The sequence below is a fragment of the Amaricoccus sp. genome, assembly GCF_017995835.1.
Classification (GTDB): domain Bacteria; phylum Pseudomonadota; class Alphaproteobacteria; order Rhodobacterales; family Rhodobacteraceae; genus Amaricoccus.
The window spans coordinates 1-55,549 of sequence record NZ_JAGOID010000002.1 but is presented as its reverse complement, the minus strand read 5'-3'; the positions used below and the strand labels follow the sequence as shown (position 1 = coordinate 55,549).

Annotated in this window: 50 protein-coding genes and 2 pseudogenes; 22 read left to right on the top strand and 30 right to left on the bottom strand. The window is 71.4% G+C overall.

The features are described from left to right. Positions 1-38 precede the first annotated feature (38 nt). From KBA23_RS00640 to KBA23_RS00630, 3 genes are all read right to left on the bottom strand, one after another. The gene (locus KBA23_RS00640; protein ID WP_290735390.1) at positions 39-206 is read right to left on the bottom strand and encodes a hypothetical protein; all 168 of its coding nucleotides are present in this window, start codon (positions 204-206) and stop codon (positions 39-41) included. A gap of 104 nt (positions 207-310) precedes the next feature. Next, on the bottom strand, positions 311-2,314 hold the full coding sequence (gene thrS, locus KBA23_RS00635; RefSeq protein ID WP_290735387.1) for a threonine--tRNA ligase: 2,004 nt from the start codon (positions 2,312-2,314) through the stop codon (positions 311-313). A gap of 124 nt (positions 2,315-2,438) precedes the next feature. Then, positions 2,439-3,194: an alpha/beta hydrolase gene (locus tag KBA23_RS00630; protein ID WP_290735384.1), complete on the bottom strand. Its 756-nt coding sequence runs from the start codon at positions 3,192-3,194 to the stop codon at positions 2,439-2,441. A gap of 126 nt (positions 3,195-3,320) precedes the next feature. Here KBA23_RS00630 and KBA23_RS00625 point away from each other — a divergent pair, with 126 nt between their 5' ends. Beyond that, complete coding sequence (locus KBA23_RS00625) at positions 3,321-4,754, top strand: aldehyde dehydrogenase family protein (protein ID WP_290735380.1); 1,434 nt, start codon at positions 3,321-3,323, stop codon at positions 4,752-4,754. A gap of 150 nt (positions 4,755-4,904) precedes the next feature. On the opposite strand, the gene KBA23_RS00620 is transcribed toward KBA23_RS00625, so the two are convergent. From KBA23_RS00620 to KBA23_RS00600, 5 genes are read right to left on the bottom strand one after another with little or no spacing between them, the layout of a single operon-like run. Continuing rightward, positions 4,905-5,765 carry a dipeptide ABC transporter ATP-binding protein gene (locus KBA23_RS00620; protein WP_290735377.1) on the bottom strand — a complete coding sequence of 287 codons (861 nt, stop codon included), beginning with the start codon at positions 5,763-5,765 and terminating at the stop codon, positions 4,905-4,907. Continuing rightward, entirely contained in the window at positions 5,762-6,604 is an 843-nt protein-coding gene (locus tag KBA23_RS00615) for an ABC transporter ATP-binding protein (protein WP_290735375.1), read from the bottom strand. The genes KBA23_RS00620 and KBA23_RS00615 overlap by 4 nt, the downstream gene beginning before the upstream one ends. A gap of 4 nt (positions 6,605-6,608) precedes the next feature. Next, a complete protein-coding gene (locus KBA23_RS00610; RefSeq protein ID WP_290735448.1) occupies positions 6,609-7,469 on the bottom strand; it encodes an ABC transporter permease subunit in 861 nt (286 codons plus the stop codon). A 46-nt stretch (positions 7,470-7,515) separates the two neighbouring features. Next, the gene (locus tag KBA23_RS00605; RefSeq protein ID WP_290735371.1) at positions 7,516-8,523 is read right to left on the bottom strand and encodes an ABC transporter permease subunit; all 1,008 of its coding nucleotides are present in this window, start codon (positions 8,521-8,523) and stop codon (positions 7,516-7,518) included. A 50-nt stretch (positions 8,524-8,573) separates the two neighbouring features. Next, positions 8,574-10,166, bottom strand: coding sequence for an ABC transporter substrate-binding protein (locus KBA23_RS00600; RefSeq protein WP_290735368.1), 1,593 nt, complete (start codon positions 10,164-10,166; stop codon positions 8,574-8,576). Between the two features lie 163 nt (positions 10,167-10,329). Between KBA23_RS00600 and KBA23_RS00595 the strand changes: the two genes are divergently transcribed. After that, on the top strand, positions 10,330-11,442 hold the full coding sequence (locus tag KBA23_RS00595) for a Xaa-Pro peptidase family protein (RefSeq protein WP_290735364.1): 1,113 nt from the start codon (positions 10,330-10,332) through the stop codon (positions 11,440-11,442). 36 nt (positions 11,443-11,478) lie between these two features. On the opposite strand, the gene KBA23_RS00590 is transcribed toward KBA23_RS00595, so the two are convergent. The 4 genes from KBA23_RS00590 to KBA23_RS00575 form a co-directional block, all read right to left on the bottom strand. After that, a complete protein-coding gene (locus KBA23_RS00590) occupies positions 11,479-12,531 on the bottom strand; it encodes a glycine betaine/L-proline ABC transporter ATP-binding protein (protein WP_290735361.1) in 1,053 nt (350 codons plus the stop codon). After that, the gene (locus KBA23_RS00585; protein ID WP_290735357.1) at positions 12,524-13,411 is read right to left on the bottom strand and encodes a proline/glycine betaine ABC transporter permease; all 888 of its coding nucleotides are present in this window, start codon (positions 13,409-13,411) and stop codon (positions 12,524-12,526) included. Before KBA23_RS00585 ends, KBA23_RS00590 begins: the two co-directional genes overlap by 8 nt. Positions 13,412-13,499: 88 nt before the next feature. After that, positions 13,500-14,498 carry an ABC transporter substrate-binding protein gene (locus tag KBA23_RS00580; protein WP_290735354.1) on the bottom strand — a complete coding sequence of 333 codons (999 nt, stop codon included), beginning with the start codon at positions 14,496-14,498 and terminating at the stop codon, positions 13,500-13,502. Between the two features lie 197 nt (positions 14,499-14,695). Further along, the gene (locus tag KBA23_RS00575; RefSeq protein WP_290735351.1) at positions 14,696-16,090 is read right to left on the bottom strand and encodes an L-serine ammonia-lyase; all 1,395 of its coding nucleotides are present in this window, start codon (positions 16,088-16,090) and stop codon (positions 14,696-14,698) included. A 205-nt stretch (positions 16,091-16,295) separates the two neighbouring features. Between KBA23_RS00575 and KBA23_RS00570 the strand changes: the two are divergent. Then, positions 16,296-16,410, top strand: a pseudogene (locus KBA23_RS00570) (IS3 family transposase); the annotation flags it as partial. Between the two features lie 139 nt (positions 16,411-16,549). Here the strand turns inward: KBA23_RS00570 and KBA23_RS00565 are convergent. Beyond that, the gene (locus KBA23_RS00565; protein WP_290735346.1) at positions 16,550-19,489 is read right to left on the bottom strand and encodes a valine--tRNA ligase; all 2,940 of its coding nucleotides are present in this window, start codon (positions 19,487-19,489) and stop codon (positions 16,550-16,552) included. 253 nt (positions 19,490-19,742) lie between these two features. Here KBA23_RS00565 and KBA23_RS00560 point away from each other — a divergent pair, with 253 nt between their 5' ends. Next, the gene (locus KBA23_RS00560; protein ID WP_290735343.1) at positions 19,743-21,209 is read left to right on the top strand and encodes a TIGR00366 family protein; all 1,467 of its coding nucleotides are present in this window, start codon (positions 19,743-19,745) and stop codon (positions 21,207-21,209) included. A gap of 80 nt (positions 21,210-21,289) precedes the next feature. After that, positions 21,290-23,584: a xanthine dehydrogenase family protein molybdopterin-binding subunit gene (locus KBA23_RS00555; RefSeq protein WP_290735340.1), complete on the top strand. Its 2,295-nt coding sequence runs from the start codon at positions 21,290-21,292 to the stop codon at positions 23,582-23,584. Between the two features lie 20 nt (positions 23,585-23,604). On the opposite strand, the gene KBA23_RS00550 is transcribed toward KBA23_RS00555, so the two are convergent. After that, positions 23,605-24,000: a response regulator gene (locus KBA23_RS00550; RefSeq protein ID WP_290735337.1), complete on the bottom strand. Its 396-nt coding sequence runs from the start codon at positions 23,998-24,000 to the stop codon at positions 23,605-23,607. Positions 24,001-24,155: 155 nt separating this feature from the next. Between KBA23_RS00550 and bktB the strand changes: the two genes are divergently transcribed. Further along, positions 24,156-25,334: a beta-ketothiolase BktB gene (gene bktB, locus KBA23_RS00545; protein ID WP_290735334.1), complete on the top strand. Its 1,179-nt coding sequence runs from the start codon at positions 24,156-24,158 to the stop codon at positions 25,332-25,334. A 230-nt stretch (positions 25,335-25,564) separates the two neighbouring features. Here the strand turns inward: bktB and ftsY are convergent, their stop codons facing one another. From ftsY to KBA23_RS00530, 3 genes are all read right to left on the bottom strand, one after another. Next, entirely contained in the window at positions 25,565-26,626 is a 1,062-nt protein-coding gene (gene ftsY, locus KBA23_RS00540; RefSeq protein WP_290735331.1) for a signal recognition particle-docking protein FtsY, read from the bottom strand. Between the two features lie 70 nt (positions 26,627-26,696). Beyond that, the gene (locus KBA23_RS00535) at positions 26,697-27,320 is read right to left on the bottom strand and encodes a DsbA family protein (protein ID WP_290735328.1); all 624 of its coding nucleotides are present in this window, start codon (positions 27,318-27,320) and stop codon (positions 26,697-26,699) included. Next, positions 27,321-27,857, bottom strand: coding sequence for a DUF721 domain-containing protein (locus tag KBA23_RS00530; RefSeq protein ID WP_290735325.1), 537 nt, complete (start codon positions 27,855-27,857; stop codon positions 27,321-27,323). On the opposite strand from KBA23_RS00530, the gene KBA23_RS00525 reads away from it, so the two are divergent. Further along, entirely contained in the window at positions 27,856-28,965 is a 1,110-nt protein-coding gene (locus KBA23_RS00525; protein WP_290735322.1) for an NUDIX domain-containing protein, read from the top strand. The two genes, KBA23_RS00530 and KBA23_RS00525, sit on opposite strands and share 2 nt — an antisense overlap. A 92-nt stretch (positions 28,966-29,057) precedes the next feature. Here KBA23_RS00525 and KBA23_RS00520 read toward each other — a convergent pair whose 3' ends face one another. Together KBA23_RS00520 and KBA23_RS00515 are read right to left on the bottom strand one after the other, a co-directional pair. Beyond that, positions 29,058-30,170 carry a site-specific DNA-methyltransferase gene (locus KBA23_RS00520; RefSeq protein WP_290735319.1) on the bottom strand — a complete coding sequence of 371 codons (1,113 nt, stop codon included), beginning with the start codon at positions 30,168-30,170 and terminating at the stop codon, positions 29,058-29,060. A 61-nt stretch (positions 30,171-30,231) separates the two neighbouring features. Continuing rightward, complete coding sequence (locus KBA23_RS00515) at positions 30,232-30,861, bottom strand: ribonuclease HII (RefSeq protein ID WP_290735316.1); 630 nt, start codon at positions 30,859-30,861, stop codon at positions 30,232-30,234. A 625-nt stretch (positions 30,862-31,486) separates the two neighbouring features. Between KBA23_RS00515 and KBA23_RS00510 the strand changes: the two genes are divergently transcribed. After that, the gene (locus tag KBA23_RS00510; RefSeq protein WP_290735313.1) at positions 31,487-32,050 is read left to right on the top strand and encodes a M48 family metallopeptidase; all 564 of its coding nucleotides are present in this window, start codon (positions 31,487-31,489) and stop codon (positions 32,048-32,050) included. Between the two features lie 62 nt (positions 32,051-32,112). Here the strand turns inward: KBA23_RS00510 and KBA23_RS00505 are convergent, their stop codons facing one another. After that, on the bottom strand, positions 32,113-32,616 hold the full coding sequence (locus KBA23_RS00505) for a hypothetical protein (RefSeq protein WP_290735310.1): 504 nt from the start codon (positions 32,614-32,616) through the stop codon (positions 32,113-32,115). Positions 32,617-32,758: 142 nt separating this feature from the next. Between KBA23_RS00505 and KBA23_RS00500 the strand changes: the two genes are divergently transcribed. Both KBA23_RS00500 and ispG read left to right on the top strand, forming a co-directional pair. Then, positions 32,759-33,931, top strand: coding sequence for a LacI family DNA-binding transcriptional regulator (locus KBA23_RS00500; protein WP_290735307.1), 1,173 nt, complete (start codon positions 32,759-32,761; stop codon positions 33,929-33,931). Positions 33,932-33,944: 13 nt separating this feature from the next. Continuing rightward, complete coding sequence (gene ispG, locus KBA23_RS00495) at positions 33,945-35,075, top strand: flavodoxin-dependent (E)-4-hydroxy-3-methylbut-2-enyl-diphosphate synthase (protein ID WP_290735304.1); 1,131 nt, start codon at positions 33,945-33,947, stop codon at positions 35,073-35,075. 279 nt (positions 35,076-35,354) lie between these two features. Here the strand turns inward: ispG and KBA23_RS00490 are convergent, their stop codons facing one another. Beyond that, on the bottom strand, positions 35,355-36,083 hold the full coding sequence (locus KBA23_RS00490) for a zinc-ribbon domain-containing protein (RefSeq protein ID WP_290735300.1): 729 nt from the start codon (positions 36,081-36,083) through the stop codon (positions 35,355-35,357). A gap of 195 nt (positions 36,084-36,278) precedes the next feature. Here KBA23_RS00490 and KBA23_RS00485 point away from each other — a divergent pair, with 195 nt between their 5' ends. The 4 genes from KBA23_RS00485 (at position 36,279) to KBA23_RS00470 (ending at position 39,922) form a co-directional block, all read left to right on the top strand. Further along, positions 36,279-36,968 carry an ATP-binding cassette domain-containing protein gene (locus tag KBA23_RS00485; protein WP_290735297.1) on the top strand — a complete coding sequence of 230 codons (690 nt, stop codon included), beginning with the start codon at positions 36,279-36,281 and terminating at the stop codon, positions 36,966-36,968. Beyond that, positions 36,965-37,861 carry a cell division protein FtsX gene (locus KBA23_RS00480; RefSeq protein WP_290735453.1) on the top strand — a complete coding sequence of 299 codons (897 nt, stop codon included), beginning with the start codon at positions 36,965-36,967 and terminating at the stop codon, positions 37,859-37,861. The genes KBA23_RS00485 and KBA23_RS00480 overlap by 4 nt, the downstream gene beginning before the upstream one ends. 5 nt (positions 37,862-37,866) lie before the next feature. Beyond that, entirely contained in the window at positions 37,867-38,619 is a 753-nt protein-coding gene (locus tag KBA23_RS00475) for a lysophospholipid acyltransferase family protein (protein WP_366935282.1), read from the top strand. Positions 38,620-38,902: 283 nt separating this feature from the next. Next, positions 38,903-39,922, top strand: coding sequence for a DUF1254 domain-containing protein (locus KBA23_RS00470; protein ID WP_290735293.1), 1,020 nt, complete (start codon positions 38,903-38,905; stop codon positions 39,920-39,922). A gap of 25 nt (positions 39,923-39,947) precedes the next feature. On the opposite strand, the gene KBA23_RS00465 is transcribed toward KBA23_RS00470, so the two are convergent. From KBA23_RS00465 to bamE, 4 genes are all read right to left on the bottom strand, one after another. Continuing rightward, complete coding sequence (locus tag KBA23_RS00465) at positions 39,948-40,910, bottom strand: acetyl-CoA carboxylase carboxyltransferase subunit alpha (RefSeq protein WP_290735290.1); 963 nt, start codon at positions 40,908-40,910, stop codon at positions 39,948-39,950. Between the two features lie 160 nt (positions 40,911-41,070). Next, positions 41,071-41,859: a hypothetical protein gene (locus KBA23_RS00460; protein ID WP_290735287.1), complete on the bottom strand. Its 789-nt coding sequence runs from the start codon at positions 41,857-41,859 to the stop codon at positions 41,071-41,073. Between the two features lie 104 nt (positions 41,860-41,963). Then, positions 41,964-42,935 carry a CoA ester lyase gene (locus tag KBA23_RS00455; RefSeq protein ID WP_290735284.1) on the bottom strand — a complete coding sequence of 324 codons (972 nt, stop codon included), beginning with the start codon at positions 42,933-42,935 and terminating at the stop codon, positions 41,964-41,966. A 130-nt stretch (positions 42,936-43,065) separates the two neighbouring features. Next, a complete protein-coding gene (bamE, locus tag KBA23_RS00450; protein ID WP_290735282.1) occupies positions 43,066-43,521 on the bottom strand; it encodes an outer membrane protein assembly factor BamE in 456 nt (151 codons plus the stop codon). A gap of 166 nt (positions 43,522-43,687) precedes the next feature. Between bamE and KBA23_RS00445 the strand changes: the two genes are divergently transcribed. The 6 genes from KBA23_RS00445 (at position 43,688) to KBA23_RS00420 (ending at position 47,764) form a co-directional block, all read left to right on the top strand. Next, positions 43,688-44,260: a DUF177 domain-containing protein gene (locus tag KBA23_RS00445; RefSeq protein WP_290735279.1), complete on the top strand. Its 573-nt coding sequence runs from the start codon at positions 43,688-43,690 to the stop codon at positions 44,258-44,260. A 173-nt stretch (positions 44,261-44,433) separates the two neighbouring features. Further along, on the top strand, positions 44,434-44,640 hold the full coding sequence (gene rpmF / locus KBA23_RS00440) for a 50S ribosomal protein L32 (RefSeq protein ID WP_290735276.1): 207 nt from the start codon (positions 44,434-44,436) through the stop codon (positions 44,638-44,640). Between the two features lie 39 nt (positions 44,641-44,679). Then, complete coding sequence (gene plsX / locus KBA23_RS00435; protein ID WP_290735272.1) at positions 44,680-45,780, top strand: phosphate acyltransferase PlsX; 1,101 nt, start codon at positions 44,680-44,682, stop codon at positions 45,778-45,780. A gap of 2 nt (positions 45,781-45,782) precedes the next feature. Beyond that, positions 45,783-46,754: a beta-ketoacyl-ACP synthase III gene (locus KBA23_RS00430; RefSeq protein WP_290735441.1), complete on the top strand. Its 972-nt coding sequence runs from the start codon at positions 45,783-45,785 to the stop codon at positions 46,752-46,754. A 115-nt stretch (positions 46,755-46,869) separates the two neighbouring features. Continuing rightward, a complete protein-coding gene (gene ihfA, locus KBA23_RS00425; protein ID WP_290735269.1) occupies positions 46,870-47,172 on the top strand; it encodes an integration host factor subunit alpha in 303 nt (100 codons plus the stop codon). Positions 47,173-47,188: 16 nt separating this feature from the next. Further along, positions 47,189-47,764, top strand: a complete 576-nt coding sequence (locus KBA23_RS00420; RefSeq protein ID WP_290735266.1) for a MerR family transcriptional regulator — start codon at positions 47,189-47,191, stop codon at positions 47,762-47,764. 26 nt (positions 47,765-47,790) lie between these two features. On the opposite strand, the gene KBA23_RS00415 is transcribed toward KBA23_RS00420, so the two are convergent. From KBA23_RS00415 to KBA23_RS00400, 4 genes are all read right to left on the bottom strand, one after another. Continuing rightward, the gene (locus tag KBA23_RS00415) at positions 47,791-49,377 is read right to left on the bottom strand and encodes an iron ABC transporter permease (RefSeq protein ID WP_290735438.1); all 1,587 of its coding nucleotides are present in this window, start codon (positions 49,375-49,377) and stop codon (positions 47,791-47,793) included. Positions 49,378-49,637: 260 nt separating this feature from the next. Then, positions 49,638-51,032 (bottom strand): chromate efflux transporter, encoded by a 1,395-nt coding sequence (chrA, locus tag KBA23_RS00410; RefSeq protein ID WP_290735263.1) that lies wholly within the window; start codon positions 51,030-51,032, stop codon positions 49,638-49,640. Beyond that, the gene (locus KBA23_RS00405) at positions 51,025-51,852 is read right to left on the bottom strand and encodes a sulfurtransferase/chromate resistance protein (RefSeq protein WP_290735260.1); all 828 of its coding nucleotides are present in this window, start codon (positions 51,850-51,852) and stop codon (positions 51,025-51,027) included. Before KBA23_RS00405 ends, chrA begins: the two co-directional genes overlap by 8 nt. 154 nt (positions 51,853-52,006) lie before the next feature. Next, on the bottom strand, positions 52,007-53,170 hold the full coding sequence (locus tag KBA23_RS00400) for a MalY/PatB family protein (RefSeq protein WP_290735257.1): 1,164 nt from the start codon (positions 53,168-53,170) through the stop codon (positions 52,007-52,009). A gap of 83 nt (positions 53,171-53,253) precedes the next feature. On the opposite strand from KBA23_RS00400, the gene def reads away from it, so the two are divergent. Both def and fmt read left to right on the top strand, forming a co-directional pair. Continuing rightward, entirely contained in the window at positions 53,254-53,772 is a 519-nt protein-coding gene (def, locus tag KBA23_RS00395; protein ID WP_290735239.1) for a peptide deformylase, read from the top strand. Between the two features lie 16 nt (positions 53,773-53,788). Beyond that, on the top strand, positions 53,789-54,697 hold the full coding sequence (gene fmt / locus KBA23_RS00390) for a methionyl-tRNA formyltransferase (RefSeq protein ID WP_290735229.1): 909 nt from the start codon (positions 53,789-53,791) through the stop codon (positions 54,695-54,697). 289 nt (positions 54,698-54,986) lie between these two features. Here fmt and KBA23_RS00385 read toward each other — a convergent pair. Next, positions 54,987-55,549, bottom strand: a pseudogene (locus KBA23_RS00385) (vitamin B12-dependent ribonucleotide reductase); the annotation flags it as partial.

Here is a 55,549-nt window from a genome sequence, read left to right as displayed (position 1 = left end):
GCAAGGGGCCAGTTGCGCCGACAACGACCGCTATGCGGTCAGCCGTGACCCATCGACAGGAAGGCCTTGGGATCGATGCCGAGCTGGCGGAGGTGCCGCGGCTGCGCCGGGCGGTCGACCTCGACGGCGCCGGCGGCGGCGCGGGCTGCGTCGAGGGTGATGAAGGCGTCAACGACGCCGGCGAAAAACTTGCGAAGGTTCTGCATCTCGCTCTCTCCAGTCGTCCGGCTCACGCCGGTTCGACCGGAGATCTAGGCGCTGCGCGAGGCCTTGGTCAGGCCCGATCGCGCAACTCCGCCATGCAGCGGGTTCAGGACGGCGGATGCAGATCCGGCGGCGTCGCCTCGGCGGCGAAGGCGGCGACGGCCTCGGCGAGCGGCAGGGACGTGGACGCGGTCTCGCCGAGCCGGCGAACCGAGACGCTGCGCCCCTCGACCTCGCGGGCGCCCACGGCGAGGATCAGCGGCACCTTGGCCAGCGAGTGCTCGCGGACCTTGTAGGTGATCTTCTCGTTGCGGAGATCCGCCTCGGCGCGGATGCCGGCGGCCTTCAGCGCCGCGACGACCTCCGCGGCGTAGGCGTTGGCGTCCGAGACGATGGGCGCGACGACGACCTGGCGCGGCGCGAGCCACAGCGGCAGCTTGCCGGCATAGTGCTCGACGAGAAGTCCGATGAACCGCTCGAACGTGCCGAAGACGGCGCGGTGCAGCATCACGGGCCGGTGCTTCGCGCCGTCCTCGCCGACATAGGCGGCGTCGAGCCGCTCGGGCAGCACGTAGTCGAGCTGGAAGGTGCCCGCCTGCCAGGTGCGGCCGATCGCGTCGGTCAGGTGGAACTCGAGCTTCGGCCCGTAGAAGGCGCCCTCGCCGAGGGCGTAGTCGAACTCGATCCCGGCGGCGCCGAGCGCGTCGGCCAGCGCCTCCTCGGCCCGGTCCCAGGTCGCGTCGTCGCCGGCCCGGACATCGGGGCGGGTCGCGAGCTTGTAGGAGATTTTCGTCAGCCCCATGTGCCCGTAGACCCGGCCGAACAGGTCGAGGAAGCGCTTCGTCTCGGCGGCGATCTGGTCCTCGCGGCAGAAGATGTGCGCGTCGTCCTGGGTCATCTGGCGCACGCGCAGAAGCCCGTGCAGAGAGCCGTGCGCCTCGTTGCGGTGGCAGCAGCCGAACTCGGCCATGCGGATCGGCAGGTCGCGGTAGGACTTGGTGCCCTGGCGGAAGATCTGCACGTGGGCGGGGCAGTTCATCGGTTTCAGCGCCATCAGGTCGGCCTCGCCCGACAGGATCGGGTCGGCGTCCTCGTCCTCGACCGAAGGGATCTCGTCGGGAACCACGAACATGTTCTCGCGGAACTTGCCCCAGTGCCCGGAGAGCCGCCAGAGCTGCGAGTCGAGGAGCTGCGGGGTCTTGACCTCGACATAGCCGTCGGCGTCGAGCTGGCGGCGGATATAGGCCTCGAGCGCGCGCCAGATCACATAGCCGTTGGGGTGCCAGAACACCGATCCCACCGCCTCGGCCTGGAAATGGTAGAGGTCCATCTCGCGGCCGAGCTTGCGGTGGTCGCGTTTGGCCGCCTCCTCGAGCTGGTGGAGGTAGGCGTCGAGATCGGCCCTGGTGCGGAAGGCGACGCCGTAGATGCGCTGGAGCATCGGGCGGCGACTGTCGCCGCGCCAGTAGGCGCCCGCGATCGAGGTGAGCTTGAAGGCGTCGGGAGGAACCTGTCCGGTGTGGGCGAGGTGCGGTCCGCGGCAGAGGTCCTGCCAGGGTCCGTGCCAGTACATGCGCACGGGATCGGCCTCGGGGATCGCCTCGACCAGCTCGACCTTGTAGTTCTCGCCCGTCGCCTCGTAGTGGCGGATGGCGCGGTCGCGGTCCCAGACCTCGGTGCGCACGGGGTCGCGCACGGCGATGATCTCGCGCATCCGGGCCTCGATCAGACCGAGGTCGTCGGGGGTAAAGGGCTCGGAGCGGTCGAAGTCGTAGTACCAGCCGTTCTCGATCACCGGGCCGATGGTGACCTTCGTGTCGGGCCAGAGCTCCTGCACCGCGCGGGCCATGATATGGGCGCAGTCGTGGCGGATGAGCTCGAGCGCCGCCGGATCCTTCGCGGTGACGATGGCGAGGCGGGCGTCGCCGCCGATCGGGGTCGAGAGGTCGGAAAGGCGGTCGTCGATCGTGCAGGCGAGCGCGGCCTTGCCGAGCGATTTCGAGATGTCGGAGGCGATGTCGGCGGCGGTGACGCCGGCGCGGTAGCGGCGGACGGCGCCGTCGGGCAGCGTGACCGCCACCTCGCGCGCATCGGGGGCAAGGTCGGTCATCGCGGTCTCCTTCGGTATCGGCGCCTACGGCACGCCCGGGTCCAGGGACGGCAGCGCTAGTGCGCCCCTCCCGCCCTGTCAAGGCAGGCGCGCCATCGTCGTTTCTGGCGCCTCCGGCCGGGGCTCAGCCGTGGGGGGAAGGCAGCACGTCCTCGACGGTGGCGACGATCAGGTCGAGGTTCTCGGGGGCGCTGAAGCGGTGGTCGGCGTCGCGCACGAGGGTCAGGCGGACGTCGGGGCCTTCCGCGTGCGCCAGCAGGCGGAGCGCGACCGGGACGGGGACGTCGAGGTCGGCCGTCCCGTGCAGCAGTCGCAGCGGGAAGGGCAGCGCGAGGGGCGCGCGCAGGACGAGGTGGTCGCGGCCATCCTCGATCAGATGCCGGGTGATGACGTAAGGGTCGTCGGAGTACTCCGAGGGCGTCTCGACCCGCCCCTCGCGCATCAGCCGGTCGCGCTGGCCGGCGTCGAAGCCGGCCCACATCGAGTCTTCGGTGAAGTCGGGCGCGGCGGCGACGCCGACGATGGCGGCGACGCGGGCGGGCAGGCGGAGCGCGATAAGGAGCGCGATCCAGCCGCCCATCGAGGAGCCGACGAGCACCTGCGGGCCGCGGGTGAGCCGGCTCACCGCGTCGGCGGCGTCGCGGGCCCAGCCGCCGATCGAGCCCTGCTCGAAGTCGCCCGAGGAGGTGCCGTGTCCGGTGTAGTCGAAGCGCAGGAACGCCCGGCCGCGCTCGCGGGCCCAGGCCTCGAGGAACAGCGCCTTGGTCCCGGTCATGTCGGAGCGGAAGCCGCCGAGGAAGACGACGCCGGGCTCGGCGCCTTCGCTGCGCGCATGGGCGATGCGGCGGCCGTCGGGGAGGTCGAGGAACGAGGTCTGCATGGTCTCGGGGTAGCAGGGCGCGGCCCGCCGCGCCAGCGCCGACGGGGCGGCCGCGCTTGGCTTGGGCGTCGCGTCGCCGTAAGGAACCGACGGGCGCTGAGCCGCAACGGGACAGGAGGAACGGGGATGACACTGCACGCGAACCTGATCGGCGGGGAGTGGGTCGGGGGCGAGGCGGTCCCGAACGTCAACCCGGCGAACACCGCCGAGGTCGTCGGCGAGTACGCGCGCGCCACCGCCGCCGACGCCGGGGCCGCCATCGCCGCCGCGAAGGCGGCCTTCCCGGCGTGGAGCCGGTCGGGGCCGCTGGAGCGGCACGCCGTGCTGTCGAAGGCCGCGGCCGAGATCCTCGCCCGCAAGGAGGAGCTCGGCACGCTGCTGAGCCGCGAGGAAGGCAAGACGCTGGCCGAGGGGATCGGCGAGACGATCCGCGCCGCCCAGATCTTCGACTTCTTCGCCGGCGAGTGCCTGCGGCTCACGGGCGAGATCCTGCCCTCGGTGCGCCCCGGGGTCGGCGTGGAGATCACCCGCGAGGCGGTCGGCCCGGTCGGACTGATCACGCCCTGGAACTTCCCGATCGCGATCCCGGCCTGGAAGATCGCGCCGGCGCTCGCCTGGGGCAACACCGTCGTCATCAAGCCCGCCGATCTCGTCCCCGGCTGCGCCTGGGCGCTGGCGGACATCCTGCACCGCGCCGGCCTGCCCAAGGGGGTGCTGAACCTCGTCATGGGCAAGGGCTCCGTGGTCGGGCAGGCGATCCTCGACAGCCCGGACATCAGGGCGGTCAGCTTCACCGGCTCGGTCGGGACCGGGCGGCGGGTGGCGGAGGCGTCGGTGAAGGCAATGCGCAAGTTCCAGCTCGAGATGGGCGGCAAGAACCCGATGGTGGTCCTCGACGACGCCGATCTCGAGGTCGCGGTCGACGCCTGCCTGAACGGCGCCTTCTTCTCGACCGGCCAGCGCTGCACGGCGTCGTCGCGCCTGATCGTGCAGGACGGCATCCACGACCGCTTCGTGGCGCGGTTGAAGGAGCGGATGGAAGCCCTTGTAATCGGTGATCCGCTCGACAAGGCGACGCAGATCGGGCCGGTCGTGGACGCGGGGCAGCTCGAGCAGGACGAAAAGTACATCGCCATCGGCAGGGACGAGGGCGCGGAGCTGGTCGGCGGCGCGCGGGTGAAGAAGGCGACCGAGGGCTTCTTCCTCGCCCCCGCGCTCTTCGTGGGCGCGACGAACGCCATGCGGGTCAGCCGGGAGGAGATCTTCGGGCCGGTGGCGAGCGTGATCCGGGTGAAGGACTACGACGAGGCGCTGGCGGTGGCGAACGACACCGATTTCGGCCTGTCGGCTGGGATTTGCACGACGTCGCTCAAGCACGCCACCCACTTCAAGCGCAACAGCCAGGCGGGGATGGTGATGGTGAACCTGGCGACGGCGGGCGTGGATTTCCACGTGCCCTTCGGCGGCTCCAAGGGCTCGTCCTTCGGCCCGCGCGAGCAGGGGCGGTACGCAGCGGAGTTCTACACCACGGTCAAGACGGCCTATACCGCCGCCGGGTGACGGGGGCGGGGCAAGGGTCGGGAACGGCTCGGAAGATCCGGGCCGGAACGTGGCTGGAAGGCGGCTGGAAACAGGCTTGCCGCTTTTTGGCCGGACGTTAACGCGCGGGGGCGCAAAGGCGCCACCCGCCGGCCTCTCGCGGCGGAGGGATCAGCCGCGGGCGGCGGTCTTGCGGGCGACGCGGGCGCGGATGCGGTCGACGTCGATGCGCGGCGTCGCGGCGAAGAGTGTGCGGGTGTAGGGGTGCTCCGGCGCGGCGAAGATCGCGTCGCGGCTGCGGTACTCCACCGCCTCGCCGAGGTTCATCACCATCACCTCGTCGGCGACGTGGCGCACCACCGAGAGGTCGTGCGAGATGAAAACATAGGTGAGGTCGTACTCGTCCTGAAGGTCCTGGAGCAGGTTCAGGATCTGCGCCTGCACCGAGAGGTCGAGCGCGGAGACCGGCTCGTCGAGGACCAGCAGCGCGGGGTGGACCATGATGGCGCGGGCGATGGCGATGCGCTGGCGCTGGCCGCCGGAGAACATGTGCGGGTAGCGGTTGAAATGCTGGCCGCGCAGCCCGACCCGCAGCAGCATCTCCATCGCCCGGTCGCGCCGTTCGGCGGCGGAGAGCGAGGTGTTGAGCTTCAGCGGTTCGGCCAGCACGTCGCCGATCTTCTGGCGCGGGTTCAGCGAGCCGTAGGGGTTCTGGAACACGATCTGCACCTTGCGGCGCAGGTCGGGGGGGACGCCGGTGCGGGCGATGTCGACCTTCTCGCCGTCGATCAGCAGCTCGCCCCCGGAGGGCGCGTCGATCATGGTGATGATGCGGGCGAGCGTCGACTTGCCGCAGCCGGATTCGCCGACGACGGCCAGCGTGCTGCCGCGGTCCACCTTGAGGTCGATGCCCTTGAGCGCGCGGACGGTGCGCGTGCCCCCGAACACGCCGCCCGAGACGTAGTCGCGGGTGACGCCGCGCGTCTCGAGCACCGGGACGCCGGCGGCAGGGGGCGTCGCCGGGGCGCTCATCCCGCCGTCTCCGCGGAGGGAACGAAGGAGGAGACGGTGGACAGGCGGCCCCCCTTGGCGTTCTCCGGCAGCGCCGAGAGCAGCGCGCGGGTATAGGGACTGCGCGGGTTCTCGAAGAGGGTCAGGACGTCGCTGTCCTCCATCTTGCGGCCGTTGTACTGCACCACGACGCGGTCGGCGGTCTCGGCCACCACGCCCATGTCGTGGGTGATGAGCACCAGCGCCATGCCGTTCTCGGCCTGGAGCCGCAGCAGCAGGTCGAGCACCTGCTTCTGGACGGTGACGTCGAGCGCGGTCGTCGGCTCGTCGGCGATCAGCAACCGCGGCGTGCAGGCGGTGGCGATGGCGATCATCACCCGCTGGCACTGGCCGCCGGACATCTGGTGCGGGAAGGAGGCGAGCCGTTCCTCCGGCTGGGGGATGCCGACCTGGGTGAGCAGCTCGATCGCGCGATGGCGACGGTCAGCGGCCGAGAGCCCGGTGTGTTCGCGCAGCGTCTCCTCGATCTGGAAGCCGACGGTGAAGCAGGGATTGAGGCTCGCGACCGGCTCCTGGAAGATCATGGCGATCTCGCGCCCCGACAGGTTGCGCCGCTCGCGCGCGGTCAGGCGCAGGAGGTCGCGGCCGTCGAAGCGCATGGCGTCCGCCGTCACCCCGGCGATGGCGGGCAGGAGACCCATGACGGCGAGCATGGCGACGGACTTGCCGGAGCCGGACTCGCCGACGATCGCCAGCACCTCGCCGGCGTCGACGGAGACGTCGAGACCCTGCACGGCGTCGAAGCGTCCGGCCGCGGTCGGGAAGGACACGGTAAGATTGCGGACCTCGAGCAGCGGCATGGCGTCAGCTCCGCTTCAGCTTGGGGTCGAGCGTGTCGCGCAACCCGTCGCCGATCAGGTTGATGGCGAGGACGGTGACGAGGATGGCGATGCCGGGCATCGTCACCACCCACCAGGCGCTGGTGATGAACTCGCGGGCCTCGGCGAGCATGGTGCCCCATTCCGGCGTCGGCGGCTGCGCGCCCATGCCGAGGAAGCCCAGCGCCGCGGCGTCGAGGATGGCGTTGGAGAAGGAGAGCGTCGCCTGCACGATCAGCGGCCCGAGGCAGTTCGGCAGGATGGTGACCAGCATCAGCCGCAGGGTGCCGGCGCCGGCGACCCGGGCCGAGGTGACGTATTCGCGGTGCTTCTCCGCCATCACCGCGCCGCGGGTCAGGCGGGCGAAATGCGGCTGGAGCACCACGGCGATGGCGAGCATGGCGTTGAAGAGCCCGGGACCGATGATCGCCACGAGCACGAGCGCGAGCAGCAGCGAGGGGAAGGCGAGGATGATGTCCATCACCCGCATGATCAGCCCGTCGATCCAGCCGCCGAAATAGCCGGCGACGAGGCCGACGAGGATGCCGGAGACGAGCGCGAGCGTGACGACGACGAGGCCGATGGCCAGCGAATAGCGCGCCCCGAAGATCAGCCGCGACAGGATGTCGCGGCCGAGCGCGTCGGTGCCGAGCAGGAATTCCGGCCGGCCCTTGTCCGTCCATGCCGGGGGCACGAGGAGCGCGTCGCGGAACTGCGCGGTCGGGTCGTGGGGCGCGATCAGCGGCGCGAAGATCGCGGTCAGCACCATGAGCGCGATGACCACGAGCCCGATCACCGCCCCGCGATTGGCGAGGAAGTAGCGCCAGTTCTCGCGCAGCGGCGAGATCGGCGGCGGACCGAGCGGCTCCTGCTCGGCCGTTCCTAGATGCGGATCATCTGTGGCGGACACGGGGGTTGATCAATCCATAGAGGAGGTCGACGGTCAGGTTCACCACCATGACCACCGCGGCGATCAGCAGGAGCCCGCCCTGCACCACCTGGTAGTCGCGGCGTGAGATGGAATCGATCATCCACTTGCCGATGCCCGGCCAGGAAAAGATCGTCTCGGTCAGGATCGCGCCGCCCATCAGCACGCTGACCTGGAGGCCGATGGTGGTGACGACGGGGATGAGCGCGTTCCTCAGCGCGTGCAGCCAGATCACCCGGCGCTGCGCGAGGCCCTTCGACTTCGCGGTCATGATGTAGACCTCGCCGAGCACTTCGAGCATCGCCGAGCGGGTCTGGCGGGCGATCACCGCGAGCGGGATCGTCGCGAGCACGATGGTCGGCAGGATCAGGTGGTGGACGGCGGACCAGAAGGCGGCGGGCTTGCCGGCGAGGAGGCTGTCGATCAGCATGAATCCGGTGACGGAGGGGAAGAACTGCGTGAGCGAGATCCGCCCCGAGACCGGCGTCCAGCCGAGCGTGGTCGAGAAGAAGATGATGAGCAGCAGCGCCCACCAGAAGATCGGCATCGAGTAGCCGACGAGCGCCACGCCCATGGTCGCCTGGTCGATCCAGCTGCCGCGCCGGATCGCCGAGAGGATGCCGGCCGCGACCCCGAGCACGGTGGCGAGCACGATGGCGCAGAGGGCGAGCTCCAGCGTCGCCGGAAAGCGCGCCATGAATTCGGAGAGCACCGGCTTCTTCGTCGAGAAGGAATAGCCGAAATCGCCGTGCAGCAGCCCGACGACATAGTCCGCGTATTGCTTCAGGAGCGGCTGGTCGAAGCCGAACTGCGCCATCAGCTCGGCGTGGCGCTCGGGCGAGACGCCGCGCTCGCCCGCCATCAGGATCACCGGATCCCCGGGCAGGAGCCGGATGAACAGGAAGGCCACGAGCGTGATGCCGATGAAGGTCGGCACGATCAGCAGCAGCCGGTTGAGGATGAAGCGCAGCATGGACGCCTCCCGTGTGGCGGGCGCCGGGAGCGGCGCCCGTCACGTATGCCTTACTCGGTCTTGTCGACGCCGACGAAGCGGTGGATGCCGACCGGATCCTGGGCGAAGCCGGTCACGTTGGCGCGCATCGGCACCGTCGCGATCGAGTGGGCGATGGTCGCCCACGGGGCCTGCTCCTTGAAGATCACCTGCGCCTCGTCGTAGAGCGGCTTGCGCTCCTCCTGGGCGAAGATGGTCTTGGCCTTCTGGATCAGGTCCTCGTAAGGCTGGTGGCACCACTGGGCGCGGTTGTTGGCGCCGACCGCGTCGCAGCCGAGCAGCACGCCGAGGAAGTTGTCGGGGTCGGCGTTGTCGCCGGTCCAGCCGAGCAGGACGGCGCCGTCACGGTCCTTGGCCGAGGACTGCGCCAGGTACTCGCCCCATTCCATCGAGATGATCTCGACCTTGACGCCGACGGCGGCGAAGTCGGCCTGAAGCAGTTCGGCCATGCGCCGCGCGTTCGGGTTGTAGGGCCGCTGCACCGGCATCGCCCAGATCTTCATCGACAGGTCGGTGACGCCCGCCGCCTCGAGCTCGGCCTTTGCCGCCTCGGGGTCGTAGGGGTCGTCGGTCAGGGAATCGTTGAAGGCCCAGGACGTCGGCGGCAGCGGGGCGACGGCGGCGGTGCCGACGCCCTGGAACACGGCCTCGATGATCGCGTGCTTGTTGATCGCCTTGTTCAGCGCCTTGCGCACCTCGGGCTTGTCGAACGGCGGCATCAGCGTGTTGTAGGCGAGGTAGCCGATGTTGAAGCCTTCCTGCTGCATGACGTTCAGGTCGGCGTTGCCCTTAAGCCCGTCGATGTCGGCGGGGTTCGGGTAGGGGATGATGTCGCACTCGCCGGCGACGAGCTTCTGCTGGCGCACGCCGGCGTCGACGGTGATGGCGAAGATCAGGTCGTCGATCGCCTGCTTGCCGTTCCACCATTCCGGGTTGGCCTGGTAGCGGATCACCGCGTCCTGCTGGTAGTCGACGAAGGTGAACGGGCCGGTGCCCACGGGCAGGACGTTGAACTGCTCGCGGGTTCCGGCCGCCTCGAGCTGGTCGGCGTATTCCTTGGAGACGATCGAGGCGAAGTCCATCGGGAAGGTGGCGAGCACGGTCGCGTCCGGGCGGTTCAGCACGAACTTCACGGTCATGTCGTCGACCTTGACGATCTCCTTGAGCGAGGAGGCCATGGTCGAGTTGAAATACTCCCAGGCGATGCCCGGGGCGTATTCGTACCAGGGGCTCTCCTTGTCGAACTGGCGCATGAAGGTGAACACCACGTCGTCGGCGTTCATGTCGCGCGTCGGCGTGAAGTAGGCGGTGGTCTGGAACTTGACGCCGGGGCGCAGGTGGAAGGTGATCTCGGTGCCGTCCTCCGACACTTCCCAGCTCTCGGCGAGGCCGGGCTCGGTCTCGGTCGAGCCCTTCTGGAACTCGATCAGGCGATCGTAGACGGTGCGGGAGGCGGCGTCGAAGGTGGTGCCCGAGGTCCAGGGCGCCGGGTCGAAGCCCTCGGGCGAGCCCTCGCTGCAATAGACGAGCGTCTTGGCCTGCGCGGCGCCCGCCAGCAGCAGGCCCGACGCGGTCGCGGCGAGCAGCGTGTTGATCAGTCTCATCTCTTTCCTACCCCTTGGAATGGACGACGCATTCATCGCCCGGGCCTCCCTTGTCGCTCGGGTCACGCTCTGCGGCGCTCCGGGCGCGGGGCGTTCGGCGCCCCGTGGACCGGATCAGGTTAGGTGATAAGACGCTCGGCGTGCAATAGGGGCGGAGGCGGACATGGGCGGGACGGGACGCGAGGCGGAGCGGCTGGCGCGGCTTCGCGCGGCGATGGAGCACGAGGGCCTCGACGCCGTGGCGATCGTGCCCGGCGCGAACTTCTACTACCTGACGGGTGCGAGCTTTCACCTGATGGAGCGGCCGACGCTGTTCGTGGTGACCAGCGAGGGGCTCGTCCACGCGGTGATGCCGGTTCTCGAGCGATCGCGCTGGCAGGCGGTCGCCCCCGACGCGGAGACGACCTACTGGCAGGACGCCGACGGCTACGAGGACGCCTTCGCGGCGCTGGCCAGGCGGATCGCGCCGGCGCGGATCGGGGTAGAGGGCCAGCGGATGCGGGTCTTCGAGGCCGAGGCGCTGCGCCGGGCCCTGCCGGCGGCGGCCGTCGTCGATGCGCAGGCGGCGATCTCGGGGATGCGGCTCCTCAAGGACGCAGCCGAGATCGACGCGCTCCGCCGGGCGATCGCGATCAGCGAGGCGGCGCTCGCGGCGACGCTGGGCGTGGCGGCCGCCGGCATGACCGAGACGGCGTTCCGCGGCCGCCTCGCCGCCGAGATGCTCGACGCCGGCGCCGACGGGCTGTCCTTCGAGCCGATCGTGCTCGCCGGACCCGCCTCGGCCGACCCGCACGGCTCGGCGAGCCCGGACCGCCGGCTGGAGCGCGGCCAGCCGCTGCTGATCGACTACGGCGCCGCCTGGGGCGGCTACATGGCCGACATCACCCGCACGGTCTTCGTCGGCGCCGCGCGCCCGGAGCACGCCGACATCTACGAGGCGGTGCGGCTCGCCAACGAGGTCGGGCGCACCGTCGCCGCCCCGCCGATGACGCTCGACGCGCTCGACCGCCGCGTCACCGAGAGCCTGCGCGGCTCGGGCTTCGCCGAACTCGTGGTGCACAAGACCGGCCACGGCCTCGGCCTCGACGTCCACGAGGCGCCGCAGGTGATGGTCGGCAACCTGCAACCGATCGAGGCCGGCATGGTGTTCACCATCGAGCCGGGCCTCTATCGCGAGGGCGACATCGGCGTGCGCATCGAGGACGACGTCCTGGCGACCGCGAGCGGCGCCACGTCGCTGACGAGCTTCGAGCGGTCGCTGACGCTGATCGGCTGAAGGCGGCGGCGACGGGGCAGGGACACGCCCGCCGCGTCAGCCGCCGCCGGCTGCGGGGGTGACCATGGCGGCGATGGCGCGGGGCATGTCGAGGCGGCCGATCACGCGGCCGTCCGCGCCGACGACCGACATGGCGTCGACGCTGTTCGAGACCATCTGCTTGACGGCTGCGTCGAGCGTCGTCTCCGGAGCCACCTGCGGGCCGGCGGGCGCGGAAGCGTCGGGCGGGCCCATCACCGCGTCGACGCGGATCACCCGGCCGCGGTTCACCTCGCGCACGAAGGTCGCGACGTAGTCGTCGGCCGGGCGCAGCACGATGTCCTGGCTCGTGCCCTGCTGGATCACCCTCCCGTCGCGCAGGATGGCGATCTGGTCGCCGAGCCGCAGCGCCTCGTCGAGGTCGTGGGTGATGAAGACGATGGTCTTGCGCAGCTCCTTTTGCAGATCGAGAAGCACGGTCTGCATGTCCACCCGGATCAGCGGATCGAGCGCCGAATAGGCCTCGTCCATCAGCAGGATCGGCGCGTCGTTGGTCAGCGCGCGGGCGAGCCCCACGCGCTGCTGCATGCCGCCGGAGAGCTGGTTGGGATAGCGGTCCTCGTACCCATTGAGGCCGACCCGCTCGATCCAGCGCATCGCCCGCTCGCGCTGCTCGGCCCGCGGCGCGCCCTGCACCTCCAGCCCGTAGACGGCGTTGTCGAGCACGGTCCGGTGCGGCAGCAGCGCGAACTTCTGGAACACCATCGCGGTCTGGTGACGGCGGAACGCCCGCAGCTCGTCCGGGGACATCGCCACCACGTCCTGCCCGCCGACGAGCACCTGCCCGAAGGTCGGGTCGATCAGCCGGTTCACGTGGCGGATCAGCGTCGACTTGCCCGAGCCGGACAGGCCCATGATCACCTGGATCGACCCGGCCGGCATCGAGATGTTGATGTCGTCGAGGCCGAGGACATGGGCGTGCCGCCGGTTCAGCTCGGCCTTGGTCATTCCGGCGCGCACCGCGTCGACATAGGCCGCACCGTTCGCGCCGAAGATCTTGTAGAGGTTGCGGATCTCGATCCCGGTCCCGCCGGACGGCGGCTCAGCCATGGACCACCTCCCGGTGCCTCTGCAACCGGCGGCCGTAGGCCTGGCTCACCCGGTCGAACATCACGGCGATGCCGACGATGGCGAGGCCGTTGAACATGCCGAGCGTGAAATACTGGTTGGAGATCGCCTTCAGCACCGGCTGGCCCAGGCCCTGCACGCCGATCATCGCCGCGATCACCACCATGGCGAGCGCCATCATGATCGTCTGGTTCACGCCCGTCATGATCGTCGGCAGCGCCAGCGGCAGCTGCACCGTCCAGAGCTTCTGCCAGGACGAGGCGCCGAAGGCGTCGGCCGCCTCGATCACGTCGCGGTCGACGAGGCGGATGCCGAGGTCGGTCAGCCGGATCATCGGCGGCAGGGCATAGATCACCACCGCGATCAGGCCCGGCACCTTGCCGATGCCGAGGAGCATGACGACGGGGATCAGGTAGACGAAGCTCGGCATCGTCTGCATCACGTCGAGGATCGGGTTGACGAAAGCGCGAACCCGGTCGGAGCGCGCCATCCAGATCCCGAGCGGGATGCCGACGGCGATCGAGAGCACCGTGCAGACGACGATCATCGAGATCGTGCGCATCGTGTCCTCCCACATGCCGAAATAGCCGATCAGCACCAGCGTGCCGACCGCGCCGGCGACCACGCGCCAGTTCCGGCTCGCGGCCCAGGCGATCAGCGCGACGAGGATCAGGATGATCGGCCAGGGCGTCTGGGTCATGAACCGCTCGGACTGGACGAGGAACCAGCGCAACGGTTCGAAGAACGCCTCGATACTGTCGCCATAGGCGCGGGTGAAGGCGCGAAAGCCGTCGTCGATCGTCTTCTTGAGATCGCGCAGCAGCGCGTCGTTCATTTGCGGGAAGCTGGTCAGCCAGTCCATCGTCCTCTCCCTGCCGTCCTGCGGGTGGGGGGCCGCCGTCCCCCGCCCCGCCGTCTCCGGCGGGGCGGTCCGTCGCGGCGGGCGGCGCTCAGAGCGCCGCCTTGACCTTCTCGGCGACCTCGGGGCTCACCCACTGGGTCCAGACGTCGGGGCTTTCATTCAGGAAGTGGAGCGCGCCGTCCTCGCCGGTCGCCTGGTTGTCGGTCATCCAGGCCAGCAGCTTGTTGACCGTCGCATTGTCCCAGCGGCGGGCCTTGAAGTAGTCCATGACCGGGCCGGCGCGTTCGGCGAACCCGGTGGTCACGAGCGTCTCGACCCGGTCGACCGGCCAGGTGTTGAGCTTCGGGTCCGGGCAGTCCGGGACGGAGTTGCAGCGCTTCCACTCCGCCTCGTCGAGCGGCGCGTCGAAGCCGAGCTTGACCATCTCGTACTTGCCGAGCAGCGAGGTCGGGGCCCAGTAGTAGCCCATCCAGCCCTCGCCGCGCTCGTAGGCCTTGGCGAGCGAGCCGTCGAGCCCGGCGGCCGAGCCCGGATCGACGAGGACGAAGCCCTTGTCGGCCGCGCCGTAGGCCCTGAAGAACTGGCCCGTCACGTTGGCGCCGCCCCAGCCCTGCGGTCCGTTGACGACGGCGCCCTTGCCCGGATCCTCGGCGTCGGGGAAGAGCTCGGGATGGGCGAGCGCGTCGGCGATGGTCTTGATCTCGGGGTTCGCGTCGGCGACGTATTTGGGGATCCACCAGCCCTGGTCGCCGCCGTCGGCGAGCGAGGCGCCGGTCGACACGATCTTGCCGTCGGCGATGCCGCCCTGCACGATCTCGGGCAGGAGATCCACCCAGCCCTCCGGCGCGACGTCGGGTTCGCCCTTCTCGACCATCGAGGTGATGGTGGGCACGGTGTCGCCGATGGTGATCTCCGCGTCGCAGCCGAAGCCGTGCTCGAGGATGAAGGCGTCGAGGTTCGCCAGCACCTCGGCCGACTGCCAGTTCATGCTCGCGATGGTCACGTCGCCGCACTCCTGGGCCGATGCGGCCGAGGCTGTCGCGGCGAGGCCGATCGCGAGCGCCGAAGTGGTGAGGAGGTGTCTCATGCGTCAGGTCTCCCTGCTGGAGGATTGAATGGGGCCGGCTTCGGGCCGGTCTGTCGTTGCGTCACGTCGGCTCGGCCGCGGGTGCGGGGGAGGCGGCGGCGCCTCCCCTTGATGCGCCTCCGGGCCGGGCCGCGGATGGGCGCGGGCGACCCCCTGGGGGCGAAACCCGCCTTCTCCGTCCGGGCGGGCGGCGGCGCTCAGCATTCCGGCAGGTTGACGGCGAGCCCGCCGGTCGAGGTTTCCTTGTACTTCACGCTCATGTCGTGGCCGGTCTGGCGCATCGTCTCGATGCAGGCGTCGAGCGGCACGACGTGCACGCCGTCGCCGCGCAGCGCCAGAGAGGCGGCGGCGACGGCCTTGATGGCGCCAAGCCCGTTGCGCTCGATGCAGGGCACCTGCACGAGGCCCTTCACCGGGTCGCAGGTCATGCCGAGGTGATGCTCGAGCGCGATCTCGGCGGCGTTCTCGATCTGCGCGTTCGAGCCGCCGAGCGCGGCGCACAGGCCGGCGGCGGCCATGGCGGCGGCGGAGCCGACCTCGCCCTGGCACCCGACCTCGGCGCCCGAGATCGAGGCGTTGGTCTTGATGATGCCGCCGACGGCGGCGGCGGTCAGCAGGAAGTCGTGGACCCCCGCGTGGGTCGCGCCGACGCAGTGGTCGCGGTAGTAGCGGATGACGGCGGGGATGACGCCGGCGGCGCCGTTCGTCGGCGCGGTGACGACCTGGCCGCCGGCGGCGTTCTCCTCGTTCACCGCCATGGCGTAGACCGAGAGCCAGTCGTTGACGACATGCGGCTGGGCGGCGTTGTTGCCGCGCTCGGCGAGGAGCGCCTGGTGGATCGCCCGGGCGCGGCGGCGGACCTTGAGGCCGCCGGGGAGCGTGCCATCGGTGGCGAGGCCGCGGTCGATGCAGGCGTCCATCACCGTCCAGAGCCGGTCGAGGCCCGCGTCGATCGGCCCGGCGCCCCCGGCGGTCTCGTTGGCGCGCTTCATCGCGGCGATCGAGAGGCCGGAGGCCGCGCCCATCGCCAGCATCTCGGCGGCGGTGGCGAAGGGAAAGGGGCGGTCCACCCGGGCGTCGTCGCCCCGCAGCGCCTCGGTCCTGAGCTGGCGCTCGGTCAGGACGAAGCCGCCGCCGACGGAATAGTAGGTCTCGGTCAGGTGCAGGTTGCCGGCGGCGTCGAAGGCCCGGAGCACCATGCCGTTGGCGTGGCCGGGGAGCGGCGGGCCATAGTCGAAGACCACGCCCTTGTGCGGATCGAAGGCGAGCGCGCCCACGCCGGGGACGTCGATGCGGCCGGTCTCGCGCAGCGCGGCGAGGCGGCGCTCGGCCTCCTCGGGGTCGAGCGTGTCGGGGACGAAGCCGAGAAGGCCGAGGATCACGGCGCGGTCGGTGGCGTGGCCCTTGCCGGTGAAGGCGAGGCTGCCGTGCAGCGTCGCCTGCACCCGGACCGCGACGCCGGAGCCGGGAATGCGATCGGCGCCGTCGCGCAGGGCGTCGAGGAAACGCGCGGCCGCGATCATCGGACCCATCGTGTGCGAGGACGAGGGGCCGACGCCGACCTTGAAGATATCGAAGACGCTCAGGAACATCGTGACACCCCGATCCCACTATCGGACGCGACGGGGGGCGATGTCGAGCGCCGTCTCGGGGTCCGGCGGCCAGTTCGGGCAGCGGTGTGCGCCCGCCCCGCCGGTCCGGCGAGCCGAGGCGGCCTGCAATCAGATCGGAAGCGGGTTGGCGGGTCGCGTGACGCCAGAGCGAACTTCAGGCCGCCTGAGCGGGCTGCGGGCAGGTCGTCCGGGTCGGGTCTGGTGTGCCGACACCACCTACCTGCCGATGTGTCGGGGCTTCCTCTATCTGGTCGCCGTGATGGATTGGTCCACGCAAGGTTCTGGCCTGGCGCATCTCGGCATCCCGCACTATGCGCTCAAGACCAAGACCGGCCCGCGACTGATGGAACCCTTCCGAGGACCAGCCACCAAGAACGTTCCGGCCGCTATGGATGCCGCCTAGGGAAGGTGGCTTTCGAGCCAGGAGGGCGATTGGCGTTACAAACCCGCCAGCCGGTCGCGGGCGGCGGCGAGGATCGTGATCTCCTCCTCCAGCGCCTCCAACCGGGCGCGGGCCTCGTCGATCACCTCCTCGGGCGCGCGCGCCATGAAGGCGGCGTTCCCGAGCTTCGATCGCAACCCGCCCGCCTCGCGCTCCTGTTTCTCGATCGCCTTCGCCAGCCGCACCCGCTCGGCGTCCACGTCGATCACGCCCGCGAGCGGGATCGCGAAGGCGAAGCCGCCGACCGTGACCGTGACGGCCCCCTTCGGCGCCTCGGTCGCCGTCTCGAAGCGCTCGATCCGCGCGAGCCGCGCCACCAGCGCCCGGTTGCGGTCGAGCCAGGCCGGCTCCGCCGTTTCGACGGTGACGAGCGTCACCTTCGCGCCGGCCGGCACGTGCATCTGGGCGCGCACCGAACGGATCTCGTCGACCAGCCCGACCACTGCGTTCATCTCCGCGTCGGCCTCCGCGTCGATCATCTCCGCCCCGAAGGTCGGCCAGTCGCCGAGCGCGAGCACGGTCCCGCGCTCCGCCGTCTGCCCCCAGAGCGCCTCGGTGACGAAGGGCATGATCGGATGCAGCATGACGAGGCACTGCTCCAGCGCCCACGCCATGGTCGCCCGCGTCTCGGCCGCCGTCTCCGGGTCGGCGAGGAGCGGCTTGGCGAACTCGACGTACCAGTCGCAGACCTTGCCCCAGACATGGCCATAGAGCGCCGCCGCGGCGTCGTTGAAGCGGTACTCCCCGAGCGCCGCGTCGAGCGCGACGCGCAGCCGCCCCGTCTCGCCGACGATCCACTTGTTGGCGGTCAGCCGCACGCCCGTGGGCTCGAAGCCCGGCACGGGCCGGCACTCGTTCATCTCGGCGAAGCGCGCGGCGTTCCAGAGCTTGGTGCCGAAGTTGCGATAGCCCGCGATCCGGTCCCGGGAGAGCTTGAGGTCGCGCCCCATCGCCGCCATCGCCGCGAGCGTGAAGCGCACCGCGTCCGCCCCGTACTCGTCGATCAGCTCCAGCGGGTCGAGCACGTTGCCGAGCGATTTCGACATCTTCTTGCCCTTCTCGTCGCGGACGAGCGGGTGGACATAGACATCGCGGAACGGAACCTCGCCGACGAGCGCGAGCTGCATCATCATCATCCGGGCGACCCAGAAGAACAGGATGTCGAAGCCGGTGACGAGAACGGAGGTCGGATAGTAGCGGCGCAGGTCGTCGGTCTCCTCGGGCCAGCCGAGCGTGCCGATCGGCCAGATGCCGGAGGAGAACCAGGTGTCGAGGACGTCGGGGTCGCGCCGGAGCATGACGAAGGCGACGTCAGCCTCCTCGGGGAACTCGCCGGCGACGTCCTCGGACTCGCCCTCGAAGCGGACGATGACCCGCTCGCCCATGCGGGCGCGATACCAGGCCTCGGCGTCCTCGCGCACCGCCTCGCGGCTCGCGCCGCAGAAGGCGCGCACCAGCCGCCCATGCTCGGCGAAAACGTGCGGCTCGTCCGCCGGCGGGGTTGCCCCCCCGGCCTCGTGCTGCAGCCGTCCCTGCGGATCCACCCAGTCGCCATACCACACCGGGATCTGGTGCCCCCACCAGAGCTGGCGCGAGATGCACCAGGGCTCGATGTTCTCGAGCCAGTGGAAATAGACCTTCTCCTGGCTTTCCGGCAGGATGCGGGTGCGGCCCTCGCGCACCGCCGCCATTGCCGGGCCGGCGAGCTTTTCGGCGTCGACGTACCACTGGTCCGTCAGGAACGGCTCGATCGCGACCCTGGAGCGGTCGCCGTGCGGGACGGTGTGGGTCTCGGCGTCGATGCCGTCGAGCCAGCCCTGGTCCTTCGCCAGCGCGACGATCAGCTCGCGCGCCTCGTAGCGGTCCATGCCGTCGAGATCGGCGAGCTCGTCGCCGCCGTCGATGCCGGCCCAGAACCCGGCGTTGTCGCGAAGCGCAATCCGCGCCCGGGTGTCCATGACGTTGATCGCGCCGAGCCCGGCGCGCTTGCCGACCTCCCAGTCGTTGAAGTCGTGCGCCGGCGTGATCTTCACCGCGCCGGTGCCCTTCTCGGGGTCGGCGTAGGCGTCGGCGACGATCGGGATGGAGCGCCCGACCAGCGGCAGGCGCACCGTCCTGCCGACGAGGTGGGCATAGCGCGGGTCATCGGGGTGGACCGCGACGCCGGTGTCGCCGAGCATGGTCTCCGGCCGGGTGGTGGCGACGACGAGATAGTCCCGCGTCTCGAACGCCGTCGGCCTGCCGTCCTCGTCGAAGGCGACCGGGTGCTCGCAGGTCGCGCCGCCTTCCAGCGGGTAACGCAGGCGCCAGAGGCTGCCCATCTCCTCGACCTGCTCGACCTCGAGGTCGGAAATCGCCGTTTCGAAATGTGGATCCCAGTTGACCAGACGCTTGCCGCGGAAAATGAGCCCGCGCTCGTAAAGCGTGACGAAGGCGCGCAGAACCGCGTCGTGGAAGTTGCCTTCCTCGCCCGCCGGCGCCGCCGGGGCGCCCGACATGGTGAAGGCGTTCCGCGAAAGGTCGAAGCTGTCTCCCAGCCGCTCGCACTGGCGCAGGATCGTGCCGCCCGACTGCGCCTTCCACTCCCAGACCTTCCTGACGAAGGCGTCGCGCCCCATCTCGCGCCGACCCGGCGCCTTGGCCTTCGCCAGCTCGCGCTCGACGACCATCTGCGTGGCGATGCCGGCATGGTCGAGGCCGGGTTGCCACAGCGTGTCGAAGCCCTGCATCCGCTTCCAGCGCGCCAGGATGTCCATCAGCGTGTGGTTGAAGGCATGGCCCATGTGCAGGCTGCCGGTGACGTTCGGCGGCGGCAGCAGGATGGAAAAGGCGTCCGCCCCCGGCCGCGCGTGCGCGCCGGCCGCGAAGGCGCCGGCCTCGCGCCACAGCGCGCTGATCCGCGGCTCCTCGGCGGCGGCGTCGAAGGTCTTTTCCATGGTCGCCTCGGGGTCGCGGCAGGGGTTGGGGCGTGGGCGATCCTTCTAGCGGCGGGCGGGACGGAGGGAAAGACCCAGGCGGGGCAGCGCCGCCGGGGCGTCCGGGTTCGCCCGGACCGGAACCACCGCTTGACCCGTCGCCGGTCGCGCCCATAGCGTCGCCCCGGTCGCGTCGCAGCGCGCAATCTTCTTGCGCGCCGGATCGGGCGATGCGTCCTTCTTCCCGGTTGTCTGCGCGCAAAGGAGACACGCAATGAACAGACCAGCCACCGACCGCCGACCGCATCCCGGGGCTGGCGCGCCCCCGGGCGGCGAGGGCGGGGCGCTCGCCGGCATCGCGCTGCGGTTCACCGCCTGGGCCGAACGCTGGTTCCCCGACGCCTTCATCTTCGTCGCGATCGCGGTGGTCGTCGTCGCCGCCGGCGCGCTCGCCAACGGCGCCTCGCCGGGGGCGGTCACGGCGGCGTTCGGCGACGGCTTCTGGACGCTCATCCCCTTCACCATGCAGATGGCGTTCGTCACCATCGGCGGCTACGTCGTGGCGACCTCGCCACCGATGCAGCGGCTGATCGACCGCTTCGCCCTGATCCCCAAGACCAGCCGCGGCGCCGTCGGCTTCGTCGGCGCCGTCAGCATGCTCTTCTCGCTGCTCAGCTGGGGTCTCAGCCTGATCTTCGGCGGCCTGCTCGTCCGCGCGATCGCGCGGCGGACCGACCTGCGCGTCGACTACCGCGCCGCGGGGGCGGCCGCCTATCTCGGCCTCGGCGCCACCTGGGCGCTGGGCCTGAGCTCGTCCGCCGCCCAGCTCCAGGCCAACCCCGCGAGCCTTCCCCCCGCGCTCCTGCCGATCACCGGAGTGATTCCGTTCACCGAGACGATCTTCCTGTGGCAGTCGATGGTGGTCGCGGCGGTGCTGATCGTGATCTCGACCGTGATCTGCATCTGGTCGGCGCCGACCGGGGCCTCGGCGGTGACCGCCGAGGATCTGGGCGTCGACGTCAGCGAACGCGAGGATGACCTGCCGCCGCCCCGTCAGCCCGGCGAATGGCTCGAGCACTCGCCGCTCCTGACAGTCCTCGTGGTCGCCCTCGCGGTCGGCTGGACCATCCAGGAGTTCACCCGGCAGAGCGCCATCGTCGCCATCTCGAACCTCAACACCTACAACCTCATGTTCCTCATGGCCGGGCTCCTGCTGCACTGGAAGCCCAAGCGCTTCCTGATGGCGGTCTACAAGTCGGTGCCGGCCACGACGGGCGTGCTGATCCAGTTCCCCTTCTACGCCGCGATCAGCTACATCCTCACCCATGCCGCGAACCCGGCCGGCGAGACGCTTTCGCACCTCGTCTCGGAGGCCTTCGTCGCGGTGTCGACGCATGACAGCTTCCCGGTGGTCATGGGCGCCTATTCGGCGGTGCTGGGCTTCTTCATCCCCTCCGGCGGCGGCAAGTGGCTGCTCAAGGCGCCCTACGTCATGCAGGCGGCGAACGAGCTCAAGGTGCATCTCGGCTGGACGGTCCAGATCTACAATGCGGCCGAGGCCCTGCCGAACCTGATCAACCCGTTCTGGATGCTGCCGCTCCTCGGCATCCTCGGCCTCAAGGCGCGCGACATCGTGGGCTTCACCTTCCTGCAGCTCGTGGCGCATCTGCCGGTGGTGCTGTTCCTGCTGTGGTTCCTCGCCGGGACGCTGGCCTACGTGGCGCCCGTGATGCCGGGCTGAACGGGGCTGCCGCAGGTCTGGACGGTGGCGGCGAAACCGCTACTGTCCGGGCCAAAGAATGCCGAGGGAGGCTCGCAGCCATGCCGAAGTTCGGCCTCAGCCAGTCCGTGCGCCGCAAGGAGGACAAGCGTTTCCTCACCGGGACGGGCGACTACGTCGACGATCACGCGCCGCAGCGCGCGCTGCACGCGCTCTTCTTCCGCAGCCCGGTCGGCCATGGGCGGATCGACGGACTGGACGTATCGGCGGCGCGGGCGGTTCCGGGCGTGGTCGCGGTCTACACGGCCGCCGACTTCGCGGGCAAGCTCGACAACGGCATGGATTTCGGGATCGTCCGCAACCGCGACGGCTCGCCGGCGGCCTCGCCGCGCCGGCCGATCCTCGCCGAGGACGTCGTGCGCTACGCCGGCGAGGCGATCGCCGTGGCGGTGGCCGAGACGCGGGCGGCGGCGCTCGACGCCATCGACGCGATCCTCTGCGACTTCGAGGATCTGCCCGCGCATGTCGGGACCGCGGTCGGGGGCGACACGATCCATCCCGAGGCGCCCGGCAACCTCGCCTATGACTGGGCCTTCGGCGACGAGGCGGCGACTGCGGCGGCCTTCGCCACGGCCGCGCACACCACCCGGCTCGAGCTCGTCAACAACCGCGTCATGGGCATGTCGATGGAGCCGCGCGGGGCTTGGGCCGAGTGGAACGGCACGCGGCTGCACGTCGCCTATTCCGGCCAGGGCGTGTGGATGCTGAAGGACGAGCTCGCCAAGCGGTTCGCGCTGCCCAAGGCCGACGTGCGGGTGACGACGCCGGACGTGGGCGGCGGCTTCGGGATCAAGACCTTCAACTATCCGGAATACTTCGCCGTCGCCTTCGCGGCGCGCGAGCTCGGCCGGCCGGTCCGCTGGATGTCGGGCCGGGGCGAGGCGATGCTGACCGACAACGGCGGCCGCGATCACGTCACCGTGGCGGAGGCGGCCTTCGACTCGGACCTGAAGCTCACGGCCGTGCGGGTGGACTGCGTCGCGAACCTCGGCGCCTACAATTCCGCCTTCGGCCAGTACATCGCCTCGGACGTGGCGCTGAAGGTCATGCCGGGGGTCTACGACTTCCAGACCGCCTTCGTGAACGTCAGGGGCGTCTACACCAACACCGCCCCGGTCGACGCCTATCGCGGCGCCGGGCGGCCGGAATCGATCTACACGATCGAGCGGCTGATGGACTGGTCGGCCCGCCAGCTCGGGGTCGACGCGCTGGAGCTGCGCCGCAGGAGCTTCATCCCGCGCGCGAGCTTCCCCTACCGGACGGTGGTGGGCGAGCTCTACGACGTCGGCGACTTCGAGCGCGTGCTCGGCCGGGCGGTGGCCGAGGCCGACCTCGCGGGCTTCGCCGCGCGCAAGGCCGCTTCGGCCGGGGCCGGCCGGCTGCGCGGGCTCGGGCTCTGCTACTACATCGAATCGATCCTCGGCGAGGATCGCGAGGGCGCCGCCATCGTCTTCGCCGAGGACGGCATGGTGGAGATCTATGCCGGCACCCAGTCGAACGGTCAGGGACACGAGACGGTCTTCGCGCAGTTCCTGCACCAGCGGGCGGGAATCCCCTTCGACCGGATCCGCTACGTCCAGGGCGACAGCGACCGCATCGCCCGGGGCGGCGGCACCGGCGGCTCGCGCTCGGTGACATTGCAGGGCAACGCCATCAACCAGGCGGCGGACGAGGTGATCGCCAGGTTCCGCCCGCTGGCCGAGGAGGAACTGGAGGTCGCCCGGGCCGATCTCGTCTGGGAGGACGGCGCCTTTCGCGTCACAGGCACCGACCGCTCGGTCGACCTGATCCGCCTCGCCGAGGTCGCCCGCGCCAAGGGGCTGACCGGCCTCCTCGTCACCGAGACGAAGTACAAGGTCCCCGGCCGCTCCTACCCCAACGGCGCGCATTTCGCCGAGGTCGAGGTCGACCCGGAGACCGGCGCGGTGCGGGTGGATCGCTATACGGTGGTGGACGACTTCGGCTTCCTGGTGAACCCGATGCTCGCCGAGGGCCAGGTCCATGGCGGCGTGGCTCAGGGCTACGGCCAGGCGGTCGCCGAGCGGGTAGTCTATTCGCCCGAGGGACAGCTCCTCTCCGGCTCGTTCATGGACTACGCCATGCCGCGCGCCGGCGATTTGCCGAACATCGCCTTCTCGACCGAGCTCGTCCCCTCGACGGCCAACGAGACCGGCATGAAGGGTTGCGGCGAGGCAGGCACGGTCGGCGCGCTCGCCGCCGTCACCAACGCCACCCTCGACGCGCTCTGGGAGGTCGGCGTGCGTCACGTCGACATGCCGCTGACGCCCTCGCGGGTGTGGAGCTGGATCGACGGCGCGCGGCGCGCGGCGGAGTGAGGGCAGGGCGGGCCGGGCGCCTAGCCCCCTGAGCCGGCCTTCCTCGCCGCCTCGGCCGAGCGGGCGGCATAGTGCTCGACCAGCGCGGCCATGTCCTCGAGCCTGAGGGGCGCGCGCAGCAGGCCGCGCGCGTTCGGGACCAGCTCGAAGATCGCGCTGTCGGAGAAGAACCCCCGCGCCGTCACCGCAATGATCGGGATGTCGGGGTTGCGATAGGTGGCGAAGTCCGCCACCTCGATCGCCTCGCCGCCTTCGAGTTCCATGTCGAGCACCAGCGCCTCGAAGGACTGCGCGCGCAATGCGTCATAGGCCCCGTCGGCTGTCGCCGCGAGGGTGCAGGCCATGCCCTGCCTCCCGAGGAACCCGGCCCAGATGCGCGCCAGATCCCGATTGTGCTCGACGATCAGTACCCTCACGAGCGCTCCTCGCGGCGCAGCGGCCGCGTCCACGTGCGAACTATACACGAACGGTTCCGCTTTGAAAGCGAGGCGCCGCGAAAGGAAATGTCCGGAGGGCTTGCGCGCAACGCGGGGAAGCGCAAGGGTCCGGCGCAGAACGTGGAGGGAGTCGCATGAGCGAAGAAATCGTAATCCTTGGCGCCGGGCGCAGCGCCATCGGCGGGTTCGGGGGCAGCCTCGCCGGCACGCCGCCCACGGCGCTGGCCGCGACGGTGGCCAAGGCCGTTCTCGAGCGCGCCGGCGTCGAGGGCAAGCAGATCGGCCAGGTTTTCCTGGGCCACGTCATCAACACCGAGCCCCGCGACATGTACGTGAGCCGCGTCGCCGCGCTCGACGCGGGCATTCCGGATTCGGCCGGCGCGATGAACGTCAACCGCCTCTGCGGCTCGGGCGCGCAGGCGATCGCCTCGGCCTACCAGGTGCTGGCGCTCGGCGACTGCGACTTCGCGCTCGCTGGCGGCGTCGAGAGCATGTCGCGCTCGCCCTACGCGCTCACCTCCGCGCGCTGGGGCCAGAAGATGGGCGACACGGCGGCGATCGACATGATGGTCGGCGCGCTCACCTGCCCGATGGGTACCGGCCACATGGGCGTCACCGCCGAGAACGTCGCCGCCGAGGCCCAGATCACCCGCGAGGACCAGGACGCCTTCGCCGTGGAAAGCCAGTCCCGCGCCGCGGGCGCGATCAAGGGCGGCCGCTTCGAGAGCCAGATCATTCCGATCGAGGTCAAGGTGAAGCGCGACATGGTCGCCTGGGCGACCGACGAGCACCCCAAGGCCACCACGCTCGAGGCGCTGGCGAAGCTCCGGCCGGCCTTCAAGAAGGACGGCAGCGTCACGGCCGGCAACGCCTCCGGGCTCAACGACGGCGCCGCGGCCGTGGTCGTGGCGCGGGCTGACGCCGCTGAGAAGGCCGGGCTGAAGCCGATGGCGCGCATCCTCGGCTATGCCGTCGAGGGCGTGCCGGCCCGCACGATGGGCGTCGGCCCGATCGCGGCGGTCGGCAAGCTCCTGAAGAAGCTCGGGATGACGGCCGACCAGTTCGACGTGATCGAGTCGAACGAGGCCTTCGCGGCGCAGGCGATCGCGGTGAACCGCGGCCTTGGCCTCGACACCGCCAAGGTCAACCCGAACGGCGGCGCCATCGCGCTCGGCCACCCGCTCGGCGCGACCGGCGCGATCCTGACGGTGAAGGCGCTCTACGAGCTTGAGCGTACCGGCGGCAAGTATGGCCTGATCACCATGTGCATCGGCGGCGGCCAGGGCATCGCGCTCGCGGTCGAGAAGGTCTGAGCGCCGCCGCCGCCCGACCATCGAGGATGCGCCGCGAAACGTGCGGCGCATCCTCACGGGTCGTCGCCGAGCGATCATAAGGCCTTCGCCTGAATGCCTCGCGCCTGCATTAACGATTCAATTCCGACTCTTTTGCTTGGCATATGCGTTGTGCATACGTCGTGCATGGAGTGTGCATCGAGGGATCCGCCGTAAACCCTTGACGCCGAAGTCTTCGGACGGAAACCGTATCAGGCGTCGAGACCGGTCAGCGCGGCGGCGAATTCCTCGGGGTCGAACGGGGCGAGGTCGTCGATCGCCTCGCCGACGCCGATCGCGTGGATCGGCAAGCCGAAACGGTCGGCCAGCGCGACGAGGACGCCGCCCTTGGCGGTGCCGTCGAGCTTGGTCATGACGAGGCCGGAGACGTCGGCGATCCTGCGGAAGATCTCGACCTGCGAGAGCGCGTTCTGCCCCGTGGTGGCGTCGAGGACGAGGAGCGTGTTGTGCGGCGCGCTCTCGTCGCGCTTGCGGATGACGCGGACGATCTTTGCCAGTTCGGACATAAGATCGTCGCGGTTCTGCAACCGCCCGGCGGTGTCGATGAGCAGGAGGTCGGAGCCCTCCGCCTCGGCGCGGGCCATGGCCTCGAAGGCGAGCGAGGCGGGATCGGAGCCCTGCGCCGCCGTCATCACCGGCACGCCGGCGCGATCGCCCCAGATCTGGAGCTGTTCGACCGCCGCGGCGCGAAAGGTGTCGCCGGCGGCGATCACCACCTTCTTGCCCGCCGCCTTGAACTGGCTGGCGAGCTTGCCGATCGTCGTGGTCTTGCCCGAACCGTTGACGCCGACGACGAGCACTACCTGAGGGCGTTTCGCGTAGATCGGCATCGGGCGGGCGACGGGTTCGAGCACGGCCGCGACCTCGGCGGCGAGCGCCTGCTTGATCTCGCGGGCGCCGAGGCGGCGGCCGAAGCGGCCCTCGGCCATGCGCGCGGCGAGCTTCAGCGAGGTGTCGACGCCCATGTCGGCGGCGATCAGAAGCTCCTCGAGGCTTTCGAGCATGGCGTCGTCGAGGACGCGCGTCCGGTCGGCGGCCTTCTCGCCGCCGAAGAGCCGCGACACGATCCCCGGCCGTGTCGTTTCCGGCTCCGGGGCGGGAGCCGAAGCGGCACCGGCAACAGGTTCGGGCGCAGGTTCTGGCGCGACGGGCTCCGCCGCCGCGGGCGCGGAGTCGAGCAGCGCGTCCACCTCCTCGTCGATCTTCGACGAGGACTTGAACAGTCGCTGCTTGAGCTTCTGAAAGAACGCCATGGCCTCGCTCCTGCCGCCGCGGCCCTTCCCGTAAGGCGCCGCGCCGGGGGATGCAAACGCCCGCCGGGCGTCAGCTGCCGAGCTTCTCCTCGATCTTCGCCTTCAGCTCCGGCCACGGCATGTTGGCGAGCTTCTCGCCGTTCAGCACGAAGGTCGGCGTCGCGTCGATGCTGTCCGTCTGCGCGTTGCCCTGGAACCAGGTGACGAGCGCCTGGGCGAAGTCGCCGTCCTGCATGCAGGCCTGCATCTCGCCGTCGATCATCCCCGCCTGCCGGCCGATGGAGAAGAGCGCGTTGACCAGGCCCTGTGCATCGGCCGCCTGGGTCCACGTCTGCTGGTCCCTGAACAGCAGCTCGGCCACCCCGAAGTAGCGGTCCTCCCCGGCGCAGCGCGCGATCATCGAGGCCCAGAGCGAGGGGCGGTCGAAGTAGACCTCGCGGTAGATGAGCCGCACCTTGCCGGTGTCGATGTACTGCGCCTTCAGCTCCGGCATGACGTTGAGCGCGAAGTCGGCGCAATGCGGGCAGGTGAACGAGGCGTACTCCACCATCGTCACCGGGGCCTCCGGGTCGCCCAACGCCATCTCGACGACCTCGCGCGCGCCCTGCGCATGAAGCGGCGCCGCGGCGAGGGCGGCGGCGAGGCCGGCGGCGGCGATCAGCGCGCGGCGGGTGAGGGAAGGGGAGTCCGACATTCAGTCTTCCTTCGACGTGAGCTGCGCGGAGCGGGATAGCACATTCCGGGCCAATGTCTCCAACGCCGCGCGGAGGTCCGCATCACCAATGCGCGAGAGCGGCGCGGCGACCGACGTCAGGTCGGCGGAGGGCGGGGTTTCCGCCGGGCGGCGCCGGAACGTCGGCTCCGGCTCGGCGAAGCCCGCGGCCTGGCGGAACTGGATCCGCCCGACCGCGCCGGGACCGAGCGCCGCGTTGACGCGCTCGCGGATCGTCGGCGCGAGCATCTGCGCCTGCGGTCCGTGCGCGCCCGCCACCGCGAGCGTCAGCACCCCGCCCGCCGGCCCGCGCGCCAGCGCGAGCTTCACCGGCCGCGCCAGCGCGGCGATGTCCTCGCCGACGATGTCGCGCCAGAGCGCCTTCAGTCGCGCCTCGGCAAAGCCGCGCCGGGCGCTGGCGGCGCGGGTCTGCGGCTCGATCAGCGCGCCCGCGCGCCGGAACCCGCGACCGTCGCGCCCCTTGCCTTTGGCGCGTCCTGCGCCAGCATCCCCGGCCATGCGAATCCCTCTCCCCGAGGATGACGACCCTAGGCGTTCCGAGGGGCGTCCGTCCACGCCGGACCCGGCGGCGCTCCTCGCCTGGTACGACCGCTCCGCCCGCCGCCTGCCCTGGCGTACGCCGCCGGGCGCGGCGGAGCGGCCCGACCCCTATCGCGTCTGGCTCTCCGAGGTGATGCTCCAGCAGACCACCGTCGAGGCGGTGCGCGGCTATTTCGCCGCCTTCACCGCGCGCTGGCCGCGGGTCGAGGATCTCGCCGCCGCCGAGGACGCGGCGGTGATGGCCGAATGGGCCGGCCTCGGCTACTACGCCCGCGCCCGTAACCTTCTCGCCTGCGCCCGGGTCGTCGCCGGCGCCGGCGGGCGCTTTCCCGAGGACGAGGCCGGGCTCGCCCGGCTTCCCGGCGTCGGCCCCTATACCGCCGCCGCCGTCGCCGCGATCGCCTTCGACCGGCCGGCCACCGTGGTCGACGGCAACGTCGAGCGCGTCATGGCCCGGCTCTTCGCCGTCGAGACGCCGCTTCCTGCCGCCAAGGCGGAGTTGCGCGCCCTCGCCGCGACCCTGACGCCGGCGGCGCGGCCCGGCGACTACGCCCAGGCGGTGATGGACCTCGGCGCCACGATCTGCACCCCGAGAAAGCCGGCCTGCGCCCTCTGCCCGTGGTCGGCCCCCTGCCGCGCCCGCGCCCGAGGCCTCGTCGCGGAACTGCCCCGCCGGGCGGAGAAGGCCCCGAAGCCGCTCCGCCGCGGCGCGGTCTACGTCGGCTTGCGCGAGGACGGCGCCATCCTGGTCGAGACGCGCGCGGCGGCCGGTCTCCTCGGCGGCATGCTCGGCCTGCCCGGCGGGGCCTGGACCGGGAACGGCGAGGCTGCGGCCCCGCCCTTCGCCGCCGGATGGCGGGAACTCTCCGCCGAGGTCCGCCACACCTTCACCCATTTCCATCTCGCGCTACGCGTGTCGGTCGCGCGCGTGCCGCGGACGGCCGCTCCCGCCGCCGACTGGCGGCCGTGGACGCCGGAACTCGAGCGCGCCATGCCCACGGTCATGCGCAAGGCGCTGCGCCTCGCGCGGAAAGACCTGCTCCCGACGGGGCCGCTTCCCCGGTGAATTCGGCCCCCCGGTTCGCGCGCGTCTTCGCGCGTCGGTTCGAAGGGGGCTCGATGCCCCCTTCGAGCCGGCCCCCTTCCAGCCGACTTCCCTCAGCCCTCCGACATCTCCGCCCGAATCTGCTGGCGCCAGTAGTCGATCGGCACCGGCACCCCGTCCTTGCGGAAGTGCCAGAACGTCCAGCCGTTGCAGGACGGCGCGCCCTGAACCGCCGCGCCGACCTGATGGATGGACCCGCGGCTGTCGGCCGAAACCAGCGTCCCGTCCGCGCGAATCCGGGCGGAGTGCCGCCCGTTCTGCGAGACGAGGGTCTCTCCCGGCGCGAGCAGGCCCCGCTCCACCACCTGGCCGAAGGCGACGCGCGGCTCGGCCCGCTTCGAGCCCGTCACCGCCGCGACCTCGGCGTCGAGCGGGCGGACGGCGGCGATGCGCGCCCGCGCCGCCGCGACATAGGCCGTCTCGCGCTCGATCCCGACGTAGCGCCGGCCGAGCCGCCGGGCCACCGCGCCGGTGGTGCCCGCGCCGAAGAACGGGTCGAGCACCACGTCTCCCGGGCGCGTCGAGGCGACGAAGATCCGGTGCAGCAGCGCCTCCGGCTTCTGGGTCGGATGCAGCTTCGCGCCGTCCGGTCCCTTCAGCCGCTCCGCCCCGGTGCAGAGCGGGATGACCCAGTCCGAGCGCATCTGCACGCCGTCGTTCAACTCCTTCGTGGCCTCGTAGTTGAAGACGTGACGCGACTGCGACGAGCGCGCCGCCCAGATCAGCGTCTCGTGAGCGTTGGTCAGGCGCTTGCCGCGAAAGTTCGGCATCGGGTTCGACTTCCGCCAGATTACATCGTTGAGGATCCAGAAGCCGGCGTCTTGCATCGCGGTCCCGAGCCGGAAGACGTTGTGGTAGGAGCCGATCGTCCAGATCGCCCCGTCGGGCCTGAGCAGGCGGCGCGCCTCGCCGAGCCACGCGCGCGTGAAGGCGTCGTAGTCCGCGAAGGAGCCGAAGCGGTCCCAGTCGTCGTCCACTGCGTCGACGAGGCTGTTGTCGGGCCGGTGCAGCGTGCCGCGCAGCTGGAGGTTGTAGGGCGGATCGGCGAAGATCATGTCGACCGACCCCCCCGGCAGCGACCGCATCACCTCGAGGCAGTCGCCCTCATGCACGACGTCGAGCTCCAGCGCGGGGGCATGGGGATCGGTCCAGTTCGTTCTCGACATCGGCTCATCATTCCTTGACGCGGTTGCGCGCAGGATGGACGAGAGCTGATTCGCGATCAAACTATATTTGAATCAATGACTTAACTGTTGCCTCTTCACACAACATCTTGTGGACGGGCGCAAAGCTTCGCCGATGATATGGGGTCACGCCCAGCCGGGCGAGCGCCTCGGCATGGGCGCGGACGCCGTATCCGACGTTCGTCTCCCATCCATATCCCGGAAACTGTTGCGCCAGGGACACCATCATCCGGTCGCGCACGACCTTGGCGACGACCGAAGCCGCAGCGATCGAGACGCACAGCGCGTCGCCTCCGATCACTGCGCGGGCCTCGCAGCCGAGCCCGGGGGGCAGCAGCTTGCCGTCGACGAGCACGAGCCCCGGGCGCGTCCCGAGCCGCGCCAGCGCGCGCCGCATGGCGAGGAAGCTCGCCTGCAATACGTTGAGCCGGTCGACCTCCGCGACGCTGGCGACGCCCACACCCACCCGGGCGCAGGCGAGGATTTCGTTGTGGAGTTGCGCCCGGCGCGGCGCGGTCAGCTTCTTGCTGTCGTCGATCCCGTCCGGCACGCGGTCCGGATCGAGCACGACGGCCGCGGCCACGACCGGACCCGCCCAGGGTCCGCGCCCGACCTCGTCCACCCCGCAGACAGGTCCCGGGCCTTCGCGCTCGAGGCTGAGATCCGGCGGCATCAGCGCCTCAGCCCGCCTGTCCCAAATACCCCGCGCCGCATGCCGCTCTCCCGTCGTCGTCAGTTCGACGGGACGCCTAGTCGCGCCGGCGTCCGCGGTCAACGGAGCCCGCCCCGACGAATGCCGCCTGCGAACCGATCACGCCACCTCACTACCATCAAGCACATCGCCCTCAACCTGATCCGAAGAGCCCCGACAAAGACCCCCTGCATCTCAAGCGAAAGGTCGCAGCTTGGGACGACGACTTCCTCGCAAGCCTCATCGCCAGATAGTGCGTTCGCCCGATTCTCCTGTGCGGAGTCGGACTGACGGTTGACAAAACGGCCTGTCGCCTGTAGGAGACCGGCTAGTCGCAGCAATGCTGCGGTTGCAGCCGAAGTGTGCGCTCGGCTGCGCAGCCCGCCGCTCTGCGACAGGAGAAACCCAAAGGTTGGTCAGCCCCAGGACGATGGCGAAGGTGAGGGTGCGCGCCGCCCCTCTGGTTTTGGGCATCTTCGTGGCGGCCTGTGGTTCGCACAGCGGCTTGCGAGGGCCTTCGCCCGAGCCCGTGGCGCCTTCGGCGGCGTACCCTTCGCGGTCCAAGTCCGATTTCGGCCGGGTTGCGTCCCGGATTCAGGCGGCGACCATGTCGATCTGCGCGGAGCGCGCCGCGGCGGACGGGCTCGACGCCTGCGACTTCACCTTCGTTCTCGTCGAGGCCCCCACGGCGCCGCCCAACGCCTTTCAGACCCGTTCCAGCGATGGCAAGCCTGTCATCACCGTGAACAGCAGCCTGCTCGCGCAGCTTCGGGATGACGACGAGCTTGCGACGGTGCTGTCCCACGAAGCGGCGCATCATGTCGCCGGCCACATCGATCGGATGAACGATCGCACGTCGCCGGACGCCTTCCTTCCCGGCGACGCCGGAGGCTACACGGCGCAGTCCGACGGAAGGGCGCGCGGACGCGCGCTGGAACTCGAGGCCGACTGGATCGGCGCCTTCATCGCGGAACGATCGGGTTACGATCCGGCGCACGGCGCCAACATATTCGAGCGTGCGGCGACGAAACAGGGAGCAAAGACGTCGCGGACGTCGAGCCATCCTGACCCGTCGCAGCGCCTGGAGGTCGTCGCGGCCGCAGTCGCGGAAATCGGCAGACAGCGGTCTGCCGGCCTGACGCCCCGCCCGGAAAGCGCACCCGCCCTGTAGGCCTGATCGGCGATCCGGCGGGCGCGGCCTTCCTTCTTTCCGTCTCAGTCAGGCGTTCAGTTTCAGTCGGGCGAAATGATGCGCCAGACCTCATTGAGGGTCATGCCCTGGGCTTCCTCCGGCGTAAGCTTGGCGGACCGGATCAGGTGGGCGTTGGTCGAGAGGTCGAGCGGGTCCTGGAACGCCATGGCGCTCGTCATGTCGCGCATGGGGATCTGGTCCTGGACCGATTCACTCCGGTTGAACTTCGCCGTGGCGATCTGGTCGAGGGTCATGCCCTCGGCCTGCTCCGGCGAAAGTCCGGCGGCGCCGGCCAACTGGTCGTAACCGGCGGCATCGGTGCCCTGGAACGCCAGTGCGGTGACCGCGACCTGACGCCGAACCAGATTCTGGTCCTGGGTTGCCTCGCCCCGGTTGAACTTGACCGTGGCGATCTCGTTGAGCGTCAGTCCCCGGGCCTGTTCGGCGGTCAGGCCGGCATTCGATTCAAGTTGTGACTGGGCGAGGGCGGGCGCCGCGCACGCGAGCGCGGAGAGCGTCACGGCGATGGCGAAAGAGCTGCGCATTGCGACTTCTCCTAAGAGTCAAAACCAATACAGGATGAACCGGGCCATCCACATCCCTGAACCGGTTCAATGTGGAATGTGCTCCCGTTCCGAGCAGAAGTCAACGAACCATTGAACCGGTTCATCATGTCGGCGACAATCGATGCCCAAGGCGCGAGCATGGAACCTGCCGATGAAGACCTCCGTCACCATGCAGGACGTCGCCAGAGCCGCGGGGGTGTCGAAGGCGACGGTCTCCAACGCCTTCAACCGGCCCGAAATGGTGATGGCGGCGCTGCGCGATAGGATCGAGGCGGCGGCGCGCGAGGTTGGCTACGCCGGCCCGGATCCCAAGGGGAGGGTGCTGAGTTCCGGGCGGGTCAACGCCCTCGGGGTGGTCCTGCCCGGGATTCTCGGGATCTCGAATGCGCTCGACAACGCCACGGTGCGGCGCTTCCTCGCCGGGGTGGCCAGCCTCTGCGAGGAGCAGGGCGCGGCGCTCACCGTCATCTCCGGCGCCGACGGAACCAGGCAATGCGGATCGCAGTCCGCGCTGGTCGACGGGTTCATCATCCTCGGCGTCGAGCAGGCCGAGTCCATCGTTCCCGCGCTGCGCCGCAGGCTGCCCGTGGTGGTGGTCGACTACGACGCCGGGCCGGAGGTCAGTTCCGTCCGCGCCGAGGATCGCTCCGGGGGCTGGCTGGCAGCCCGGCATCTGCTGCAACTCGGCCATCGGCGCATCGCGGTCGTCTCCATGCTGCATGACGACCGGCCCTCGGTCTTCCACGAATCCGTCGGCGCGGAGCGGCGACTGGCGGCGCGCTTTCTCTACACCACCTCCGCGCGCCTGGCGGGGATCGCGGACGCGCTCTATGCGGCGGGCCTGTCGATCGACGACGTGCCGATCATCGAGGCGTCGGGGTTCACTTGCGAGCAGGCGCTGTCGCGGCGCGGCGTGGCCATGGTGTTCGACCGCGCTCCCTCCGCTACCGGGGTCATCTGCCTATCGAGCCATCTCGGACTGGCCGTTCTGGAGGAGGCCCGCCGGCGCGGCGTCGAGGTGCCGTCGACGAAGTCGGTGATCAGCTTCGGCGGCGCTCCCGAGGAGGCGCTTTCCATCCCGCCGCTCTCGGTCGTGCAGACGCTGATCTTCGAGAAGGGCCGCGCCGCGGCTCGAATCGCTCTCGAGGGCGGACCCGAGCAGCACCTGGTCCTGCCGTTCGAGTTGGTCGTCCGGGGCTCGACGGCCCCGGCGCCGCCTTCGCTCCCCGCGGTTTGCCGCGGTGACGTGACACTCCGGGCGTCGTGGCCTATGTTGCGCCCCGACGCCCCCTGAGGCACTGGGCCCCATGTCGCACAACCCGATCCGTCCCTGGCGCAACATCGACCGGCGCGAAAGCCGGCGCATCCATGTCGGCGCCGTGCCGGTGGGCGGCGGCGCGCCGATCAGCGTGCAGACGATGACGAACACGCTGACCACCGACATTGGCGCGACCATCGCCCAGGTTCAGGCGGCGGCGGACGCCGGCGCCGACATCGTGCGCGTCTCGGTGCCCGACGAGGCCTCGAGCCGGGCGCTGCGCGAGATCGTGCGCGAAAGCCCGGTTCCGATCGTGGCGGACATCCATTTCCACTACCGCCGGGCTATCGAGTCGGCGGAAGCGGGGGCGGCCTGCCTGCGGATCAATCCGGGCAACATCGGCTCGGCCGAGCGGGTGCGGGAGGTGCTCCGGGCGGCAAGGGATCATGGCTGCTCGATGCGGATCGGCGTCAATGCCGGCAGCCTCGAGAGGCACCTGCTCGAGAAATACGGCGAGCCCTGCCCGGAGGCGATGGTGGAGAGCGGGCTCGACCATATCCGCCTCCTCGAGGACAACGATTTTCACGAGTTCAAGATCAGCGTGAAGGCGTCGGACGTGTTCCTCGCCGCCGCGGCCTACCAGCAGCTCGCCGATGCGACCGACGCGCCGATCCATCTCGGGATCACCGAGGCGGGCGGGATGACGTCGGGCACGGTCAAGTCGGCGATCGGGCTCGGCAACCTGCTCTGGATGGGGATCGGCGACACGCTGCGGGTGTCGCTCTCGGCCGATCCGGTCGAGGAGGTGAAGGTCGGGTTCGAGATCCTGAAGTCGCTCGGGCTGCGCCACCGGGGGGTGAACATCATCTCCTGCCCCTCCTGCGCACGGCAGGGATTCGACGTGATCCGCACCGTCGAGATCCTCGAGAAGCGGCTCGAGCACGTGAAGACGCCGATGTCGCTGTCGATCATCGGCTGCGTGGTCAACGGCCCGGGCGAGGCGCTGATGACCGACGTGGGTTTCACCGGCGGCGGCGCGGGGTCCGGCATGGTCTACCTGGCGGGACGGCAGCACCACAAGCTCGGCAATTCCGGCATGATCGACCACATTGTCGCGCTCGTCGAGAAGCGGGCTGCGGAGATCGAGGCCGACGGGGCGACCGACCGGGCCGCGGAATAGCCCCCCGGCGGGTCGCTGCCGCGGGCCCGGGGGGAGCGCCGTCCTCGAGGACCCCGCAAGGGGGTCCCGCTCGGACGGCGCTGACGGTCGGCCGCCTTTGCGGCCGACCTGGCGGAGCGGCCGCAAGCGGCCGCGAGTCCTTTTCTGTTCCCCGCCCTTTGGCGGGGAGGCGCCTGCTCAGCGCGTCGCATCAATCACCTCACGCCAGTGGGCGCAGGTCAGCGGATGATGCCGTTGGTATGAAGGGGGGATTGCGGCGCCGGCGGCACCACCCCGGGGTCAGACGCCGCCGAGGCGGTCGCGGATAGGGCCGAGGCGGGTCTCGACCCACATGCGCATGGCGTCGATCCGATTGGCGAAGGTTGCGAGGGGCGTCTCGGTGGCGGGGGCCCGGGCGACGATCGCGTCGACGTTCAGGTAGGCCGCGGTCCCCGCGGCGGTCAGCGCGAGCGCCAGCAGGAACCCGGCCGCGCCACCGCGCCGACGCGCCGGCGGAGCCGGGATCGCCGCCGGCGGCGGCGACGACGGACGCTCGGAGACGCGGGGGCGGAGCGGTGTCGGCGGGGCCTCGGCCGGTCGCGCGGGCGCGGGCTCCATCCGGATCTCGGGGCGCGGCGCGGGCTGCGCCGCCACGGGCGCAGGCGGCTCGGGCCGAAGGGGATGGGGCGACGGCAGATCCTGCGGCCCGGATCGGGCCGCCGGCGTGTCCGCGTCCGGAGCATCGGCTGTGTCGGGGCTTGCGGGACGCGGCGGCCGCGGGGGGAAGGGCGTCGGGGCGCTGTCGCCGCCCGGGCGCAGCGTCGGCGCGCCGGCGGCCTGCGCCGGCTGGGCGCGGGTCGCGAGCCGGGCGATGATCTCGTCCTCGCTTGGCGGCTCGTCCTCGGCCGGGCGCGCCCGGACGAACCAGCGGGTGTGGCAGGAGGAGCACTGGACGTGGCTGCCCCCTGCCGGGAGATGGTCGTCCGGAAGCTCGTAAGCCGCGGCGCAGGTTGGGCATGTGACGCGCATCGGGCCTCGCGGTGGGCAGGGCGATCGGGGAATCATGGGCGATCCCGGTCCGCCCGTTCTACCGGCGGGCACCGGCCTTTCCAAGCGGGGCGGCTTGCAGCTCCTTGCAGCTCTCCCCCGGCGGGCGCCGGTCGGCGACTTGCGCCCGGCGGTCGGGGGCATATAACGGCGCGGGACGGCGTCGGAGGGCCCCGGGTGATCGAGTTCGAGCAGGTGGGGTTCAGCTACGGAGCGCGGACCGTGCTGAGCGACGTGACGCTGGCTCTGGAGCCGGGCTCGCTCAGTTTCCTGGCCGGGCGATCGGGAGCCGGCAAGACCACGTTCCTGCGGCTGTGCCATCTCGACCTCGCCCCCGACCGGGGCGTCGTGCGGTTCTGGGGCCGGTCGATCTCGCCGCGGGACCGCGACGGGGTCGCGGATTTGCGCAAGGCGATCGGCGTGGTGCCGCAGGATCCCGGCTTTCTCGAGCACCTGACGCTTCTGGAGAACGTCGCGCTGCCGCTGCGGGTGGCGGGGCTCGGCGTCGCCGGGCGGTCGGAGGACCTGCGCGCGCTCCTCGACTGGGTCGACCTCGCCGACCGGGCGGACGCCTTTCCGGCGGAGCTTTCGGGCGGAGAGCGCCAGCGGGCGGCGCTGGCGCGGGCGGTGATCCTGAGCCCCGAGGCGATCCTCGCCGACGAGCCCACGGGGGCGGCTGACCGCGACATGGCGGCGCGGCTGATCGGGCTCCTCGTCGAGCTGAACCGGATGGGCAAGACCGTCCTCGTCGCCACCCACGATCCCGATCTGATGCGCGCCGTCGCGGGGCGGGTCGAGGCGCGCGTGCTGCGCCTCGAGGGCGGCCGCGTCGCCGCGATCGAGCCGGCCGAGGCGGGCGCCGCTTGAACCGGTTCGTGGCTCTGGCGACAGGGGGGGGCGAGGCGGCGGGGTTGGCGCCGCCGACGCCCGCGGCGGGCGTGGCGGTGACGCTCCTGGCCGGGATCCTCGTCTTTCTCGCCGCGCTCGCCGCGGCGCTGGGGCTTTCCGCGGCGCGAGTGGCGGGCGAGTGGTCGGGGCCGGAGGCCGCGGCCGCCACCCTCTTCGTCATGGCCTCCGACGAGGCGGCGGTGGAGGCGCAGGCGCGCGCCGCCCTCGACGTGCTGCGCACCGCGCCGGGGGTGCTGTCGGTGCGGCTGATCGAGCTCGACGAGCAGCGGGCGCTGCTTGCGCCGTGGCTGGGTTCCGAGGTGGCGCTCGACGGCCTGCCGCTGCCGCTGCTGATCGAGGTCGAGGCCGACCGGGACGCGCTCGACCGCACGGCGCTGGAGGCGCGGCTGGCGGCCGGTGCCCCCGGCGCGGTCTTCGACGACCATGCCGCCTGGCGCGCGCCTCTCGTCGCCGCCAGCCGGCGGATGGGGCTCGCGAGCGTGGCGATCCTCGGCGCGCTGGCGGCGGCGCTCGCGGCCGCGCTGGCGCTTGCCGCTGGCGCCTCGGTGGCGGCGAACGGGGCGGCGGTGGCGACGCTGCGCCTCGTCGGCGCGCGCGACCGGCTGATCGGCGCCGCGTTCGCCCGGCCGCTCCTGCTGCGCGCCGCCGCCGGCGCGGCCCTGGGCGGGGTCGCCGCCATCGTGCTTCTGCTGCTGATGCCGGCGCGCGGGGCGGGCGACACGCTCGGGCTCGGGATGCGGCCTTCGGGCTGGGAGTGGGTCGCCATCCTGCTCGTGCCGCCGGCCGGCCTCGCGATCGCCTGGGCTGCCGGCGCGCTCGCCGTCCGGCGCGCGCTGCGGCGCTGGAGCTGACGCCGGTGCAGCGGCTGCGCTCGGTTCTCTTCGACCTCTGCCTCTACGGGTTGATGCTGGTGATGGGCGTCCTCTTCGCTCCGATGGCGGCCTGGTCGGCGGAGGGGGCGCTACGGGCCTGCAAGATCTATGCACGGACCGTGCTCCGGCTGCTCGCGGCGATCTGCGGGCTGCGGACCGAGGTGCGTGGGCCGGTGCCGGAGGGCGACGTGGTCGTGGCCTCCAAGCATCAATCTTTCCTCGACATTCTGATCCTCGTGGCCGCGCTACCACGGCCGCGGTTCATCATGAAGCAGGAGCTGCGCTGGGCGCCGATCCTCGGGCTCTATGCGATGCGGATCGGCTCGACGCCGGTCAACCGCGGGGCGCGGTCGAAGGCGATGAAGGATATGGTCGCCCATGCCGGCAAGGACGAGGCGGCGGGCCAGCTCGTGATCTATCCGCAGGGCACGCGGGTGCTGCCGGGCGCGAAGCTGCCCTACAAGTTCGGCGCGGGCGTGCTCTATGACCGGCTCGGCGTTCCCTGCGTGCCGGCGGCGACCAATGTCGGGGTATTCTGGTCGCGGCGGAGCCCGCTGCGCAAGCCCGGGCTCGCGGTGGTGGAGTTCCTGCCGACGATCCCGCCGGGGTTGCCGGTGGCCGAGTTCATGGCCCGGATCGAGCCGCTGGTCGAGACGGAGTCGAACCGGCTGATGCGCGAGGCGGGCTTCGATCCGGGGCCCGATCCGGCGCCGGCGACGGTCGCGGCGGAGGCTTGACGCGACTCTGGGCCGCTGGCGACCGCGGGCGCGGGTTCCGGGATCATCGGCTTGGGAATGCTGGAAAAACCGCGGCTGGAACGCGGCTGGAACGCGGCAGGAATCAGGCTGGAATGTGGCTTGCCACTTCTTTGCGGGTTGTTAACGCGCGACGGCGGTCACGCGGCGACCCTTTCCTGTGGTAGAAGGGCTGCATGGAGACCCTGCTCCCGGCTCGAAGCGCGCCTCCCTGTCACGGTCCGGCCCGGGGTGCAGTCAGGTCGTGACATCGAGAGAGTCCACCATGTCCATGCCGATCCTCCGCCCTGCCTTCCTTGCCGCGACCCTCGTACTTGCCGCCACGGCGGCGCCTGCGGGGGAGGTGGTGACGCCCGAGACCTTCATCCGCGCCGAGACCGACCGGATGTTCTCCGACATTGTCGGCCACGCGGGCGGGGTGAACAGGTTCCTCTACTACCACGAGCCGACGCCGCTCGACGCGCAGACCGTGGTGCGGATGAACCGCGACACGCTCTACATGGGCGCGGTGATCGACACTGAGGGCGGCGCGTCGATCACCATGCCGGAGATCCCGGACGGCCGTTACGCCTCGATCCTCATCGTCGACAACGACCACTACGTGCCGGTCGTCTTCTACGAGCCGGGCACGCACGAGATCCCCGCCGACACCCGCTACATGTTCGCCGCCGTGCGCATCCAGGTTTTCAATCCCGACGATCCCGAGGAGGTCGCGCTCGTCAACAAGTTGCAGGACGGGTTCGAAATCCATGCCGGGAGCGCCGAGCCGATGCCGCCGCTCAACTGGGACAAGGCGAGCCTCGACGCGCTCAGGGCGCAGTACGAGGAGGACTCCGCCGCCTACCCGAGCTGGGCGGGGATGGAGGGGCCGCGCGGCAAGGTGAACGAGGAAACGCGCCACATCGCTGCCGCTGCAGCCTGGGGCCTCTTCCCGGAGTGGGACGCGACCTATCTCAACTACAACGGCAATCACCCGATCGACCGTTGCCATACCGCGACCTATGCGATCCCCGAGAACGGCGCGTTCTGGTCGATCACCGTCTACGGCAGCGACGGCTTCATCAAGTCGGAGGACAGCACCATCAACGGCCACAATGTCGAATTGAACCCGGACGGCACGTTCACGGCATGGTTCGGCTCGGAGGCGCTGTGCGGCGACCACCCCTCTACCGGCCCGGACCGACGGTGCTGGACGGCAGCTATGCGCTCCCGGAGGCCCGGCCCGTCGGCTGAACCGCTTCGCGGCGGCGGCCACGCAAGTCCCGGCCGCTTCGCTCCGCTCTGACGGGGGGGGCGCGCGCGGGGATGGCTCAGGCGACGAGGGACTTCGAGCCCATGTCGAGGTACTTGCGGCGGCGGGCCTTGCGCAGGGCCTCGGGCTTCTTGCCGTCGAGCTCGCCGAGCATGTCGCGGATCGCGCCGCCGACGCGCTCGATCGTCGTGGCGCGGTCGCGCTGGGCGCCGCCGCGGGGCTCGGGGACGATGCGGTCGACGACGCCGAGCGCCCTGAGATCCTGGGCGGTCAGGCGCAGCGCCTCGGCGGCCTCGCGGGCCTTGTCGGCGTCCTTCCACAGGATCGAGGCGCAGCCCTCCGGCGAGATCACCGAGTAGATCGAGTGCTCGAGCATGGCCACCTGGTCGGCGGTCGCCACCGCCACCGCGCCGCCCGAGCCGCCCTCGCCGATGATGACAGAGACGATCGGCGTGCCGATGGCGAGGCACTTCTCGGTCGCCCGGGCGATCGCCTCGGCCTGGCCGCGCTCCTCGGCGCCCTTGCCGGGATAGGCGCCCGGCGTGTCGACCAGCGTCACCACCGGCAGCCCGAAGCGGTCGGCGAGATCCATCAGCCGGATCGCCTTGCGGTAGCCCTCCGGCCGGGCCATGCCGAAGTTGCGCTCGATGCGGGAGCGGGTGTCGTGGCCCTTCTCGTGGCCGATGACCACGACGGGGCGGTCGTCGAAGCGGGCGAGGCCGCCCATGACGGCGTGGTCGTCGGCGAAGTTGCGGTCGCCGGCGAGCGGCGTCCACTCGGAGAACAGCGCGCTCACGTAGTCGCGGCAATGCGGCCGGTCGGGGTGGCGGGCGACCTGCGCCTTTCGCCACGGGTCGAGGCTGCGATAAAGCTCGTCGAGCAGCGCGGAGGCCTTGGAGTCGAGCGCGATCGCCTCGGCGGCGACGTCCATCTCGGGCGTCTTGCGGGCGAGGGCGCGCAGTTCTTCCGCCTTGCCCTCGATCTCGGCGAGGCCCTTCTCGAAGTCGAGGTAGTTCTGCATTCGCTCCCCACGTTCGGGCTCGCCCACATATCGCCCGCCGGGGCGCGAACGCAAGGCGCCGTCTGTCGCCGGGCGCGGGCCGCCGCGCGTGGCGCGCGACGGTGTCGGTCGTCGATTCGGTAGCCGGACCCGAGTCTTGTCCCGCGATGTTGATCGCGCGTCAGCGCGCGACGCGCCGCCGGCGGCCGACGGCGCCGAGCCCGAGCATCCCGGCCCCGAGCAGCGCCGCCGGCAGCGGCAGCGGCACCGGGGCGACGGCGTCCGAGAACAGGCGCTCGTCGTCGAACGTGATCCGGGCGCCGTTCGTGGCGCCGAGGCCGACGAGCGCGTTCAGCGCGAAGGCGCCGCTCTCGTAGCCGATGCCGCCGGTCATCGCGGCGTCGATCAGCAACTGGAAATTGTAGGTCACGCCCGGCCGAACCATGTGCGAGACCCGCAGGCGGTCGTCGAAGGCGTCCTCCGGCAGGCCGGTCAGGATGTGGGCATCGCCGAACTGCCAGTCGTCGGCGCCGCTCGCGAGGTTGATGTCGACGCTCATCGCGCCGTTGTTCCGTTCCCGGCGGCTCCAGGCCCCGGAATAGGCGATCGAGTAGGTCAACCGCGCCAGCCGGTCGGTGGTGAAAGTGGCGTCGAGCCGGAAATAGCTCGCGGTCGGCGCGTAGGTGTCGCCGCCCATGCCGGAGGCAGAGCCTGACATGCCGATGACGCCGCGGGCGAGGTCGCCGGACGAATCGCTCGCCAGCGTCCGGCCTGCGCCGGATGCGGCGGCGGCGTTCGCATAGCGGCCGTCCGCGAAGAGCCGCGTGTCGCCGTTGGCGCTGTCGAAGCCGGTCAGGCGCGGCAGGTTCGGATCGCTGGTCGAGAGGCTGGAGAACGAAGCGAGCGTCGCGGCCTCGGCCGCGGCGGACAGGGCGCCGAGACACAGCGCGACGACAGACAGGAAACGCATAACGATACCCTCGAACGAGACGAGACCACACCGACCCCGCGCAGAGCATACGCGGGGTGGGGGCCTTCGCTCAACGGCGTCGTGAGGGCGACGTGCGGGCGCCGTCACCCGGCGATCAGTTCGGCCTGGCGGACGATGACCTGGGCTTGGCGGATCGAGGCGAGATCGACGAGACGGCCCTTGTAGACCGCGGCGCCCTGGCCGGCGGCCGCGGCGTTTGCCATGGCGGCGAGGATTTCGCGGGCTTCGGCCACCGCCTTGTCGGAGGGGGTGAAGACCGAGTTCGCCAGCGCCACCTGCTTGGGGTGGATCGCCCATTTGCCTACCATGCCCATGGTCGCCGCGCGGCGGGCCTGGGCGAGAAAGCCCTCGTCGTCGGAGAAATCGCCGAAGGGGCCGTCGACCGGCAGGATGCCGGCGGAGCGGCAGGCGGCGACGATCGCCGCGGTGACGCCGTGCCACGGGTCGCCGTAGACCGGCGCGCGCCCGGCGGCCTCCTTCGGCGGCAGCATGTAGTAGTTCTCCTGCGTGCCGCCGATGCCGGTGGTCTGCATCCCCATCGAGGCGGCGAAGTCGGCCGCGCCGAGGCTCATGGCCTGCATCCGCGGGCTCGCGGCCGCGATCTCGGCGACGTTGCGAAAGCCGAGCGCGGTCTCGATGATGACCTCGAAGCCGACCTTCCTGGTGCGGCCCTTCGCGGTCTCGATCGCCGAGCAGAGCGCGTCGACGGCGTAGATGTCGGCGGCCGTGCCCGCCTTGGGGATCATCAGGAGGTCGATCCGGTCGCCGGCCTCCTCCAGCACCTCGACCACGTCGCGGTACCAGAACTCGGTGTCGAGCCCGTTGATGCGCACCGAGAGCGTCTTCGTGCCCCAGTCGATCTCGTTGATCGCGAGGATGATGTTCTGGCGCGCCGCGGCCTTGTCGCCGGGCGCCACGCTGTCCTCGAGGTCGAGGTTGATGACGTCCGCCGCCGAGGCCGCCATCTTCTCGAAGAGCTCCGGCCGCGAGCCGGGCCCGAAGAGTTGGCAGCGGTTCGGGCGGGCGGGGGCCTGGGGCGGTACGGTGAAGCTCATCGGGAATCGTCTCCGGGACTCGGACGCAATGTGGTGCCGCAATGCAGCTAATCCGCTGCGCTGCGGCATGTCAAATCGCGGGCGCCCGCGCGGGGGCTCGACGGCCCGCCGGGCGCCCGGCGCGGTCCGGCTACTGGTTCTCGAACTGCGTGGCGTCGAGGTTGAGCAGGTTGCCGAAGAGCTGTTCCAGCACGCCGAGCTGGCGGCCGCCGGTGTCGGTGGTGCGGGCCTCGAGTTCGACGATCCGGCCGCGATCGAGGCCGTAGCTCTCGATTCCGGTCACCACGCCGTCGGCGTTGAAGCTCACGACCAGAACGGTGCGGTCGACCACGTTGGGGCGGTGGTAGGTGAAGTGCCGGATCGTGCTCTGCACGTAGAACCAGGCGCTGTCCTGGAGGAGCCCGGTGCTCGACGGCAGGCCGAGTTTCTCCTCGACCGTCGCGGTCGTGTCGACGCCGAGCGTGACCGCGGCCACGTCGGCCGCGGGGGGAACGTAGCCATGCACCTGCGTCGTCGGCGCGCAGGCGGCGGCGAGGCCGAGCACGAGGACGCAGATCGCGGTGTGGCGCAAGGCCTTGGAGCGCATTCGCAACCCTTCGGGCTGACCGGATTTCCCTTGCTCCCCTATCCCGGGCATGATGTATGTTCAAGGAACTTGGACCACCACGCCACCCGCCGACGTCTGCCGATGCGCGCGGGCGACGGCTGGACGCGAACGAATACGCCCCGGGGGGCCGATGATGCCGGAGATCGTGACGCGTTCCGCCGCGAACCCCGAGTTTCCCCGAGTGGTCGATGTGGCGCAACTCAGGGGTGTCTCGGCCTTCGCCTTCGACGTAGCGCCCGAGCCGGGTGAAGCCGCGGCGCTCGCACGCCTTCTCGACGCGCAGGCGGTGCGCAAGCTGCGGCTGCGCGGCCGGCTCGCGCCGGCGCCTGGCGCGGCCTGGTCGCTCGAGGCCGAGCTGGGTGCGACGGTGGTGCAGACCTGCGTGGTCACGCTCGAGCCGGTGACGACCCGCATCGACACGCCGGTGCGCCGGCTGTTCACGCCGGAGGCGCGCCCGGCCGGCGCCGTGGCGGGGGAGTTCGAGATCGGCCCCGAGGACGACGACGAGATCGAGCCGCTCGGCGATCGCATCGACCTCGGGCTCGTCGCCATCGAGGCGCTGGCGCTGGCGCTGCCGCCCTATCCGCGCCGCGAGGGCGCCGAGCTCGGATCCTCGGCCGCGAGCGCGCCGCCCGGCGCCGCGCCGCTCGATGCCGGAGAAGCCCGTCCCTTCGCCGCGCTGGGCGCGCTGAGGGCCAAGTCGGGCGAGGACAAGTGAGCGGCGCGATTCGGGCTTGCGCGGCGGCGGCGAATGGGTATTTTTCGCGGCTCGTTTTCCTGGCGTGGTCTGGCGGGCGGGGGTGACATGGCGCGCCCCTTCTGCTACCTCGCCGCGACGAACGCTAGGCATGAGGGTTCGGGCGCCGGCCCGGACGAGATCGAGGTCGAGAAATGGCTGTTCCGAAGAGCAAGGTCACGCGCTCGCGGCGCGGGATGCGCCGGTCGCATGACGCGCTGGTGGCGGCGAACCCCAACGAGTGCTCCAACTGCGGCGAGCTGCGCCGCCCGCACCACGTCTGCCCGGCCTGCGGCCACTACGACGGTCGCGAGGTCGTCGCGATGGTCGAAGAGGTCGACATCGACGACGAAGCCGCCTGACGCCCGCCCCGCGGCCCGCGCCGCGATGAGGGCGTCGCGATGAGCGCCGTCTCTGTCCCCGGCGGCCCGGCGGCGGCAGGCCGCGGCGGCGACATCGTGCTTTCGATCGACGCGATGAGCGGCGAGCGTGGCCTCGGCGAGGTCGTGCGCGGCATGGGCAAGTCGCTGTCCGAGAACGGCCGCCTGCGCTACATACTCCACGGCGACGCCGAGGCGCTGCGCGACGCGATCAGGCCGCGTTCACTGCTCCTGGAACGGACGGAAGTGCGCCATGCCGCCTCGGTGGTGGCGATGGACGAGAAGCCCTCGCGCGCGCTGCGCACCGGGCAGGGCTCGAGCATGTGGAACGCGCTCGAGACGGTGAAGTCCGGCGAATCGCGCGTGACGATCTCCTGCGGCAACACCGGCGCGCTGATGGCGCTCGCCATGCTGCTGCTGCGCAAGGCGCCCGGGGTGAACCGGCCGGCGATCGCCGTGCTGTGGCCCTCGCTCAACCCCTCCGGCTACAACGTGCTGCTCGACGCGGGCGCCGACATCCGCGCCGACGCGGAGGATCTGCTCCGCTTCGCCCAAATGGGCGCGTCCTACGCACGCAACGCCTTCGGCCTGCGCCGGCCCCGGGTCGGGCTGCTCAACGTCGGCGTCGAGGAACACAAGGGGCGCCCCGAGCTGCACGAGGCGGCCGCGCTGATCGGCGAGGCCGCGCCCGTGGGCGATTTCGAGTACATCGGCTATGTCGAGGGCAGCGACATGGCTTCCGGGAGGGTCGACGTGATCGTCACCGACGGCTTCACCGGAAACATCGCGCTCAAGACCGGCGAGGGCACCGCGGGCATGATCCGCGGGCTCCTGCGCGAGGCCTTCTCCTATTCGCCGCTCAGCCGCATCGGAGCGCTCTTCGCCTATACCTCGCTGCAACGCCTCTCGCGGCGGATCGACCCGCGCCGGGCGAACGGCGGGGTGTTCCTCGGGCTGAACGGGTCGGTGATCAAGAGCCACGGCTCGGCGGACGCGACCGGCATCTCGGCGGCGATCCGGCTCGGCGCCACGCTCGCCGAGAACGGCTTCGCCGAACGGCTGGCGGCGCGCGTCGCGCCGACGGCGGCGGCGGGCAAGGCGCACGGGATGTTGCCGACATGACGGTGATCCGCGCGGTACTCCGCGGCTGTGGGCACTATCTGCCGCAACGGGTGGTCGAGAACGCCGAGTTCGCGGCGACGCTCGACACCTCCGACGAGTGGATCCGCACGCGCACCGGAATCGAGCGGCGCCATTTCGCGGCCGAGGGCGAAAAGACCTCGGACCTCGCCATCGCCGCGTCGCGGGCGGCGCTGGCCAACGCCGGGCTGACCGGCGCCGAGCTAGATGCGATCGTGCTCGCCACCGCCACGCCCGACCAGACCTTCCCCTCCACCGCGACGCGGGTGCAGGCGGCGCTGGGGATGCACGGCGGCTTCGCCTTCGACGTGCAGGCGGTCTGCGCCGGCTTCGTCTTCGCGCTCGCCCAGGCCGATGCGCTCATCCGCGTCGGCCTCGCCCGGCGCGTGCTCGTCATCGGGGCGGAGGTGTTCTCCCGCATCCTCGACTTCAGCGACCGGGGGACCTGCGTGCTCTTCGGCGACGGGGCAGGGGCGGTCGTGCTGGAGGCGGCCGAAGGGATCGGGGACGCCACGGATCGCGGCCTGCTCGCCACCGACCTGCGCTCGGACGGCCGCTACAACGAGATCCTCTATGTCGACGGCGGGCCTTCCACCACCGGCCAGGCCGGGGTGGTGCGCATGGCGGGCCAGGACGTGTTCAAGCACGCCGTGGTCAAGCTCGCCGAGACGGGCGCCGCCGCGCTCGCCCGCGCCGGCCTCGGGCCCGCGGACGTCGACTGGCTCGTGCCGCACCAGGCGAACCTGCGGATCATGACGATGACGGCGCAGAAGCTCGGCGTGGCGCGGGAGCGCGTCGTGGTGACCGTGCAGGAGCACGGCAACACCTCGGCCGCCTCGATCCCGCTCGCGCTGTCCACGGCGGCGGGCGAGGGCCGGTTCTCGCCCGGCGACCTCGTCCTGATGGAAGCGATCGGCGGCGGCCTCGCCTGGGGGGCGGCAGTGCTGCGCTGGTAGGCGCACGCGCGCGCGCCCCGCGCCGGTTCGCGCCGTTCTGCGGGCGAACTTGTTGACTCGTCTCGTGAGTCACCCGTAAGGTTAACAAAATGTTGACCAAAAGCCCGGGGGGACCATGAGCGACAAGACCCTGACGCGAATGGAGCTCAGCGAGGCGGTGTTCCGTGCGGTCGGCCTTTCGCGCAACGAAAGCGCCGATCTCGTCGAATCGGTGCTCGAGCATATCTCCGAGGCGCTGGTGCGGGGCGAGACCGTGAAGATTTCCTCGTTCGGCACATTCAGCGTGCGCTCCAAGTCCGCGCGGATCGGGCGCAATCCCAAGACCGGCGACGAGGTTCCGATCGAGCCGCGCCGGGTGCTGGCGTTTCGTCCGTCGCACATCATGAAGGAGCGGGTGGACGCCGGCAACAAGGCCTGACCCGGTGAGCGCCGCCATGGACAAGTCGCCCGAGGCCTTTCGCACCATCAGCGAGGTGGCCGACGCTCTCGACGTGCCGCCGCATGTCCTGCGCTTCTGGGAGAGCCGTTTCTCGCAGGTCCGCCCGGTCAAGCGCGGGGGCGGACGGCGCTACTACCGGCCCGAGGACGTGCGCCTGCTGCGCGGCATCAGGGGGCTGCTCTACGACGACGGCATGACGATCAAGGGCGTGCAGAAGATCCTGCGCGAGCGCGGCGCGCGCCATGTGATCGGACTGGGCACGCTTCCCGACGGCGAGCCCGAGCCCGCCGCCGCCCCGCCGGCGCCGAAGCGCAAGCCCGTGGCCGAAGTCCCGACGTCCGCGGCGAAGCTCGCGGCCGAAGCCCCGGCGCCGGCGGCGCAGCCGGACCTGTTCACGGCCCCGGGGCGGCCGGCCGCGGCACCCGCGGCCGCGGCGGCCGCCGTTCCGGCCGATGCCGCGCCGTCGGCGTCGGCCGACGCGACGCCGCCCGCCGATCCGGACCGGCGGGCGAGGATGCGCACGCTCGTCGCCGAACTGGAGGCGTTGCGTCGGGAGATGGTCGGCGGCTGAGCCGAAGCCTTGCGGGCGGCGCGCGGTCAGGCCGGCGCGGCGGCCCGGCGGCTGCGGCCCCCGGTGACGATGGCGCGGCAGACCAGCACGACCGGCAGCACGCCCACGGCGGCGATCACGAGGCTCGGGACCGCCGCCTGGTCTAGGCGTTCGTCGGCGGCGAGCCGGTAGGCCTGAACCGCCAGCGTGTCGAAGTTGAAGGGCCGCATGATCATCGTCGCCGGCAGCTCCTTCATCACGTCCACGAACACGATGAGCCCGGCCGTCAGCAGGCTGCCGCGCACGATGGGCAGGTGCACCGCCGTAAGAACCTGCGGCGCGGTGCGCCCGAGCGTGCGCGCCACCGCGTCGAGGTTCGGGCTGACCCCGGCGAGGCCCGCGTCGAAGGCGTTGAGCGCGATCGCCATGAACCGCGCCATGTAGGCCACGACCAGGAGCCCGATCGATCCGGTGAACAGCAGCCCGGTCGATACGCCGAAATGCGCGCGCGTGAAGGCGTCGACGGCGTTGTCGAGCCCGGCGAAGGGCACCAGCAGGCCGACCGCGATCACGCCCCCCGGCACGGCGTAGCCGAGCCCGGCCGCCAGCGTCATCGCTCGCGTGCGCGGTCCCGGCGCCGAGCGGGCGCGGTGTCCGACGAGCACGCCGCCGGCCACCGTCACCACCGCGGCGATTGCCGCGAGCGTCAGCGAGTGCGCCACGAAGTCGATGTAGCGGGGATCGGTCACGCTCTGCGCCGAGCGCATCGCCATCCGCCCGAGCACCACGACCGGCACGAGGAAGCCGACGAGCACCGGCAGGAGGCAGGCCGTCGTCGCCGCCCAGGCTCGCCAGCCGCTCAGCCGGGTCCGCTCCAGCGTCGTCAGCCTGGCGCCGCGCAGGTGGGTTCGCGCCCGGCCGCGTTCGATCCGCTCCAGCGCCGCGACGAGGAGGGCGAAGCCGAGCAGGCAGAGCGCCAGCTGCGCCGCCGCGGCGCGGTCCTGCATGGCGAACCAGGCCTGGTAGATGCCGGTCGAGAAGGTGCGCACGGCGAAATGCGCCACCGTGCCGTAGTCCGCGATCGTCTCCATCACCGCGAGGAGCGCGCCTGCGGCGATGGCCGGCCGCGCCATCGGCAGGCTGACCCGCAGGAAGGCCTCGGTCGGTCCCCGCCCGAGCGAGCGCGCCGCGAGATAGGCTGTCGCCGACTGCTCCGCGAAGGCGGCGCGGGCGAGCAGGTAGACGTAAGGGTAGAGCACGCAGGCGAACATCAGCGCCGCGCCCGGCAGCGAGCGCACGTTCGGGAACCAGTAGTCGCGCGGCCCCCAGCCGGTGATCTCGCGCAGCCAGGTCTGCACGGGGCCGGAATGTTGCAGGAGGTCGGTATAGGCGTAGGCGAGCACGTAGGCGGGGAAGGCGAGCGGCAGCACCATCAACACCTCGAGCGCCCGCGAGCCGGGGAAGCGGTACATGGTGACGAGCCACGCCCCTCCCGCTCCGACTGCGATCGCGCCGGTCGTGACCAGCGCCACGAGCGCAAGCGTGTTGCGGATGTAGACGGGCAGGACGGTGTCGATCAGGCCGCGCCAGGTCGAGAGGTCGCCGAGGAGGGCCGCGACCGCCGCGGCGACCATCGGCGCGACGCAGATCGCGGCGACGATCCAGGCCAGCGTCGCCAGCGTTCGTTCGCCCAAGTCCTGCCCTCCGTCGCTCTCACGCGGGAACTATCGCCACGGCCCGGCGCCGGCAAGCGGTCATGCCGGCGAGGTCTACCAGCCACCCGACGCAACACGGGCTAACACGCGTGATAGATAGGGTAACTACCGGAATACACACGATAAAATTGCAAAAAGGCCAAAAAGGTCCGCGAGTCGTTTCATGCGCCTCGCCGGTATCAGGCGATTCCGGCGAGGCGCAGCGCCGCGCCGGCGGCCGCGGCGAGGCCGAGCGTGGCGAGGAGGCCGAGACGCAGGACGAAGACCGCCACGAGCGCGGCGGCGACCAGCGCCAGCGAGAGGGGATCGACGCTGGCGGGGACGGGGCGCTCGAAGTCGAGCCAGCCGGCGCGCACCGGAACATGCGCCGCGAAGATCACGTGAGATGCGAACCACAGCGCGAGGCTGAGGATCACGCCCACCACGGCCGCGGTGATGGCGCGCAGCGCCCCGCCGAGCCCGCGCGCCCCGCGCAGCCGCTCGACGAAGGGCGCGCCCGCGAGAATCCAGAGGAATGACGGCGCGAAGGTGACCCAGGTGGTCAGCGTCGCGCCGAGCACGGCGGCGAGCATCGGGTCGAGCGCTCCCGGGTTGCGCCAGGCGGCGAGGAAGCCGATGAACTGCACCACCATGATCAGCGGCCCCGGCGTGGTCTCGGCGAGGCCGAGCCCGTCGAGCATCTCGGCCGGGCTGAGCCAGCCATAGGTCTCCACCGCAGCCTGGGCGAGGTAGGCGAGGACGGCGTAGGCGCCCCCGAAGGTCACGACGGCGAGCAGGCTGAAGAAGCCGGCGATGCGGGCGAAGACGTTGTCGGGCCCGAGCGCGAGGACGAGGATCGCGACCGGCGCGAGCCAGAGCGCCGCGGTCAGGCCGGCGACGCGCAGGACGCCGCGCAGGCCGTCGCGATCCCGCCCCGGCGGCTCCTCGCCGAGCGCCGAGTCGCGGTCGGCGAGCCCGCCCCTGGCTGCGTGGCCGTGGCCGGGCGCGAGGCCCTTGACGCCGGCCCGGGCGGCGGCCCAGCCGACGATCCCGGCGGCGAGGATCACCAGCGGAAACGGCGCGTCGAGGAAGGCGAGCGCGACGAAGGCGAGCGCGGCGACGGCGATCGTGGCCTGGCTTGTCAGCGTGCGCCCGCCGATGCGCAGGAGCGCCTGAAGCACGATGGCGACGACCGCGGCCCTGAGCCCGACGAAGAGGCCCTCGACCAGCGGCGTCTCGCCGAGCGTGACATAGGCGACGCTGAGCGCGAGCATCGCGACGAACCCCGGCAGCACGAAGAAGACGCCGGCGGCGAGCGCGCCCCGGATCCCGTTGAGAAGCCAGCCGAGGTAGATCGCGAGCTGGTGCGCCTCCGGACCGGGCAGAAGCATGCAGAAGTTGAGCGCGTGCAAGAAACGCGCCTCGCCGACCCAGCGCTTCTCGTCGACCACGATGCGGTGCATCACCGCGATCTGCCCCGCCGGTCCGCCGAAGCTCAGCGCCGCCACCCGCGCCCAGACGCGCAGGGCCTCGCCGAAGGGCACGACGTCGCCTCGGCCCGGGGCGCCCGTCGCCATGCCCGTCGCCTCAGCCACGGCCCGCCGCCGGGGCGGGCCAGTTGTGGGTCTCGCCGGTCGCATCGCGCGCCCAGCGATAGAACGCGTCGTAGAGAAGCATCCCGGCGTCGAGCTGGGCGAGGTCGTCGGCGTACATCCGCGACAGGCCGAGCGAGGCCGCGAGCAGCCCCGCCGCCTCGGGGGCGAGGTCGAGCCGGGCGGTGTCGGCCCCGCGCACGATCGTCGCGAGCCGCAGGAGCGGCCCGGTCGCCAGGCCGAACTCCTCGACCATCACGTCGAAGCTGCACGCCTCGCCGCGATGGGTCCAGAACACGTCCTCGCCCTCGATGTCGAACGGCGTCGCCCCGAAGCGCTCGGCGACGCCGCGCACCTCCGACGGCGGCACGAACAGGAACGCCGCCTCGGGGTCGACGAAGCGGCGGATCAGCCAGGGGCAGGCGATGCGGTCGATCTTGGGCCGCGCCCGCGTGACCCATACCGTGCGGCCGGCGGCGTCGCGCGGCGGCAGCCGCTCGGCGCGGAGCGTCGGCAGGCCGGCCTCGCGCCAGGCCGCGAACCCGCCGCCGAGCGCCTCGGCCGCCGCGCCGGCCTGCCGCAGCCAGGCGGCGGCGCCTTCGCTGCGGCCGTGCCCGTGTTCGCAGATCGCCACCACCCTGCGACCGGCGAGCGCCGGCCCCCAGGCGGCGATCTCCTCGACGGCGCGCCGCGTCGCGCCCGGCACGAGGCGCGGGTCGGCCGCGAAGTCGTCGGCGCTGCGCAGGTCGACGAGGATGGGGGCGTCGGGCCGCCCGACCATGCGGGCGAGCTTCTCCGGAGAGATGGCGGTCGTGGATGACATGGCTGCGCGTCCTCGCTGGTCGTCGGCGGGCTGGACGCGATGCTTGGGCTGTCGCCTCGCGGGGAGATCGCGGTCCCCGAGCCCGACTCTTGCGCCCGGCGCGCCGCCGCTGTCAAGCCGGAGCGGCGGGCGTCAGGCGGAGGTCAGGCGGGCGTCAGGCGGCGAAGGCGGCCTGTAGCCGGGCGACCGCCTCGATCACCCGCGCCCGGGGCGTGGCGATGTTGAAGCGCATGAAGGTCTCGCCGCCCGGTCCGAACTGCCGGCCGGGGCTCGCGGCGATGCCGGCGCCGCGGACGCGCGCCTCGACCTCGTCGGGCGAGAGGCCGGCGCCGCCGAAGTCGATCCAGGCGAGATAGGTCGCGTCGAGCGGCGTCGGCGTCACGCCGGGAATGGCCGCGAGCCCGTCCTCGAAGGCGCGCACGTTGCCGTCGAGATAGGCGAGGAGCGCCTCGAGCCAGGCCTCGCCGCCGGCATATGCCGCCGTCGCCATCAGCACCCCGAGCCGGTTCGGCCCGCCGCCCGCGGCGGCGATGCGCGCGGCGAGCCGGGCGCGCAGCGGCTCGTGCGGCACGATGGCGTTGCCGGTCAGCGCCCCGGCGATGTTGAAGGTCTTGGTCGCCGCCGTCAGCACCACCAGCCGGTCGAGCGCCTCCGGCGCCGCCAGCGCCGCGGTGACGTGCCTGCGTCCCGGCAGCACCAGGTCGTGGTGGATTTCGTCGGCGACCAGCACGAGGTCGTGCGCCTTGCAGAAGGCCGCGAGTTCGCGCTGCTCCTCGACCGACCAGATCCGGCCGCCCGGGTTGTGCGGCGAGCAGGAGACCACGATGCGCTCGTCCCCGGTCAGCCGCCGCGCGAGGTCGTCGAGGTCCATGCACAGGCGACCGTCGCGCGTCACGAGGCGATGCTCGACGATGCGCCGGTCGTTGGCGCGGATCACCCGGGCGAAGGCGTGGTAGACCGGGGTGAACAGGATCACCCCCTCGCCGGGCGCGCTGAAGGCCTGGCAGCAGAAGCCCACCCCGGCGACGACGCCGTGCGTGGTCAGGATCGCGGCCGGATCGACCTCCCAGCCGTGGCGGCGCGCCATCCAGCCGGTGATCGCCGCCTTGTAGGCCGCATCGTCGCCGAAATAGCCGGGCACGCCCTGCGCGATCTCGGCCGCAAGCGCGTCCATCACCGCGGGCGGCGGGCGGAAGTCCATGTCGGCCACCCACATGGCGAGCCCGTCGCCGGCCGGCACGCCGAAGAGCTTCTCCATCATGTCCCATTTCATGCAATGGGTGCCGAGGCGGTCGATGGGCTCGTCGAAGTCGAACATGGGCGTTCCTCGCTGGCGATGCGGGCAGGGGGCAGGGCGGCGCCCGCCTTGTCAAGCCGGGCTGCTTCCCTTACCTGCGCGCCATGAGCCTGCGTCCGATCCTGATCCATCCCGACCCGCGCCTGCGCAAGACGGCCGAGCCCGTCGCCGTCGTCGACGACGCCGTGCGCACGCTCGTGGCGGACATGCTCGACACCATGTATGACGCGCCGGGCATCGGGCTGGCGGCCACCCAGCTCGGGGTGATGAAGCGCGTCTTCGTCATGGACTGCGCCGGCAAGGACGAGGAGCCGGCGCCGATGGCGCTGATCAATCCGGAGATCCTGTGGCGGTCCGAGGAGACGGTCGTCTCCGAGGAGGGCTGCCTGTCGATCCCGGACGTCTACGAGGACGTGACCCGCGCCGCGCAGGTGCGCCTCGGCTGGACCGACCTCGACGGCGAGCGCCGCGAGGCGGAGTTCGGCGAGCGCTGGGCGATCTGCGCCCAGCACGAGATCGACCACCTCGACGGCAAGCTCTTCATCGACTATCTCGGCGCCGTCCGCCGCGCGCTGATCACCTCGCGGATGAAGAAGCTCAAGCGCGAGAAGGCGCGGGCCTGAGCCCGGAGGGTCGCCGATGCGCCTCGTCTTCATGGGCACGCCCGACTTCGCCCGCGCCAGCCTCGACGCGCTGGTCGGCGCCGGGCACGAGATCGCCGCCGTCTATTCGCAACCGCCGCGCCCCGCCGGCCGCGGCCAGAAGCCCCGCCCCTCGGCCGTCGCCGCGCGCGCCGGGGCGCTGGGAATCGAGGTCCGCACGCCGGTCTCGCTGCGCGACCCGGCGGAGCAGGCCGCCTTCGTGGCGCTCGGCGCCGAGGCGGCGGTGGTCGCGGCGTACGGCCTGATCCTGCCGCGCCCGATCCTCGCCGCCCCGGCGCGCGGCTGTCTCAACGTCCACGCCTCGCTGCTGCCGCGCTGGCGCGGGGCGGCGCCGATCCAGCGGGCCATCCTCGCCGGCGACGCCGAAACCGGGGTGGCGATCATGCAGATGGAGGCGGGCCTCGACACCGGCCCCGTCCTCCTCGCCGAACCGGTCGCGATCGGTCCGGAGGAGACCGCCGGGGCGCTCCATGACCGTCTCGCCGCCCTGGGCGCCCGGCTGATCGTCGACGCGCTCGCCCGCCTCGATGATCTGCCCCCCGTCCCCCAGCCCGCCGAGGGCGTCACCTATGCGGCGAAGATCGACAAGGCCGAGGCGCGGGTCGACTGGACCCGCCCCGCCGCCGAGGTCGACCGGCTGATCCGCGCCCTCTCGCCCGCGCCCGGCGCCTGGTGCGAGATCGGGGCCGAGCGCGTGCGCCTGCTGCGCTCCCGCCCGGCGGAAGGGCAGGGCGCGCCGGGCGAGGCGCTGGATGACGCGCTGACGATCGCCTGCGGCGACGGCGCGGTGCGGATCCTCGAGGTGCAGCGGGCGGGGCGGGGGCCGACGGACGCGGCGGCGTTCCTGCGCGGGTTTCCGGTGCCGGGCGGAACCGCGCTGGCGTGACGGCCGCGGCCGGGCGGACGATGGCCGGAACGGCTCCACGGCGAGGGACTCAGGTCGAACGACCAGGACCAGGGGCATGATACCGGCGAGTCTAGCCGGCCACCCGGCGCAACGCGGGCTAACACGCCTAACACGCGTGATAGGTAGGGTAACTACCTGAGTGCACACGATAAAAGTCGACGGGAAGTTTCCGCGAGAGTTTCCGCCGCCCGAATGCAAGAGAGGGACCGCGAGGCCCCTCCCGTCTGCCGGCTTGTCATGACCTGCTCGATGGTCGTCGCCGTAACTCTCAGCTGCACCCGCTCGTGCCGCCGCAGGTGTTGCACTTCAGGCAGGTGCCGTTCCTCACCAGCGTGAAGTTGCCGCATTCGCCGCAGGGGTCGCCCTCGTAGCCCTTGAGGCGGGCTTCGGCGCGGGCGTCGACGGCGACCGCGGCGGTCGTGGCGAGCATCCCGGACTGCACGGCGAGGCCGGAGAGGGCGCCGCCGAGGCCGAGGGCGCCGGAGACCGCCGCGCCGCCCTGGAGGACGACGAGCTCCTGCGGCAGGCGCTTGCGCAGGTAGCCGGTGGAGGAGACCTGGCGGATCACCTCGATCGAGGTCGGCGCCGGCGCGGGGGCGCCGGCGGCGCGGGGGCCGTGGCTCTCGGCCTCGCCGCGGCCGAGGTCGTGGAAGCTCTCGCCCGTCGGCTGCACGTGGGCGAGGTCGGTGCGGTCGAGATAGCTCACCGCCAGCTCGCGGAAGATGTAGTCGAGGATCGAGGTGGCGTTCTTGATCGAGTCGTTGCCCTGCACCATCCCCGCCGGCTCGAAGCGGGTGAAGGTGAAGGCCTCGACGAACTCCTCGAGCGGCA

Bases quoted from the DNA above. Each gene is read 5' to 3' on its own strand.
- KBA23_RS00640 (WP_290735390.1), bottom strand. From the start codon at position 206: ATGCAGAACCTTCGCAAGTTTTTCGCCGGCGTCGTTGACGCCTTCATC.
- thrS (WP_290735387.1), bottom strand. From the start codon at position 2,314: ATGACCGACCTTGCCCCCGATGCGCGCGAGGTGGCGGTCACGCTGCCC.
- KBA23_RS00630 (WP_290735384.1), bottom strand. From the start codon at position 3,194: ATGCAGACCTCGTTCCTCGACCTCCCCGACGGCCGCCGCATCGCCCAT.
- KBA23_RS00625 (WP_290735380.1), top strand. From the start codon at position 3,321: ATGACACTGCACGCGAACCTGATCGGCGGGGAGTGGGTCGGGGGCGAG.
- KBA23_RS00620 (WP_290735377.1), bottom strand. From the start codon at position 5,765: ATGAGCGCCCCGGCGACGCCCCCTGCCGCCGGCGTCCCGGTGCTCGAG.
- KBA23_RS00615 (WP_290735375.1), bottom strand. From the start codon at position 6,604: ATGCCGCTGCTCGAGGTCCGCAATCTTACCGTGTCCTTCCCGACCGCG.
- KBA23_RS00605 (WP_290735371.1), bottom strand. From the start codon at position 8,523: ATGCTGCGCTTCATCCTCAACCGGCTGCTGCTGATCGTGCCGACCTTC.
- KBA23_RS00600 (WP_290735368.1), bottom strand. From the start codon at position 10,166: ATGAGACTGATCAACACGCTGCTCGCCGCGACCGCGTCGGGCCTGCTG.
- KBA23_RS00595 (WP_290735364.1), top strand. From the start codon at position 10,330: ATGGGCGGGACGGGACGCGAGGCGGAGCGGCTGGCGCGGCTTCGCGCG.
- KBA23_RS00590 (WP_290735361.1), bottom strand. From the start codon at position 12,531: ATGGCTGAGCCGCCGTCCGGCGGGACCGGGATCGAGATCCGCAACCTC.
- KBA23_RS00585 (WP_290735357.1), bottom strand. From the start codon at position 13,411: ATGGACTGGCTGACCAGCTTCCCGCAAATGAACGACGCGCTGCTGCGC.
- KBA23_RS00580 (WP_290735354.1), bottom strand. From the start codon at position 14,498: ATGAGACACCTCCTCACCACTTCGGCGCTCGCGATCGGCCTCGCCGCG.
- KBA23_RS00575 (WP_290735351.1), bottom strand. From the start codon at position 16,090: ATGTTCCTGAGCGTCTTCGATATCTTCAAGGTCGGCGTCGGCCCCTCG.
- KBA23_RS00565 (WP_290735346.1), bottom strand. From the start codon at position 19,489: ATGGAAAAGACCTTCGACGCCGCCGCCGAGGAGCCGCGGATCAGCGCG.
- KBA23_RS00560 (WP_290735343.1), top strand. From the start codon at position 19,743: ATGAACAGACCAGCCACCGACCGCCGACCGCATCCCGGGGCTGGCGCG.
- KBA23_RS00555 (WP_290735340.1), top strand. From the start codon at position 21,290: ATGCCGAAGTTCGGCCTCAGCCAGTCCGTGCGCCGCAAGGAGGACAAG.
- bktB (WP_290735334.1), top strand. From the start codon at position 24,156: ATGAGCGAAGAAATCGTAATCCTTGGCGCCGGGCGCAGCGCCATCGGC.
- ftsY (WP_290735331.1), bottom strand. From the start codon at position 26,626: ATGGCGTTCTTTCAGAAGCTCAAGCAGCGACTGTTCAAGTCCTCGTCG.
- KBA23_RS00535 (WP_290735328.1), bottom strand. From the start codon at position 27,320: ATGTCGGACTCCCCTTCCCTCACCCGCCGCGCGCTGATCGCCGCCGCC.
- KBA23_RS00525 (WP_290735322.1), top strand. From the start codon at position 27,856: ATGCGAATCCCTCTCCCCGAGGATGACGACCCTAGGCGTTCCGAGGGG.
- KBA23_RS00530 (WP_290735325.1), bottom strand. From the start codon at position 27,857: ATGGCCGGGGATGCTGGCGCAGGACGCGCCAAAGGCAAGGGGCGCGAC.
- KBA23_RS00520 (WP_290735319.1), bottom strand. From the start codon at position 30,170: ATGTCGAGAACGAACTGGACCGATCCCCATGCCCCCGCGCTGGAGCTC.
- KBA23_RS00515 (WP_290735316.1), bottom strand. From the start codon at position 30,861: ATGCCGCCGGATCTCAGCCTCGAGCGCGAAGGCCCGGGACCTGTCTGC.
- KBA23_RS00510 (WP_290735313.1), top strand. From the start codon at position 31,487: ATGTCGATCTGCGCGGAGCGCGCCGCGGCGGACGGGCTCGACGCCTGC.
- KBA23_RS00505 (WP_290735310.1), bottom strand. From the start codon at position 32,616: ATGCGCAGCTCTTTCGCCATCGCCGTGACGCTCTCCGCGCTCGCGTGC.
- KBA23_RS00500 (WP_290735307.1), top strand. From the start codon at position 32,759: ATGCCCAAGGCGCGAGCATGGAACCTGCCGATGAAGACCTCCGTCACC.
- ispG (WP_290735304.1), top strand. From the start codon at position 33,945: ATGTCGCACAACCCGATCCGTCCCTGGCGCAACATCGACCGGCGCGAA.
- KBA23_RS00490 (WP_290735300.1), bottom strand. From the start codon at position 36,083: ATGCGCGTCACATGCCCAACCTGCGCCGCGGCTTACGAGCTTCCGGAC.
- KBA23_RS00470 (WP_290735293.1), top strand. From the start codon at position 38,903: ATGTCCATGCCGATCCTCCGCCCTGCCTTCCTTGCCGCGACCCTCGTA.
- KBA23_RS00465 (WP_290735290.1), bottom strand. From the start codon at position 40,910: ATGCAGAACTACCTCGACTTCGAGAAGGGCCTCGCCGAGATCGAGGGC.
- KBA23_RS00460 (WP_290735287.1), bottom strand. From the start codon at position 41,859: ATGCGTTTCCTGTCTGTCGTCGCGCTGTGTCTCGGCGCCCTGTCCGCC.
- KBA23_RS00455 (WP_290735284.1), bottom strand. From the start codon at position 42,935: ATGAGCTTCACCGTACCGCCCCAGGCCCCCGCCCGCCCGAACCGCTGC.
- bamE (WP_290735282.1), bottom strand. From the start codon at position 43,521: ATGCGCTCCAAGGCCTTGCGCCACACCGCGATCTGCGTCCTCGTGCTC.
- rpmF (WP_290735276.1), top strand. From the start codon at position 44,434: ATGGCTGTTCCGAAGAGCAAGGTCACGCGCTCGCGGCGCGGGATGCGC.
- plsX (WP_290735272.1), top strand. From the start codon at position 44,680: ATGAGCGCCGTCTCTGTCCCCGGCGGCCCGGCGGCGGCAGGCCGCGGC.
- ihfA (WP_290735269.1), top strand. From the start codon at position 46,870: ATGAGCGACAAGACCCTGACGCGAATGGAGCTCAGCGAGGCGGTGTTC.
- KBA23_RS00420 (WP_290735266.1), top strand. From the start codon at position 47,189: ATGGACAAGTCGCCCGAGGCCTTTCGCACCATCAGCGAGGTGGCCGAC.
- KBA23_RS00415 (WP_290735438.1), bottom strand. From the start codon at position 49,377: ATGGTCGCCGCGGCGGTCGCGGCCCTCCTCGGCGACCTCTCGACCTGG.
- KBA23_RS00405 (WP_290735260.1), bottom strand. From the start codon at position 51,852: ATGTCATCCACGACCGCCATCTCTCCGGAGAAGCTCGCCCGCATGGTC.
- KBA23_RS00400 (WP_290735257.1), bottom strand. From the start codon at position 53,170: ATGTTCGACTTCGACGAGCCCATCGACCGCCTCGGCACCCATTGCATG.
- def (WP_290735239.1), top strand. From the start codon at position 53,254: ATGAGCCTGCGTCCGATCCTGATCCATCCCGACCCGCGCCTGCGCAAG.
- fmt (WP_290735229.1), top strand. From the start codon at position 53,789: ATGCGCCTCGTCTTCATGGGCACGCCCGACTTCGCCCGCGCCAGCCTC.